The sequence below is a fragment of the Sphingomonas sp. ATCC 31555 genome, assembly GCF_000282895.1.
Classification (GTDB): Bacteria; Pseudomonadota; Alphaproteobacteria; order Sphingomonadales; family Sphingomonadaceae; genus Sphingomonas.
Map to the genome: position 1 here is coordinate 1 of NZ_ALBQ01000046.1, position 56720 is coordinate 56720.

Genomic DNA, 56720 nt, shown 5'->3' on the forward strand with positions numbered 1-56720 from the left:
CGCGCCTTACACCTCGGGAGCGTTTCTACACAGCCTCGACCAAATCCGGCCATTCAGCTTGGCCACAGCGAACGTCCGATCCTGATAGAAGCTGCCGTATTTACGCCTTGAAGTGAGCTGACTGCAACACGCCGTCATCCATTCACCTTTTCCTCCCTCTCATCGTGCACAGGCTATTGTGCATGGAAAGCGCCGGCGGCTTCGAAGACATGGCGAACGTCTGTCGAGCAGCCCCGCCGACGTCTTGAAGATCAGGCTAGGCGCTGATCCCAGGGTCCGGCGCAGCGGCCTATCGGCAAAGCGCCTCGCGACATCGAACATCGGACACCTCGGTTCGGGATCTGGCATTATTCCCGGCAAGCCAGTTGGGGCAATAACGTCTGAACCCCAGGTTCGGTGGGCGCGCCGAATATGCCTCCCGGAGTACCGCCAAACCGGCAGCCAATTTCAACTGTAGCGCATGGGTGCCCGCCCCACATGATCATTCTCCACAACATTCGTTGTTCAGAATCAGAGTTGTTCTTGCGCGCTTCATCCTAGGTCGATCATCTGACGTCATGGTAAGTGCACCCCAGAAACCGCGACTGTCTGCAAATCCCGAAAGCGATCACGCTTTCTATGAACTCGGGCCGCGGCGATTCGAGCATTTCGCGCGTGCGCTGCACGAGACCGAGCCGCACATCTTCGGCACCTCCTTGTACGCGCCGGACGGCCAGGAGCAGTTCGGCATCGACCATGTCGCCTTTTATCGCGGGCCGGAGGGCCATCACCTGCAGGTCGGTCAGGCGAAGGCCGAAAAGAAGTTCGGTTCCAGCGACATACGCGAAGCGGCTGACAAGTTCCTCCAATATTGGGAGTCTCATTGGCGCGACAGGAATGTGCAGCGCTTTGTCCTCTTTGTCGGCTGCAACATCAAGAGCCGCCAAGCCGCAGACGAGATCATCGCCCAAACCGCCAGATTCCTCGCTCTCGGCATTACCTTCGAGGTGTGGAGCGCAGCAACGATCTATGATCACCTGCCGGGCGCGCCGGCCGCCGTGCGCAACTATCTTGGGCAGGACTGGTATGAGAAGATATTCGGTAAGCCTACCGGTCCGTTGGACGGCTTGCTGCGCGACCTCGAGTCGGGAATCAATCTAGGCGCCTTGCGGCTGCAGGATTTCGTGTCCCGCCTGAATCAGGCGGAATCGGCGGAGATCAAGGAACTCAAGCGACGCGCGCGAACAGGCGCGGTGGCGGCCGTCCGCGCGGAGCTCGAGTACGCGCTTCGGTCAGAAACGGCGTTGGCCCTCGCGCCCGCGACAAAGGCGGAAAAATTACGTCTGCTGGCTGGATTGATCATGGCGCCAGGGAACGCCGTCCGCATTCGCCAATTGCTCGACGAGGCGGATACATTGGCAGGCGACTCGCTGCGTCAGCGCGCCATTCTTCTTTTGGAAACGATAGGCACGGAAGCGCTTCTCAACAGCGTCGCCGACGACGCGCCTGTGGAGCTCGCAGAAGTCCGCGCGGTCGCGCTTCTTCGCGAGGGGCGGATGCTCGACGCGTTTGGAGCGCTTGAGCGTTTTCTGGAGGAAGCGGAGCCTCGCGCGGAGACGTTACGGCTCGCGGCGATAGCCAAGCTCGTAGCGGGTGATCGCGACGAGGCAGTTTCTCTGGCCGAGCGGGCCGTAGCCCGCGATCCTGACTCGCGGGAATGCCACAAGGCATTGGCGATGTGCGTTTTCCATCGCGCCTTATCGCCGGCCCTCAAGGCCGAGACCGGAGAATGGCCGCAACCGATCGATCAACCCCTTGTGCGCCTGTCCGATGCTGGGCGGAGCGACCTCGAACGCGCTGAGCGGATATTCGCGGATTTGATGGCATCGCCCGACCTCGAAGGACATGAGGCAATGGTCGTGTGGCACTTTGCGGTGCTGGTGTGCATGCCGTGGCGCCACGCGGAAACGGTTGCGCTGCTGGCCGACCTTCAAGCGTCCGGCACGATGCCGATCCCGCTTCTAACTTGGGCGCTAGCCCGCGCATTGCCCTTTGATCGTGCCGCCGCTGCCGCGCAATGCGATGCTCGACTCGCCGAGGATGCTGCGGATTTTGAGACGCTGCTAATCCGCATCGCGCTGGCAAACGATAGCGGAAAGGGCGATCTTGCACGCAAGCTGCTTGAGCAGGGCCGTCAGGCGCTAACAGATGCAGGTCATGGCGCCATTTACAGCTATTGGGTTGCCGTCCTCGACCTGGAGTCGCGCCGCACGCCGTCTACGGCCGCGCTCAAAGCGCATCCCTGGCTCCGCCTGCGCCACGCCATGGGCATACGTGCGAAAAAGCATCGGTTGAACGAGGTTGCCGCGCTGCTCGCTACCGAAGTCGCCGCCTCCGGCGACCCGCGGCTTATTCTGGCTGCGACACAGGTGCTACTGGACAGCAGCTGGCACAAGAGCGCCGCCAAAGCAGCGCCGTTCCTCGTAAACCAAGTTGGGACCGCTGAGGCCATCGCCGCTGCGGCCTCTGCCTACTACCGATGTGAGCGCCCTAAAGACGTTCTCGCGACGCTTGAACATGTCGACGCATTTCCGGAACGGCGACTCCCTGTCGAGCTAGAGCGCCTGCGAACCAATTGCCTGGCGGCGACTGGGGCGCTCGTCACTGCTCGCGACACGAGCCTCTTGCTGGCGCGCACGACTGGCCAGACGCAGGATATCTGGCACACAATTCAGTTGCATCTTGCGATCGGAGCGGCACCTCAGGCCCTGGCGCTTTATGAGGAGCATGCGCAATTGCTGACCGCGCCCGCGCCGGGGCATGTTGCGCTTGCCCGCGCGCTGATCTGGTCACATCCGGAAGCGGCGCGATCCATCACCCGGCTGATCGCAGCCGAAGCACCGGACGAATATGTGACCGCAGTGTTCGAGCTGGCGGCCCGGCTGAAACTCGGCGCCGAGCAGCGCAAGCTTGCCGGTCGACTTCAGTCGCTTGGCAAGGCAGGCAAAGGCGGCGTCCGCCTTGTGACGATCGACGATGTCATCAAGTTGATGGCTGAGCGTCGGGAACAGGCCGAGCGCGCGATGGAGATCTACGCCAACGGGCACGCCCCAGTGCATATCTTCTCCGGCTTCCGTACTGGAACGCTCGCCTCGGCTTATCTTGAGCCTCTGCTCGATCCTCCTGCCCCGGGCGTGCCGCGAACTTTGCTGTCAGCACGCTATGGCCGGCGGTTCGACGAGTGCCTCATCCCTGAAGCGCGAAGCGGTACTAGGATCATTGTCGACATCTCCGCGCTGCTCACCGCCCACGGGCTGGGCATGCTCGACGCAGTCGAGCGCGCTTTCGCGCCGGTCCGGATCGCCCCGGATGCGATCGCCGCGTTGCTTGCGATGCGTTCGGATGCCGATCCTTCGCAGCCGGAACGCATCGACGCGATTCGCGGTGTAATAGAGCGAGTCGATGCTGGGGAGATCGCCGACCAAGCAGCGCTTTCGACGCTCGACACCTTCAGCGTGCTTTGGGAAGGCGATGGCGGGGAACCCAGCGCGACCCTGTCCTTTACCCGCTTGTTCGAGCTTGCGGTCGGATCACGAGACAAGCGGCTGGAAGAGGCCGCGCGAGAGAAGCTCGGCGACACGCTCTCACCGGTCGCGGTAGGCGCTCGTCCGCAGGAGGGTGCGGTACTGATCTTGGAGCCGGGCATGGCCGGCCTGCTCGAAGAGGTCGATCTGCTTGGGGGCTTGGCGCAGCGCTACCGAGTTGGCTTGCATAGCGGCGAGATCGACTTACTCCGTAATGAAGTCGCCGAGGCACGCAGGCTCCGCAGGCTGGCGGGAAGCTTGACTGCGCTGATCACGCGGGTGAACACCGGGATCGAGGACGGTACATATCAGACCGTAGGCTTCGGCTCCGAACGCGAGATCGATCCGGTTAGGCGAAGCTTTATGCAAGTCATGCATGCGCTCAGCACCGAGGGAGGCATCGCTTGGGTCGACGACCGCTTCACCTCGTCGATTGATAACCCGAAATTCCGTATCGCCACCACCGTCGAGGTCATCGATGGGCTAGTGCGCGCGAAACGCCTCAGCGAAGCGGAGTCTTTCGCGCTTCGGCAACGCCTGCGCGCCGCACGCTGGTTGTTCCTTCCTCAGCGTGGAGACGAGATAGCGCACCATCTCCGCGCTGCGACCAAAGCCGGTGTCACTGACGATACTCCCGACCTCGCGCAGTTGCGCCGCGCGATCGGCCACACTCTTGTCCATCGCAGACGTCTGCAATGGCCCGATCACGCCGCGATACAGCAGGGCCTCGAAGGAGAAGTACCGTTCCTGCTCGATAATGGTCACGCGGTTAGTGACGCTCTTGTAGCGATCTGGCGCGACGAAGCGTGGAGCGTTGCGGATGCGGAGGCAGCGTCTGCCTGGATCGTGGACACGCTCGATATCAATCTCTTCCCCATGGGCCTGATGGAACCGGGCGATCCTCGCTCGGATCACATCCTCGGCGTGCATGCCGGCGGTCTTGTCTTGGTGGCGATCCAGCTGTTCCGCGGCAAGGATCAGGGCAAGCGCCAGGCTGCATATCTAGACTGGTTCTGGCGCCACTATCTCGCGAACATGTTGCGGATCCGGCCCGAAATTCGGGAGGGACTTGAAGGAATGATCAGCGGATTTCTCGCGGGCGAGGACGGCGATATATCCGCTGATAGTACTTGGCGCGTGTTGGCGGCGGGCCTAATTAACGCAATGCCGCCTTCTCTGCGATTGTCGCTACTCCGGCGCGAGGATCTTCGCCAGGCACTCAACCTGCCTGAGCACGGTCTGGTGTCGGTCGACGACGAGGATTTCGACGAGCGTGATTTCCTCGATGCGGTAATTCATGCGTCGGACAAGCCGCGCAAGCTTAAATCAATGTCTGGCAAAGTGGCTGCGATTGCGCTCGTTGGGAAGGGAGAAAACCAGCATGTTCGACTGACGCTTGATGGACGAAAAATGCGCCTCGAGGACTGGGTGCGCGGCGCGGCAAGCAATGATCCCGGCATCCGCGCCCGAGCTCTTACCAATCGTGCGGATATGCTCGACCTGTCGCAGGAGGGACTGGCCCAGCTCAACGCGCAGATGGGCTCCGAAAGCGACGTTATCGCGCGCGTTCGTCTGGCAATGGCTCGTGCGCAAGCCTCTCAGCAGCAGGAATATGCGGACCTCGAAACCCTGTCGCGCGAACGCCGACCTTTCGCGCTATGGAACCTAGCCGTGGAGGAGCCTGCAAAGGTTGTCCGCCATCTTCGCCTAGAAGCCGATATCGAGGCAGCGGCCGAACGCCTCATCGCCGAGCGCGGAGTCGCGATCGCACTCCGGCGCTTGGGCGGGCTGCCGATCGCCGCGCCGGAAGCGCTCCGCCGGGCGATCGATGGACTTGCCGATAACGCGCTGAACACGCTGCTTGATGCCGTTCAGCCGGAGACATCTCCGCCTTGGGTGCAGCTGTTTCTAGCGGATCTTGTGCTGGGCGTGGTGCGCTCATCTGAGCTGGCCGAGCGCGCGCGCCGCTTGATCATGCAGGCCCTGTCCGAGCCAGCTGCCGCACTATGGCAGCTCTATATTTCGCTCGCGGACTTCACCGCGAGCGAATGCCCGACCCGTGACGGCTGGGCCGAACTCAGTGCGGCGCAGCAGATCGCGGTGTGCTGGTCGCATGCGACCGCGATCACCGAGATTCTCGGGGCTGGGCGAGTTGCGATCGATCGCGTGATTGGATCGCTCAATGCAAACCGGCTCGTATCTCCGCGCGTGATCGTTGGAAGTGAAAGCAAATTTGCTTTTGACGTGGCCAATCCGCGCTGGATGACACCAGATCGGTTGCGCGCGCATGTCGCCGCACCTTCCTTGTTTCGAATGCAGGCACTCCCGGAGCATCAGGTATGGGCCGACTCGGTCCTCCGTGCCCTGGTTGTCCAGACGGAAGAAGGCGCGGCGCCGCTTCCACGCTTGGAAGTGGCGCGCAATGCACTGGCGCGAGACAATTCGCTGCCCAGCCTCCTAGGCAAGACCATCGGTGCCGGGTTCGAAAGCGTATTGCCCGGTGCCCAGGGCCTTTTCCGCGATACCGCCCAAGGCCTATTGGAAGCGCTTCTATCGCCCGGAGCAGGCGACGATCAGCGCCGTGCCGCCTGGAATTTGATGCGGCACATGACTGGCGACGGCCCGCTGCCAGCAGACTTAGCCGAGGTCGCTCGCGCTGCTTCCGCAACAGCTGACCTGGGTTTCGACTCTCCAGACAGAGATCTGGCTCGCCACGCGCTACTGACCTTCGCGCAGTTGGCTGCGGTGAATGGGTGGGAAGAAGCGGGGGTACGGATCGACGCCGAGGCCGCACGTCTGGCTCCCCGCGAAGATGAAGACGATGTCATGGTGCTTTTCGAAATCGAAATTTGGCGCGCGAGGCTCGTGGCGGATCCGATTGAGCGGACTCGTACCTTGGCGAAGGCGTTGCTCCGGCTAGGATCGTTTCCGCTTCTGCAGGAGCAGGCGGAAATCGCGGCCCGACATTTCGCACGCAGCCTTTCAGGGGTCGAGACCGAGGCTTTTGTGGATGTCCTGGGCGAGTTGTTCACCCGTCGTTAGGCGACAAGCGAACCTGAAAAGGTCCTTGCAGTCGGCCTGACTGCCGATGCTCGCCAGCCGGTCGACATCGTGGCGTATGGCTTTTCCTCTCTTAACCGTCTTGGCTGATGATCCCGTTTCCTTGTGTCGTCGCTATGCGGCAACCGCTCATTCGAGCCGATCAATGATGTGGATCCAGCAGTGGCGCCCGTGTAGGCGAGTGTAGTGGTGCCATCTCGCCCCTCGCCGACCCAATCTTCTTCGTCGGTCTGCGCCGCCGGTTGGGAAAGAGCCGGACGTCGTGTTCTGGCCAGACCTGCCGTTCAACACGCCGCCACGGAACGGCAGGCAAGTCCCAGGTGCGGCGGTTGTACAATTCGCGATCGATCCCGGCATCCCCGGCGATCGCAGGCGTCGAGGCGCCCTAAGCGTTAGCGGCTCGCCCGATACTCTTGAATTTCGGCGAGGAAGAGCTGAGAGATCTCGGTCGCGGTATCCGCATCGTCCCTCGGCACCTCAACCCCGTGGGCCGCCTTGTGAAGAACGTCGACGATCCGCATGAATTTGGCCGTCGACGGCAGCTGGCGCACACCCTCACTAGCCCTAATCAGCTCGTTCAGTCCCATCGGCCCTTCGGACACCACTCCGGTTTCCTCGGCGAGCGCGCGCAGTTGCCGTTCGATGTCGATCCGTAGCTTCACCAAGGAAAGAAGCGGAAATTCCTGGGCAAGCTCCTCGGCGGTGGGCAGGGCCGCCTGAAGCGGAGTGGGCAGCGCTTGAGAAAGCCTATATTCCGCCACGCCCATGGGTTTCGCAGAGTCCCTCAGCGCATATTCAACGACCACGGCGTTCTTTCCCTGGCACAGGATGATGCCGATCGTTGGTGCGTCCTCCTTATGGCGCAGCAGATCGTCGACCGCCGAGAGGTAGAAGTTCATTTTGCCGGCGAACTCTGGCTTAAATTCCTCGATCTTGAGCTCGACGACGACGAAGCAGCGCAGCTGGAGGTGATAGAATAGAAGATCCAGGTAGTAATCTTGTCCACCTACCTCGAGATGATATTGGCTGCCGACGAAAGCGAACCCTTTGCCCAGTTCGAGTATCAATGAGCGAAGGTGATCGAGAAGACTTCGCTCGAGTTCGCGCTCTGATATGTCCGGACCTAGGCCCAGGAAGTCGAAGCTGTAGGGATCCTTCATGAGTGCTTGGGCTAGCTCCGATTGTGGCGCGGGCAGGGTGCGAGCGAAGTTGGTGATGGCCTTCCCCTGTCGCCCGAACAGGTCGCTGCCGATATGGTGATGCAGAACCTTCCGGCTCCATCCATGCTCTCTTGCTTGTTCGGCATACCAAATGCGCTGAGCGGGATCCTTAACCGTCTCGACAAGCGTGATTGCGTGCCCCCACGGCAATTGTGCAATGACCCGTTGCACGATTTCGCGATCGGGGAAGGCCTCGGCCATGGCTCGCATGTATTTGAGATTACGTGGCGAGAATCCGGTCATTTCGCTGAAGTCGCGCTTCAGGTCCGCCGACAGCCGATCGATGACCTTTGCCCCCCAACCGGCGCTTTCCTGACGGTGGAGAATATCTCGTCCGATACCCCAGTAGAGGAGAATTAGCTCCTCATTGACCGCCAGCGCAGCCTTGAGGCGAGACGACCGGATCCGCTCCTTCAGCGTCTCAAGCAGCTGGACATATTCGTTCGATTCGAATGGCGATGAGAGGCGGCTCATGGATTTGGGATTACCACCAGAACGAGGCAAAGAAAGGAGTGAACGATAAGGGATTGAGGCCCGCGGAGCCCGTGGCCGCATTAAGGCGCAACCGCTGGTACTTACCGTTCCATATCAGGCAGGCAGGACGCGATACCCGATAGCACGAGTCGGGTGCCGCAAGCTTATATCCCCTTTGTCATTTTCCCGCGAAAAAGCTGCCTGACGGCTTACGGCCCAGAGCCTGCCCAATCACTCGCGCATCAGGGCAACACGCGAGCTACGAAGGCTGCGGCCGCCGCAAGCCCGTCCTGATCCACGGAGTGGCCGAGACCGCGCGACACATGTGTTGTGACAGGCACACCCGCAGCGCTTAGCGCATTCGCTGCCAGCTCCAAGGATCGAAACGGCACCACATCATCTGCCGTCCCATGGATAAGCAGCACCGGAGGCCGATTGGTAATCTCAGCCTCCAGGCTCCCCGGGTCGACGAGCATCCCCGAGATGCCGATGATCCCGGCGATCGGGTGCCGCCGGCGCAGCCCTACATGTAGCGCCATCATTGCGCCTTGGCTGAATCCGACAATCAGCAATCGGTCGTCTCCGAGACCATGGGACTTCAGCTCGTCTGAAAGAAATCGGTCCAGATCAGGCGCTGCACCTGCAACGCCTGCCGCGCGCTCCGCTGGCGAGAACGACTCGATCGGCCACCACTGATGAGCTTTCGCCATCCGCGGCATCAACGATGGCGCATCGGGAGCAACGAAGGCAATCCCCGGCAGAGAGCGCTGGATCACCCTGGCGAGCGAGATCAAGTCGTGGCCATTGGATCCGTATCCGTGAAGAAGCACGACTAAGCCGGTTGGTTTGCCGCCGGCAATAGGGGCAAGCCTCGGGCCATCGAGTAACGGGTTGGGGTGAGCTGTCATCGTCGGAATTTAGGCCGGCGATGCCAACCTCGCCACCCCGCGCCTGTCGCCGACCCGGGCGCGCGCATCAGGCACTGATCGAACAGCTGAATCACTGACGATCCACTGATTCAAAGTCTCGGTTGGCTTCGCCCCGAAGAACAAAGCAGGATCCAGCCATGCTGGACCTGCCGACCAAGCTGATCGAATGGCGATGCGAGCTCGAAGCTCGCTGTGATGCCAAAAACCTGGCGCGAGCCTACGAGATCACCGTCAGCAAAGATCTTTTCGGAAGATGGATCATAGAGCTGGCGTGGGGGCGCATCGGCGCTGCTGGTTCGCGTCTGCGCGTGTCCTTCGAATCGGAAACTGCTGCGCGGCAATTTATCGAGCGGACGCTTTCGAGACGGGCCAGCGCGCCTCGACGCATAGGCGCCGAATATCAACTGGTACGATGGTCGAAAGCATCGGCATCGGAGCATCAGATCAACGATGCTGGAGTTAGACGAGCAGAATAACGTTTCTGGTAAGCGAGGTAGCCGCGTGTGTTAAGACGTCGAACATCCATTTGGTGATCTTTGTACTTCCCGCGATACTCCGATTCCTCAACAGGGGGATTCGACAATGCTTTCTCCGAGGATTCTACGGACGATCACCACCAAGCGGTTTGATCCAACGAAAGTCCGGATCGATCAGGCCCGCAGTGCCGAGCTGGTGCGTACGCGAGGTGCTCGCGTCGCTAAGCTTCTGGGCAAGACCACGCCCTATGACCTGAAAACGCCGTGGCTCACACTGAGACCGGATCGACCGAGCGTCCCGGATAAAGGGTGGATCGAGTACACCAGCCCGAGATCGGTAGGCATGGGGCATTTCGATGATGGCGACTACATGTTCGCGGCGTTCGATCTGATCTTCGAGAAGCAAGAGAGCAGTGGATACTCGATCGAGCGGCCCCAGCTGGCTATTTACCTCAAGAACCCACCCTCGTCTCTGATGCTGGCGGAGCTGGATGTATTTACCTACGACTGGCCCTCGGGAGATCCAAAGTTTGAGCTCTACGCGAAAGAGCATCAGACGATCACGATTTCAGAGGGGCACCGCGAGACGGTGATGTTCCTCATGCACGATTTCGCGTCCCTGAAATCAGCCTGGGCAGACGGGCCGGACTTCAAGGACAAGGATGGCAACTGGGCCTTCTTCGAAGCTCGCATCACCCCGATCGGCTGAACAAACGTGCTCCTATCGCAGTGCGCGCGACCGCCATCGTACGTTGATGTCGAGGACGCGCGCCGCGGGAGCCGTACCAGGCCGGCGACGGACGGCGCCTAGGTCTATGCCGAAGGTGGCTGCTGCCGCGTCGGGAAGAGCGGACCAGCGACCGTCATGCGGCTGGCATTATAAGGCCGCTGCAGGTCGACGATGTCCTCGTACGTTCCACCGAGCCATCGATCCACGTCGGAAGGCTCAAGGATCGTGATCATCGCCTTGGGGTGAATCGGCGCGACCAGTGCGTTGGCATCGCATGTCACCATGGTGAACCCGGAGCCCTTCGCGGTTCGCTGCCAAAAGCCCGCGACAGCGAAGATCGGCTGATCGGTAACGCTGAACCACATCTCCCCCTTGAGCGGCTTCTTGCCGTCTCCCAGGTCGTACTTCTCTGGTGTGAACTCGGCGAATTCAGTGAGTGGGATAAGGCAGCGGTTTTCCGGCTTCTCCGCGAGCCGGCGCCACTGCGGAAGAGTGAGGTTCCTTACGTTCGTCATGGGCCAGGCTGCCTGGCCGCCAAGCACGTCCCAGGTCATCACGTCCCAGCCACGTCTGCCGTCCTGCTCCCGTATCACGTAGTTACGGGATCTTGGCATCAGCTCGACGGGGTTGAACGTGTTTTCCCGCGGCCGCTCAATGAACAGCTCGCTCGTAGTGCCGAAGAGGGTTTCTGGTTCTCCGGCAAAGCGGGCTCGATTGCACATGCGGGCACGCTAGCATCCGTCGCCCGATCCGCAACCGCGGCGCCGGGGCGGCAGATGCGTATTCGGCATGGGAAGCGGATTCCGCGCCTACCGGGCCCTCTGTTCCATGTCCGTTCCTTCTATCCACAGATCGCTGCAAGCGCGCCTTGACCGAATCAGCCCAGTAACGGAACATAAAGCGAACAAGTAGAGTCTTAGAACACGATGACCGCCGCCCTCGAGTCCCTCGCGCCCAGCATAGCGCACCTCCGCACGATCGCGACGCCCGCGACCGATTATCGGGTGCTGCCCTTCGGCGTCGACGCGATCGACAGTCGGCTCGGGGCAGGGGGCCTGCGCGCCGGCGCTCTTCACGAAGCGTCCGCGCGTAGCGTCGCCATGGTCGATGATGCAGCCACCACGCTGTTCCTCGCCGGCATCGCCGCGCGTGAAGCCGCGGAGGCGGGTGGCCCGGTGCTGTGGGCGAGCTGCCGCAGCGACCTCTACGCCCCAGGCCTGGCCCAGGCAGGCCTGCCACCTTCCAGCGTGATCTACGCGCAGCCGCGGGACGACGTCGCGCTCCTGGCCGTCATCGAGGACGCGCTGCGGGACGGCACTCCGTCTGTCGTCGTAGCCGCGGCAACCCGGGTGTCGATGGTCGCGACGCGGCGCCTGCAGCTGGTCGCGGCCGAAGCGGACATGCCGGTGCTGCTGCTGCGCCGCCGGCGCGGGCGCGACCAGGATCCGTTGGACGAGCCTTCGGCTGCGTGGACGCGGTGGCGCATCGGCGCCGCACCCTCTGAGCGGCTTAGCGTCGCCGGTGTGGGGCGGCCGCGCTGGTCGGTTGAGCTGGCGCGCCAGCGTGGTGGGGCATCCTTCTCCCTGATTGTGGAGGGTAGCGATGAGACGGGTCGTCTCGCTGTTCCTGCCGAACTTGGCCATCGAGCGGCTGAGAAGGTTGGAACGGCCCGCATCGCGGCTGCCTGAGCGGCCCGCGCTTCAGCTCCCCGTCGACGATGATCCCGGCGCTTGCTCGGTGCCGAGGGGCGGGGGCTGGCGACCTGGTGCCCGCTGGGCGCGGCAAGGTTCGGATCCCCGCGCCGATGTCGAGGCGCAGATCGCAGCACTGCCTTCGCATGCGAAGCCACCGATGCGCGAGCTCGGCCGACGCTCAGAGCCTGCCAGCAACCCGTACAAGGCAATCCATGGCGGAAGCACTGCAGAAGCATCGCGTTTTCATATTGAAACCACATCAGACGCACCGATGGCGCTGGTGGGAAAAGTCGGCCGACGCGAGGAGGTAGTGGCCGCGTGCCTAGGCGCGCAGGCGCTGGGCATCCGCCCCGGCATGGCCGCAAGCCATGCCCGCGCGCGGGTATCGGACCTGGACTTCCGCCCTGCACAGCCCGAAGCGGACGCTGCACTGCTCGATCGCCTCGCCCTGCTGGCGGTGCGCCGCTGGTCGCCAACTGCGGCCGTGACGCCAACGGACGGCCTCTGGATCGACCTGACCGGCTGCGAACACCTCCACGGCGGCGAGGAGCGGTTCTGCCGCCGGCTGCAGGCGTTCTGCCGCCGTGCAGGCTTCACCGCGCGCGTGGCCATTGCCGATACCCCTGGTGCCGCACATGCACTCGCCCGCTACGGCAGAGACGATCTTACCCGGGTCGAGCCTGGCAGGACGGCCGACGCGCTCGCGCCGCTGCCGATCGCCGCCCTCCGCCTATCCGCGACTGCACAAGCCGCTGCGCGAAAGTTTGGGTTCGAGCGGATTGCGGATCTCCTGCCTGTCGCGCGCGGGCCGCTCGCACGGCGGCTCGGTCTGCCGGCGATAACGCGCCTCGATCAGGCGCTCGGCGCCGTAGCTGAGCCCATCACGCCGCGCGAAGACGCGGAGGTGCCGTTTGTCGAGCGCCGGCTGCTGGAGCCTATCGGCACGGCCGAGGCGATCGAGCAGGTGATGGGCGATCTGCTGGGTGATCTGGCGCAGGTGCTGCAGGAGCGGGGGCTCGGCGCCCGCTCGCTCCGGCTGACGGGTCTGCGCGTCGACGGCGGCGAGCAGGTGGTGGCGATCGGCACGTCTCGGCCGACGCGGGAGGTGTCGCACCTCCTCCGGCTGCTGAAGCTCCGCATCGACCGCATCGATCCCGGCATGGGCCTGGAGCAGTTCTGGCTCGTCGCGCCCCATACCGAGCCGCTCGATGCGGTCGACCTGGGGGCGGTGCTCGCCGGCGACACGATGGTGCGCGATTCCTCGCGCCTCGTCGACGTCATCGCCGGGAGGATCGGCTCCAGCGCCGTCTTCCGCATCGCGCCTGTCGAGAGCCACGTACCGGAGCGCGCGGTCGCGCAGGTGGATCCTAACGAGCAGCCGGGAGAGTGGCCGGGTTGGCAGCGCCCGATCCGCCTGTTCGCGCGGCCCGAGCCGCTCTTCAACGTGCTGGCGCTGCTGCCGGACCAGCCTCCGCGGCGCTTTGAGTGGCGCGGCAAGCGCTACACGATCATCGGCGGCGATGGGCCAGAGCGAGTGCACGGCGAGTGGTGGCGCCGCGATGCTGAGACCTGGGCCGTGCGAGACTACTACCGCGTAGAGGACGAGGAAGGCGGACGCTACTGGGTCTTCCGCCGCGGCGACGGCTTTCAGGACAACACCGGCGATCTGTCCTGGTGGATCCATGGTGTGTTCGGATGAGCCGCTATGTCGAGCTGCAGGTGCTCACCCATTTCTCGCTGCTGCGCGGTGCCTCAAGTCCTGACGAGCTGTTCGCCGCCGCGGCGCTGCTCGGCTACCCCGCGATCGGCATCAGCGACATTGGCACCGTCGCCGGCGTCGTCCGAGCATGGGAGGCGCAGAAGGCGACGGGCGTGCGCTCGATCGCCGGCACGCGGGTCGATCTTTCATGCGGCCGCAGGCTGCTCCTTTACCCAACCGACCGCGCTGCCTGGTCGCGCATCACGCGGCTGCTGACCGTCGGCAAGACGCGGGCAGGGAAGGGGGGGTGCCTTCTCCACTGGCACGACCTCGAGCCTTGGTCTGAGGGTGTCATTGCCATCCTGCTGCCGCACGAGGCGGACGAGGAGAACCTGGCTGCGCTGAGGGATCTGAAGGCGGTCTACGGCCGCCGCGGCTACATGGCGCTGTTCCAGCGACGGCGCCCTGGGGACGCGGTGCGGATCGATGCGCTTGCAAGGCAGGCGGGCGGCGCCGGCGTGCGCGCGGTCGTGACTGGCGACGTGCTCTACCACGCGCCCGACGCGCGGCTGTTGCAGGACGTTGTGACCGCTGTGCGCGAGAAATGCACCGTGGACGAGCTCGGCTATCGCCGCGAGGTGAATGCCGATCGCGCGTTGAAGTCGCCCGAGGAGATGATCCGGCGCTTCCGCGCCTATCCTGATGCGCTGCAGGCAAGCGTCGACATCGCCCGCGCCTGCACCTTCGACCTGGGCGAGCTGGCCTACCAGTACCCGCATGAGCGGCTGATCGACGGACTCACCGCACAGGAAGCGCTCGAGCAGCTGGCGACCGATGCAGTGAACCAGATGTTCGGCGGCGACGTGCCGGCGGACTATACCAACCAGATCGCGCACGAGCTGAAGCTGATCGAGGAGCTGGGCTATGCGCCCTACTTCCTGACCGTCTACGCGATCGTGCGCGAGGCGCGCCGGCGGGGCATCCTCTGCCAAGGCCGGGGCTCGGCCGCCAACTCCTGCGTCTGCTTCGTCCTCGGCGTCACCTCGATCGACCCGATCAAGCACGAGCTGCTGTTTGAGCGCTTCGTCTCCGGCGAGCGCCGCGAGCCGCCCGATATCGACGTCGACTTCGAGCATGAGCGCCGCGAGGAAATCATCCAGTGGATCTATGAGACCTACGGGCGTGATCGCTCAGCCCTGACCGCCGTCGTGACGCGCTACCGCGCGCGCGGCGCTGTGCGTGACGTCGGCAAGGCGCTGGGCCTGCCCGAGGATCTGACCTCATCGCTTGCGGGTCTGGTCTGGGGCTGGTCGGCCGAAGGGGTAGGGGACAAGCAGGTAGAGGAGCTCAACCTCGATATCGGCGATCGCCGGCTGCGGCTGACGCTCGAGCTCGCCCGCAAGCTGATCGGCGTGCCGCGGCACATGAGCCAGCACCCGGGTGGCTTTGTCCTGACGCACGATCGCCTCGACGATCTGGTGCCCATCGAACCGGCGGCGATGGAGGATCGCCAGATCATCGAATGGGATAAGGACGACATCGACGCACTCAAGTTCATGAAGGTGGACATTTTGGGATTGGGCATGCTCGGCTGCATGAACCGGGCCTTCAACCTGCTCGAGGCCGAGAAGGGCGTGCACGTTGAGATGAAGGATCTGCAGGAGGATGACCTTGCAGTGTTCGGCATGATTCAGAAGGCCGACACCCTCGGCACGTTCCAGATCGAATCCCGCGCGCAGATGTCGATGCTCCCGCGGATGAAGCCCCAGCGCTTCTACGATCTGGTCATTCAGGTCGCGATCGTGCGGCCAGGTCCGATCCAGGGGGATATGGTGCATCCCTATCTGCGGCGGCGCGAGGGGCTGGAGAAGCCGGAATATCCAAGGCCCGAGCTGCGTGCTGTGCTCGAGAAGACGCTGGGGGTCCCCCTCTTCCAGGAGCAGGCAATGCGCGTGGCGATCGTCGGCGCCGGCTTCACTGCGGCCGAGGCCGATCAGCTGCGCCGCGCGATGGCCACCTTCAAGTTCACCGGCGGCGTGTCGCACTTCAGCGAGAAGCTGATCGAGGGGATGGTCGAGCGCGGCTACCCGCGCGAGTTTGCCGAGCGCACCTTCCGCCAGCTCGAGGGCTTCGGCTCCTATGGCTTCCCGGAGAGCCACGCCGCCTCCTTCGCGAAGATCTCCTACGCCTCTTGCTGGATGAAGCACCACCACCCGGATGTGTTCTGCGCCGCCCTGATGAACGCGCAGCCGATGGGGTTCTACGCGCCGGCACAGATCGTACGCGACGCGCGCGAGCACGGCGTCGAGGTTCGGCCGCCCTGTATCAATGCGAGCCGTTGGGACTGCACGCTCGAGAAGACCGGCGGCCGCTACCTGGCCGTGCGCCTCGGCCTGCGGCAGATCCGCGGTCTATCCAATGCCGATGGTGCGAAGATCGTGGCTGCGCGCGGAGCGGTGCCTTTCACCAGCGTCGAGGAGGTCTGGCGGCGATCCGGCGTGCAGCGCGCGTCGATCGAGAAGCTGGCCGACGGCGATGCCTTCCACAGCTTCGGCGCCGATCGCCGGCAAGGGCTCTGGAAGGTGCGGGGGCTCGGCGAGGCACCGCTGCCGCTTTTTGCCGCCGCCGATCGCGCGGCCGAGCGCTTCAGCGCGGAAGGGATAGAGCCCGAGGTGCCGCTGCGGCCGCTCACCGACGGGAGGGAAGTGATCGAGGATTACCGCTCGCTGCAGCTGTCGCTTCGCGCGCATCCGCTGAGCTTCGTGCGGGATGAACTGCGCCGCCGCGGCGTGACCAAATGCGCCGACCTCGCCAACATCCGGGACGGCCGCCACGTCGAAGTCGCCGGCATCGTCCTGGTCCGCCAGAAGCCGGGTTCGGCGAAGGGGGTCTTGTTCATCACACTCGAGGACGAGACTGGAATCGCTAACGGAATCCTCTGGCCCGACCGTTTCGAGGCGCAGCGCCGCACCATTATGTCGGCGTCAATGGTGGGCCTGAAGGGCCGTGTGCAGAAGGAAGGCGAGGTCATCCACGTCATCTGCGACCGCATCATCGATCATGGTGACCTGCTGCACCGGGTGGGCGAAATGTCCTTCCCGCACCGGACAGGGCGCGGCGACGCTGCCCAGCACCCCGGATCGCCTGACCGTGGCGACAAAGGCTGGGAGCCGAAGCCCAGCAACCAATATTGGCCGCCGCATGCCGACGGCATGGATCCGGAGGACGTCGTGCGGTTCAAGTCGCATGACTTCCATTGAGCGATGCGCAAGCTGCCACGGCATCAGCGCGTTGTGATCGCGCTATCGGTGCATATCCTCAGGAGCGGCGTCACCAGGTGCGCGCACTCGCGCGTCGATCTGCCGGAGATCCGCTTGGCGCTGCGCTGCCTGCTGCCACATTGCCCCGAGAAGTGGCCGCTTACCTGCTACTGGGGCGCCGCGAGCCAGGAGAATGAGATTGGCCGGTCCCAAGGGGTGACTGCTGCGTTCAACGGCATCGTGCGGCAGCTGCGGCGCGCCGGCTGCTATGAGGAGGTGACCCCGCCATGATCTTCGATAGGGCGCTGCATGCCGGCTAAGGTCGAAGGCCCTTATACAACGCTAGGCGAGTGGGCAGTCGAGCGCGCCGATATGCGGATCGTCTGCGAATGCGGGCGCACGATCAACGTGCCCGCCGACAAGATCCTCTCGCGGTTTGGGAGAGACAGCGGGGTGCAGCAGGCTGTTATCCGCCTGCGTTGCAGCACCTGTCGGCGCCGCGGGCATGCCACCATTTCGCCTATTCCGGTGTTAAAGCGCTAGGAAGGGTTGGCACCATGCCGGAGACGAAGCCCACAACGACAGACGACATCCGGAATTTGCTTGCGCACCTTCTGGCCGGTGCGGCGGGTAAGGATGAAGCGCACTGGCTAAAGCTGATCGGACCGGTGACCGCGCTGCCTATCATCGACGCGCCCCGGTCTAATTGGCATATCGAGCCCAAGGGTAAACCTGGAGAGCTGGAGGCGATCGAGAAAGCCACCGAAGTGGTGCGCTTGGCCTACCCGTATGTGCCTTCACCACGCGCCGGCATCCGCACGCCTTAAAAGCATGTCGCGGGAAGGCGCCGAGCGAGCTTTAGCTTTGCTCGGCGCGATGAAAGCCTCTAGCGCTTCAGATACTCGCGCACGTCGTCTGCGCGGTCGCCGACGGCATTCACTGCCTCGACAAGCCTTTCCTTCGAGACGCCGAAGGACTCCGTCCAGTCCCGCACCTCATAATCCTCGCTCAGCGAGATCCGCTGCCGGTCCTGGCCGCCTACCTTGGTTTTGTCGTCTGCCATTTTTGGCTCCTTTCAGCAGGTTAGAACGCGCAAAGCCGGGTTCTGGATCATCCGTCACTGCCGTCCGCCGTTGGCCAGAGACCGCTGGGCGAAAGCTCCAGGTCGAATTCCTCCTCGATCGCCCATGCTGCGTCGGACAGCCGCTCGCCGAGCATCCAGTGCTCGTCGCGCTCGAGACCCGGTGGCAGCTTCTCGGCAATTGCCTTCTCCCGCTCCTCCGCTTCGTGCAGGATGCGAGCACGAACTTCTGCCGTTTCTCGTTCTTCCATCATGAGCGCTCTCCTCAGGAGACGAACGCGCCAACAGCGCGCCTAATGTGAGGGAAACCGCTGCGGCAGGCGAGGAGTTGCAGCTAAATCTAGGTCATCTGCATCAGAGCAGTATTCGCTGGAGACCGTCATTGGCACGAAGCCCTCAACCGGATTTCACCGTGTCGGACACCGATAAGCTCTCGATTGCCGGGCACATCGTGCCAGGGATCATGGAAAGCTTTCGTGCCATGTCCTCCGAAGGCGTCGTCACTGCCGATGACGTGATCGACGTCTTGTCTCTCTGCATCGCGACGATGCTCGAGAACGACACGCACATTACCACGCCCAAGCATACCCGCGACGCGATGAAGACGGTGGAGACGTTCGTGACGCGTTGGGCGCGTCGGTTACGCGACGACCGCGCGGGAGCGGATGCCCCTAGCTTCCTGTCCAGATCGATTGAGCGCTACCGCGCGGAGCTGGCGGAGATCGAGGCACAGGAGGACGGCCACAGCTGAGCCCGCGCTGCTGCGCTATTCCGCGGGCTCCTCGGACGGTTCCTCCACGTGTCTGGTGAGCACAGAATTGCGTTCAGCCATTCGCTCCCACATTTCCGCACTCTGGATGTGCTTCCGACGAACGTTGACCAACGGTGTCGCCTCCGCAGCATCACGATGCTCGCGGGCTCTTTCGAGACAAAAAGACGGGCTCTCGCTCATTCCGCTCCTCTTTTGGGGGCGGAAAACGTCACTTAGCGCGGATTGTTGCAACCAAGTTTGCTAACCTTCATCTATCGCGCTCGAAACGGCGTTGAATAGCCGAGCTCAAAAAAATTGGCGCTCCACCTCGGAGCGCCTACTAAGTTTGGGTCGTGCGGCGTAAATACCATCACGGCCCCGTCAATCAATCACCTGCGACAATTCATTACAAATTTCTCAAATAGCAACGCCTACGAATACCATGAACAAGGCAAGTACTCCGGCAGCTATCTTGCCGCCGCCTACGCTTCTTGCCGCCACTCCGCGTCTTTGCCTGCCCCATGTCTTGTCGCGCGCTGTGCGAAGCGCGAGCACACCGTCCACACAGAGCACCGAACCGACGATGAAGAGGGCGATGCTGAACCCTTTCACGAAGCCGCCTACCCCGTGCCCTGACAGGAGGAAGAAGGCGATGAGCGCGATGGTGAGCAGCGCATAGACCGCCATGCCGACGTCCAGGATGCTGTAGATCCGGTAGAGCCGCGGGCGACCGAAAGGGCTGCGCGCGATCACGATCGGCCGCTTGCAGGTGAGACAGCCCCGAACCTTATGCCGCTTCAAATTCTGGAACAGGATGTTCCCGCAATAGGGGCAGTGCGCTGCCTGGATCTGCGTGGGGGCGTTCATGCGCCAAGCCTTCCGACGTAGTAGACCTCGATCACGGAGAGGCCGCGTCGAACACCTTCGATGGTGACCTCTTCGGCGTCCTCGCATTCTGAAAGAGCTTCCCCCGTCAGCCGCCAGTGCATGCCGCCGTCATCGCAGAGCATGCGTCCGCGCGGCGTCTTGGTCATCTTGCCGGACAGCCGCATCGGCGGATCAGACGCCATCGTCAATCTCCACGGGTTTGTTGAACACGCTGAAGCACTCGGGCGCGCAGTGAACAAGGCGGCGGCCCCGACATACTGCCTGCAGGCCGTCCATCATCACCGGCTGATGGCCAAGGCGGCGGCACGGACTGTTGGTCCTGTCCCGCCACCCACATGGCACCGCCAGCGGCTCCGGCGCGATCTCCACATACTGCGCCTCCAGATCCTCTGGATCAATCGACGGCTCGGGTTCGGCGAAGAGATCAGCCTGCAACTTCATCGCGCACCTCTCAGGAAGGGAAGGGGAGGACTCCCAGCTGGCACCCTCGCCCTTTCTCTCCCTCTCTCCTCACTGCTGCACCGGTGTCGCGCTGGCGCCTACAGGCGCCGAAGCGGGCGCTGCGGCGGCCGCCGGCGGCGAAAGGCGAACCTTCGCGTCCGTCGTGAGCTTGCGATAGGCGTCTAGCAGCGCAAGCGACGTGATCTTGCCCATATCGGTGCTGGTGTAGCTGCCGCCGAGCGCCCCGATGCCGGCATTGAGGAGCACGCCGCCGCCAATGATTGAGAGGTCCTTCTTACGGACCTGGCCGCTGGCGATCGCTCGCTGAATGCCGGTAGACACTTCGACCAGCGCGAGCATGACCTGCGCTTCGAGCTTCTTGCTCTTGAAGCCCATGCCGCCGCCGAACATGCCGGCTACGCCGCCCCCGTAGCCGCCGGCGTTTCCGTCCGAGTAGACGACGGTCGCGGTGAGGAGATAGTCGGCTGCACGCAGCGTGTTGGTCTTGGCCGCGCCGGCAGTGGTCGAGCCCGCCAGCTCGCGCTCGCGCTGGAGCGCGTCGAAGCCTTCGCCACGGTCGACGATCAGGAAGCAGTTCGAGTGGGCCGCGAGCAGCTTGAGGAGAGGGATCGGGTCTACCCGGGTCTGCCCGCCGTTCTGCTGCGCCTCTGCCATCCGCATCATGGCAGCGATCCCAGGTGGGAGCCCGTCCGCAGGCGAGGCGGCGCTGCGCTTTTCGACGATCGCCATCGTGCCGAACGGCTGCACGCACTTCGGCACCTCGGATGTCTCATCGACGCCGGTGCCCCCCTTACCCATCTTCTGTGCATTGGCAGTGCCGATCGACAGGGCCAGCGCGGCCGCGGTCAGTAAAACCTTACGCATGGTGTTCCTCCTTGTGTTGGTTGCTCTTGCCGTTGAGGTTGAAGTTGCAGGGGCGGCGCCAATCACAGCTCGAGGCTCAGGTTCTTTTCGGGCACCGGCGGGCCCTTTGCGCCTTTGGCGCTATCGCCCATTCCCAGATCATCGCTCTTCTTTGAGAGCCCCATGTCGTCACCGCCCTTGGCGTAGCGAGCGGCGTCCTTTTCCTCGAAGCGGGGCAGGGGCGGCAGCGAGCCAAGGTCGCTCGAGCTGAGGCTGAAGCTCATGGTTTGGCCACTGGTTGGCTTCGATCCGTTCCCAGTGCTCGCCGCGCCGCTGCTCCCAGGTCCATCGATGTTGATGCGCCCGACTGTCTCCAGGGCTGATGTCTTGATGCCGGTGTTCCGATCGAGCTGTCGCGAGACCTTCTCCTGATCATTCACCACCACGGTAAGGTCCGAGCGGACGCGGGTGACGCCCACGTTGAACAGCTGCTGGTTGGTGAGGTTGGTCTCTGCGCTTGAGAGCGCCATGATGCCCTTATCGGCAGTCACGCCCTGGGCCATGTGCATGTTGAGCGAGTAGCCGAGATCGAGCCGCGAGAGCATCGCATCACCGTGCTGCAGTGTGAGAACCTGCTTGCTTGCCGTCTCTACCGTGACACCCTTGCCGTCGATCGACATGACGCGGGCCAGCGCGGACCGCTGCAGGTCCCGGTCTTTGTCCTTCTCCGTCCACCGGATCGTGTCACCTTCATGGATCCGGATCTGCTTCGGCACAGAGAGTTCGAGGCGGTCCCGCTTGATGGTGGGGTCCAGCTTCTGAGGGTCGATCTTCAGCCGGCGGCCATTGTGGTCCAGCTCGACCTTGCCGCGGGGTGTGACGCCCATAACGGTGAAGGTGCCGCGCTGCAGGCCGAGCTCCGGGATCTTGCCGGTGACATCGAGGATCTGCCCCTTCTCGTAGTTCTTCGCGTAGCGCAGCTCCTCGCTGGCGAGGTTCACCCGCTCACGCACGGTCAGGGTCAGCCCCTCGCCCTTGAGCGTTCCCTCTGCCGCCAGGCCTTCCTGAAACCGGTTGTTGATGGTGGCACGTGATTCCCGGCCTGAAGAGAAGACGGCGGTCAAGGCGCGCTCCTCCGGTGCCAGGCCGAGCCAGCGCTCGGCCGCGTGCAGTGCGGGGTTCTCATGCGTCGTCACCTTGTCGCCAAGCACCCGCAGCGCAGCGCTCGCCTTGCCGACGTTGGCCAGCGCCGCGACCGTCTTCAGCTGATCGGTCTTCTGCCGGAGGTTCTCGTTCATCCAGGTGATGGTGATCCCGCCGGCTTGGGTCAGCGAGAATGCCTTGCCGGCGTTGATCGAGCCCAGCTGCTTGCGGTCACCGACCAGGACGAGCTTATCGGCACCGATCGCCTCGGCGATGTTGATCAGCTTCACCATGTCGTCGGTCGACAGCATCGAGGCTTCGTCGACCGCGAGGATGGTGTCCTTCATCTCGGCCCGCTTCTCGATTGCGGCGGGGCTGGTCTTGTCGGTGAGGAACCGCTCATTCTGCCAGATGAAAGAGGCGATGGTCTGCGCCTCGATACCGGCCCCCTCCTTCAGGTCGCCGACCATCTTGTTCTGGAAGGCCAGGCCATGCAGGCGCTTGCCGCCACTCTCCGCGACGCGCGCGGCCGCCTCGAAGGTCTGGGAGACTGCCTGCAGCATGGTCGACTTGCCCGATCCGGCGACGCCCTGGATCGCGACGATCTTGTCTGTACTCGAGACAATCAGCGTGGCCGCCGCAAGCTGGCCCGGATTGAGCTCGTGCTTGGAGGCGGCCTGCACGCGGTCGGGAGCGGCCTCTGCGTTGACGATCGGGGTTGCCTGGCCCTTGGTCGCCTCAATGCGGTCGAGGATGTGCTGCTCGGCTTGCAGAGCCTCCCTGGTGGTCACCATCGTCCAGCTGGTCTCGCCCTCGCGCGTGACGCCGGAAATGATGCGCCCTTGCTCAACCAGTTTCTCGATCCGCTCGGTGACGTGCTGGATGGTCACGCCTTTCAACCCGAGATCGAGGGCAGTCTTGGAGAGCCGATTGACGTCGAAGGCCGCCTCGCGCTGCGCGTGGATGCGGATCGCTGAAGCGACGGCGAACTGCGCGCGGGCGGCTTCCGGAGAAGAGGCAAAGCGCGCGACACCTTTGTCGACGAGCGGATCCGGCGTGCGGGTCAGGTTGCTGACGAACTCGCGCGCGCCGCGCACAACCTCGGCCATGAACGCGTAGCCCCGCTGCAGCGTACTTGCGTTCTCGGGCGCAGCCGAGGCCCGCAGCGCGGCTGCGATCAGCTCTTTGCCGTCGAAGCCATAGCTCGCTGCCTTCTCCCGCCAGTCTGCAATGAGCTTGTCCCGGTCTTCCAGAGACAGCTTTGGATCTCGGGTGCGAACTGTAACGCCGTCGAGGCCCTTGGGAGATGATATGCCCAGCGCTGCAGCTGCCTTCAGGATCTCGGCGCGCCTCTGGCTGTTCACCTCCATCAGTTCCTTGGGCACGCCTACTACCTCGAAGGTGCCATGCTTGCCCTTGGTCTCAATCTGGTACCCGAGCTTCTCCATCTCGGCGCGCAGGAAGGCATGGTAGATCGAGCCAATGACGGTGTTGTTCGACCAAATCTTGTCGGCATGCAGCGCCTGCCATTTGCCGTCAGGCCCCTTTGTCAGGTTGGCAACCAGGGCATGGATGTGGAGCTGTGGATCGAGCGCACGGGAGGTGTCGTGCTGGACGAGGGCATAGACCAGGTTGCCGGTCTTCACCGGCACCTTCTTGCCGTCCACGTCCTTGCGCGTTTCGGCGAGGTTCTTCTCGATCCACGCCATCGTGGCACGCACTGCTTTCGTATGCGCGCCGTCCTCGCCGAGGATCCGCTTGTCGCCGGCGACCAGCGCCATGATCGATACCGACTTTGGCGCTGAGAAGGTCAGGTCATAGCCGGGGCGGCGGCCCTGATAGTCAGCGACCTTCTCGCCCGAAGCGAGCTGGCCGCCGAGGATCTTGCCAAGATCCGTCTTGGTGACCTCCCCAGAGACGCCCGCCTCTTCGGCGGCGGCGCCACCCCACTCACTATAGTCGGCGGCATTCTCGCCTGCGTAGTAATCGGCTGAGGCGAAATCGTCCTTGCCGTAGTAGCCGGCGGCCCCGCCTGCAGAACCGATCGAGGCGATGGAGTGCATGGCTTACATCCCCATCCCGTCGTCACTCGGAGCGAAGTCCTGGCGCAGCTCGATGGCGGTCTGATCCTCGACCTCCGCAGGACGGGGAGCGGCCATGTCGTTCCGGTGGTGCTCAGTGGTCTGCGGTCGTTCCGGTTCTGCAGTTCGCGCCAACTCCGGGTCCCGTTCCCCATCGCCTTTGTCGGTGGTCGGGCGCGGCGAAGAAGGGTCCGTCCGCTCCTGTGCTTCGCGGTTGATCTGCGCCTCCTCCTCAGACGCTTCCGAGGGCTGTGCCAAGATACCTGCAGCCAAAGCTGCGGCTGCGCTTGGGGAGGTTTCCACTTCCTCCCCCAGCTCTGGCGATCCGTCTCTGCCACCGGCCTCTTCGCCGTCCAAACCTCCACCACTCTTTCCGCGAACACTTGCCGCCGGCGGAGCCGGTGGACGCTTCACGAAGCCGGGTGCAACCGTGGGGTAATTCTCCCACTGGAGCTGGATGCGGGCTGCGGGAAAGCCATCAGGGAATTTGACGAAGCCGTGCATCGACGGAAGGTTCGTGATGTCGTCGGGGATGACGAGCGGTTCGACCTGTTTGCGCGGCGTCAGCGTCGAGGCGTCGCGGGTGTTGTTATAGCCGTAGCTGTACGCCTCATCCATCTGGCGAACCTCGCGGCTGCCGATGTACTTGCTGCACTGCTCGGCGGTCTCCAGGTCGGCTGCGGCAAGGATCAGCTTGGTGCGTGCCAGCGATGAGAGGTTGCGCGCGTTTTCCTCGCCGTAGACGGCCACCAGCTTGTCGAAAGAGTGCAGCCCCAGGATCATCGCGCCGCCGAAATTTCGGGCTGTCTGCAGGCCGCTTTCGATTGCAGGGAGGCGGTGCAAAGCGCCCAGCTCGTCGAACATGAACCAGGTGCGCAGCGAGCGCGTCCGCGGCATCTCCATAAGGGCGTAGATCGCGAGGTTGCTCCACAACGTGAGGAGCGCGCGGTTCATCTCGAGGTCGGTGTAGTTCGAGGTGATGAAGAGGATCGATCCCGGCTTCTTGTCGCGCGTGATCCAGTCCTTGATCGAGAAGGGTTCGCCCTCGTCCGACAGGAAGCGCAGCACCTGCGCATTGGTGTTGAAGACGGCGCGAATGGACTCTGCCATTCGGGCAGCTTCAGGGGCCGTCAGCGGGTCCGCGATGGTCTTGGCGAGATACTTGTGAACCGCCTTCAGATCGGCGGTCATCAGGTTTTCGGCGAGGGCTCGGTTGCTGGTCTGCTTTTTCTCGATCAGCTTCATGCACATCTCGATGAAGAGCGTGCGCGCAGCCATTGCCCAGAATGGCTCGGCCGACCCGCCGTCCGAGGGGATCAGAGCCGCCGCGGCGGCGGTAAATTCCGAGTAGGTGACGCAGTCGTTGAAGATCGACCAAGCAGGGCAACGGGCATCCAGCGGGTTGAGGATCGTGTCGCGTTCGGGATCGTAGAAGGCTTCGACATATGCCCCGGTGAGATCGAATACGACGGCGTTGTCCTGGCGCTCCTGCATCTGCTTGATCAGCTTGCGCAGGGCCGTCGTCTTACCGGCGCCGGTCGTGCCGATCAGCATCGTGTGGGATTGCTCTAGCCGATGCGGATAGGGGATGCCGGCAAGCGTGTAAGGATGGTGGATCCCGGCGGCTTTCCGAGCCCCGAACGGCATACGAAGAACCTGCTGCGGCGTGTGGCCGGGAAAGAGGTTTGCAGCCTCCTTTTCGAACTCCACCTGGTTGTGCTGGACGATCTCGGAATAGAGCACGTCGCGGGTGACCAGCATGGCGCCGCGTTCGTGCCGCTCCTCGAGGATGTTCTTGCCGCGGCGGCGGGAGAAATCGACATACCAGACAGCCGTCGGCACGGTGATGAAGGTGGCGATGAAGAGGCAGCCAATCAGGCCGCGAACCGCTTTGTGCCACGCGAGCGCAACCTCGGGCACATAGGGCACGTAGCCCATGTAGGTTTGGCGCACCGAGCCATCGGGCAGGAGGAGGTTCACCTGCTTCATCGGGTCGAGCGAAACCCAGTCCCAGAGGGCCGACAGAATGCGCATGCAGATGAGCTGGACGTTGTTCTCATCCAGCGTAATCGACAGCACGATCGTGTACGCCAGGGCGAAGATCACCAGCCACATCAGGACGGGCATCTTCGCGCCCGACAGCCACATCAAAACCTCATGGCTGAGGAGCTGACTGCCGCGGGTGAAGTTGCCCGAATTGCGCTTCACTTCGCCGCGTGCGGAGTGGTGCTGGACGGTAACGGGGCGGCCATCGCTGCGGATGTCAGCGCGCGCCATGGAAACGCTCCATGCGCTTGTCGACTTCCAGGAGAATTGGATCGCGAAACTCGGGATGATTTTCTTGCAGTATCGCGTCGAGCGCGAGCTGCCCGTACTCGCAGACCCGGCGTAAGCGCAGCTCGCTGTCGCTGATGAGTTTTTGCCCGATCAGGTACTGATCTACTGCACGGCGAATAACCTCGCCAGTTGAGCAGCCTAGTCGCCTTGCGACAGCGTCAACCTGGGCCACCTGATCCGCGCTGAGGCGGGTCGTGCTTGGCTTTGATTTCATTGATCAGCCTCCGGGCAAGGGAGGCTGATGGGCACTACGGAAGTCGCACCCTCATACTTGCTAGTACGACATCAAGCAACGAAAATCATCTAGAGTTGCGGCCAAGTGTATGCGCTGCGAATACACCTATCGCTCTGATTTCACGGGAAAGTTTTGGTGTATGCGCCCCGCTGCGCTTTTGTATGCGCCGCGCATACCGGCTAGCAATCTGGTAACTTGCTGAAATAACTTGAGAAACCTAGCACCTTGGTGCGTAGGGTGTGCTCTCTATAGTCCCATATCGTGGGTGGTGTTGATCCTGCTGCTGGTCGATTCAGATCGATGGGAATGGAACGCGGATTCCGCGGGGCACTTGGTCGCCGGGAGGCGAAACCGTGCAAGAAACCGCGCGTTGCGCGCCCGTTTCTGGCGCTGGAAATGGGGCTTCATCGGTTCTCTCCAGTAGGGGGGTAAAGGGCCTTTTCTGCCGCACAGGGAGGGGATAAGATCGAACCGTTCAGAGCCCGATCAGCCTGACCCGAAAGGCAATGGAAATGGCGAAATCACTGGACGCTGAACTGGCCGCGATCGAGGCCGAGGAACGCAAGCTGGCAGAGCGTCGGAAGGCGCATCAGGCGAAGCAGCGTGAGGCAGCGATCGTCGCGGTCGATAGGGCCGGTTTGCTCCGGCTTCCGATCGACCGTTTGGAAGGCCTGTTGAAGGCGGTGAAGACGCTCGGCGTGGACGAAGTTGAGAAGCGGCTGAAGCCAACAGCCTAAGCTCGGCGGAGGACACGAAGTTCAACGGCCGTATCCGCCTTGGGCGGCTGCGGCCGTTTGCTGTTACAGGCCGTTCCGAGGCATCGTGTGCGAAGCTGAACCGGCTTCCGAATAGGGCAGGGGAGTGGCTTCGCCGGCTCGACAGTATCAGGCAAAAAAATGGGAAGCGTGGCCGCCAGGCCAACGCTTCCCATGCTTTCGGTTTCGTCGTGGTAGGTGTCAGGCCCAAGCGAGGTGGGGAGCCCCTTCGAACGCCTTCACCCGCGCCATTTCGGTCAGGTGCGGGAGGTATCGCTCCAAGCCGGGTTCGTTGGAAATCCTGCGGTAGATACTGGGATCGGAAAGGCGGCGGCGAAGCTCGTCCAGAGGGATCGCGCCCATGGTCTCCGATCCGTCAAGACCAAGCATCTCAAGGATCGCTACGCCGCTCTGGCTGGAGACTTCCAGCGCGGGCGCGGCGTCGGCATCGGACGATAGTCCGAGCCAGATGTCGCGGTCCGCTTCGGAGCGCCAGACCCGAATGCGACGGCCTCGAAACTGCGCCTCTTCGAGCACGGTGATGACGCCGGGGTAATGGTCGAAACAGGCGGATACGGATGCCAGCGAAAGCGGGCAGACCCGTGCGCTAAACGAGAAGCTGTGCTCGACGGGAGAGCCGTGCTCCGGGAACATCAGTGCCATCTGGTGGCGGTCGCTCTCGGCGGCCAGCAACCGGCAGAGTTCGCCGAGCTGATCGGAGTTGATGATCGCTGGCGTGATGGTGAGGGGATTGAAGCCGTCGTCGACGCGGAACCTGATGGACATCGCCACCTCCTTTGGTTGAACCGCTTTTCCCTTTCCCTCTCCTCTCTAGCGCCGTGTGGGCGCGCCTGATCGTCCCGGTGTCGCCGGCGATGCGTAGTGCCTCGCGAGGCCCGCCAGGGGGTCGCTAGAGGCCGAGCGAGCCGGGACGAGCAGCGTCGCAACAGGCATGAAAAAGGGCCGCGAGGTTCCCCTCGCAGCCCTGAAAAAAGGAGGAGCAGAGCGCTCCTCCGATATTACTTTAAGAATGGCACCACAGCGGTTGCAGCACCACCGACTAGCGCCACGATAGCGATGATGCTCGTGATGATAATCATCCACACCCGCATCTGGTCGACGCCCTTGCCGACTACATCGACGCCCTTGTTTACAGCTTCGATGCTCATCTTCATGCTGTCCATGTTGGACTTCATGCCGTCGAGCTTCGCCTCGAGCGCCTTGTTTGCCTGACCGACTACCATATCGATGTGCTCCTCGAGCGCTTCCACGACCTTCGCGGCCGTATCGTCATCGATATTAGCGCTCTTCAGAGCACGAAACAACAGAACCTCCATGATGATCCTCCTTGATCGTCGAAAAGACGTTCCCTCGCTTTGGGTGCGGCGGCGAGGGTCAAGGATCGCGAAGCGACCGCGTAAGCGGCGGTAGGGGCAACGATTTTCCCGCAGGGAAAATGGTGGGACCCTGCCGTCCTTGAGGCTCGTCGCCGCGCCCAACACACTGGGACGACTTTGAGAAAGAGATCCCCACACGCGCCCATGGCGTGGGCCGGGGCTCGATGCCCCGGCGCACGCCGTCTCGAGGCAATGCGTAGCGAGGGGAGGCCCGAAGGGGCCGGACCGACGCGAGCGAGCCGGATCACACCAGCGCCAGCGCGCGGGCGAGGGTGGGATCTCCCGCGCCGTTCACAAGCTCGCCGCGGATCTCGCCGCGTGCGATCTTGCCCCGGATCTTCGCCAGCTCTTCGGCGGTCGGCTTGACCTTGTAGGCGAACAGCGCCGGTGAACCCTCGGTCTGGTCAAGCAGGATCACCTTTGCCTTCAGCAGCCGATCCAGCCGCTGCCGCGCCAGCTGGCCGTCGATCAGATCGCCGACGACCAATTCGAGGCAGTTCGGCAGCTGGTATCCTTTGCCTTTTGTGGGCGGCGTGTTGTCCGCCAACCAAGCATCGATTTCCGCGACGCTTGGGCCGGAATAACCTTCCAGTGGATCGTATAGATCGGCCCCGCCGCAACCGCGATTACTGGCCTCGAATGCCGGTTCGCCGTTGACGCAAACGACAGCGGTGTAGGCATGGGTTTCCTGCGACAGGGACGCGCAATGACGCAGCTTCTTGAGCGTGATTTCCATGGGAATTATCCTCTGGGAAGCTGTTCACGCGGGCACGGCCGCGATCAGCAGATGTGGCGGGATGACGAAGCGGGCGAGCATTTCGATCGGAACGTCGCCTTCACGGGCGAGCCGGTGTTCGAGGTGGTCCAGGTAGAGCCACGCTTCGGCCGTTTCTTCGTTGACGCACTCGTCTGCCATCGAGGTCCGGCGGCAGAATTCCGGGGTCATCTGTGACCAGTCCAGGGCGTCGAGGAATCGCTCGCGGCGCTCGCCGTATCGAACGATCCGCGCATAGTCCGAGGCGATGATGTCAATGCAGGTTGAGAGGAGCATGGGGTGCCCTTTCACTCGGTGGAGACCGCCTCTTTCCCTCCCTCTCTCCTCTCGGCCGCAGGCCGACAGACGCGCGCATGCGCGTGACCGGCGCCCGCCTGCCAAGCCGCAGAAGCAGTCGCTCATGCGAGCCATAAGGAGTGGGCGGCAAAACTTGCCTGGTGTCAGGTGAGGGCCGGCAAGATTTGCCGGGTGCGCGTCATCTCGGCGGCGGTTGATCCCTTGTCCAAGCCAGCGGCAGCGCCTTACCGGAGGGGGGAAGGTCGCCGCGCGTGCCGCCGCTTCCGAGCCCCGACGGGGGCGAGGCGGGCGGTGGCACGCGCGGCGACCTGGCGTGGGGGGAACCTGTAGGGTTCACCCCACTCCTGCCGGCACGACAAAGGGCCAGCGCCGGGAGGGTTGCCCCGGTGCTGGCCAGTCATTTCCTGCCAAGGAAAAGGGGAGGGCGGCGCGGCGGCACCGCCCTAAAGCTCACCCCCACATGCTGCGGCTCTGCGCGGGGGCGGGGGCTTGGTTTGCGTGTCGGAAAGCGTGCGTTGGGACGCCTGCAGCCTTGAGGCTGTCGAGCAAGTTCGCTTGCAGGCCGGAGCCTTCGCAGACAATCGCCTCAACGGGACGGAGCGCGGCCAATTGGTCATTGCGGACGAACCCGGCGCGCTTCCCATAGCGGGCGCTGTTCGGCGTGAAAGCAACAACCGGAACGCCTCGGCTTGCGGCCCATGCCGTGGCGATCGCGTCCGCGCCCTTGCGCTGGGCGGTCGTGCAAAGCGTCATATGCGGCACGCGCTCCTTGATCTGGTCCAGTTTGGTCCAGATTTGTTCGTGGTCGTGCCATTCCTGCCCGCCCGAAAAAACGATAAGCGGGCCTGTGGGGGTGCGCTGTTCACGGATCGCGGTTGCGCGGCCCTTGAGGAAGTCGGCGGCGGCGATCTGGCTTGCCGTGGTCGCGCTGGAAACCCGGCTCCCGCGCGCGCTGCTCCACGGGCGGCCTGTCTGCGTGCGGTAACATTCGGCGGCATAGTCGCGCATGCACTCGATAGCGGCCCGCTGCTCCATTTTGGTCTGGGTGCGCAGCTGCAATTCCTCCAGTTCCACGGCGTAGATTTCGGACGGATCTGCGCGGCGGACTAGCTCGCCAAGCTCAAGGGAAAGTGAGTCTTCTTCGCGGGCCAGCTTGGCGGCTTCAAAGTGAAAGCTGTTCACGAAACCCCACGCAATCGCCTGCGCGCTGGTCTCTAGGCGGGTGTCGCGGAACAGGTCGAAAAGCGTCACCATGATAGCGCGGCAATCGTGCTGCGCCTCGGCGGGCTCGGGCATGTCGAGTTCCTGCGGAACTGCGCCCGCTTCGATGATGGAAAGCGCGCCCACGTCGCCGAACGCTTGGGCAAAGGCGGGTGCGGTGGTGTCTTCGCGGATCGCGTCGGCAATCGCCTCGTCGCGGTAGTCGTTGAAGGCTTCGCCAAGCTGCGCGAGGCTGCTAAAGCGGCGGTTAGTCGTTGCTTTCGTCATGGTCTCTAATCCCTTGGCAGATGGTCGCGATTAGGGTCGGGGGAGCGTTCCCGCGCTCTCCCCGCCCGTCTTTCGGTCGTTAGAAGCCCACTTCGTCTTCAAGGGTGCCAGCCCCGACCAGCTTTCCGGCGTCGGTGGCGTTGCCCTCGAAACAATCGCTTCGGGTGCGGCGCTGGCGGCGGTTCGCCTTCGGTGCTTCGTCGTCGCTCTGCGCACCACCCAGCGGCGGGAAGGCTTCTTCGTTTGCTTCCTCGGCTGCGTCGTCCTGACGGCCGCGACGGCTGCGGCGGTTGCCGTCCATATCGCGCGTGCCACGGTCGGGGCGGTTCCACACGACGCGGAAGCCGTCGACGTCGTCACCGAAAAGCATGATCGGAAGCGGTGCGGTGAAGCTCGGGTCTTCAAGCCGTCCCTGATAGAAGGTTTCGCCGCTGGTGTTGCTCACCTGCGCCCACAAGGAACCAACCTGCACCCAACGCTTGGCGACGTTCAGTGCCATGATCTCGAACGCGGGCGCGCGGTCATTGTCGCTGCGGATCGGCTTGAGGCCAAGGCGGGGAAGGTCGATAGTAACCGAAGCGATGGAACCGAGAAGATCGCCGCTGGCAACGCGCTTGAATTCACCGATGTTCATGTCACTTACTCCGCTATGTGGGGGCTTCTCCCCCCTGTCTGGTCCGGGGCGTCTCCCCTTCCCTTCCGACATCTTTCTTTTACTCTCTCCCCTCTAGGTATTCTAGCGCATTGATTTCTTGACGAGATTTCATCGTACCTGGTGAGTCCGAGCAAAGAAAAAGCCCCGACTAGGGGCGCAAAGAAAAAGGCAAATAACGCATTGGCCGCTCATGCGGCCAATTCTGTCTCTATAGCTGCGTTGAGCGCGGCCTGCCCTTGATCTCATCGCACCCGGAGCCGTCCTCGCAGGGGCTCAAGGGGCGGGCCTGTTCGGCGCGGGCAACATAAATGACGGAGGCTCCGTCGCGCTCGCGCGATGAAAACCGTAGGGCCATCAAACAAAAAGCATTGGCCGCAAGGCCAATTCAGAAGCGGCCCGGTATTTCTGTTGAGGGGGCTTCCAACAAACAAAAGCATCGGCCGTAGGCCGATACCCCTTTGCCCCCGACCGTGGCGGGCAGGGCTGCCACGCCGAGACACTGAGAGGCGGCGAAGGGGGCGATGAGATCATGGGCTCACAAGCAGCCCATGACGCGCCCAAGCGCGTCATTCGACAGCCGTAGGCTGCTGGGGATGCAAGGTCAGCGTGCGACCAGGTGGAGGGCAGGGGAGAGCGATCGCGGCGCATCCCACGATAGGTGGTCGTAACCCGATAGGGCCGAGACCGCTTGCGGGCTCGGTCGGAGCGTGCGCAGCGCGCGGAGATAGGGCGCCGGTGCCGGCCAAACGAACAATGCATTGGCCGCAGGCCAATTCTTGATGCCGGCAATCGCGAAGAACTGCCGCGGCTTCAATTCTGCGTCGTTTTCCGAATTGGATCTGCAGACGTCTTAAGCGTCTTAATGGCGGGGCAGCTTCCCCAAGAGTACCGACCAATCCGTGGAACCAATGGACACTTAACCTCGCGTTCCACCTCCGATCTGTCGATAATCAATTTAGTGCCCTGAGTCGGTTCCACATCTAAGAGGGAGTATAGATTCATTTATTTGCAGTTCCATGTTCGTTCTATTGCCTTTCCGGGAGGCAAGGGAAGACCGCACTTCGTGCCTGCCGGTTGCTAGGTTGGCCCGGATGAACCGACTCATTTCATCATCGCGATGCCAAGGTCGTCATCTCCCAGCATCTGGGCCGGGCGCAGAAGCTCAGGATCGACGCCGCCATCTACGCATGGCGGCATCTCATCGAAAACTTCTTCCGCAACCTCAAAGAGTTCAAGCGCGTCGCCATGCGCGCCTGCAAGACCGACCGCAGCTTCGAAGCCATGATCTACCTCGCTGCCGCCGTCATCCACTCAGGAGGAATCCCCACAGGCCCTAGGCTTGGCGCTGGCGCAGGCCCGCTTGATCGCCGGACCCCATCAACGGATCGCTAAACCCGGCGCGTCCGTCTTCGAGGCGGCCGGCGAAGTGCAACTCGCCGCCCGCCGCCGCAAGCCGGAAATCGTACCAATTGGCGGTGTCGGCGACGCTCCAGCGGGTATCGCCGCGGATCGTCCTGTCGGCCTGGCGGCGATAGGCATCCTGCCCCAGCACCGCCTCTCCCCCGCTCAGCGCGACGGTCAGCGATCGGCGGCGCGGATCGTCGCGCAACCGGACCGCCGGCAGGGACGCGACCCCGCCGGCTAGGCGGAAGCCGCGCACAAAGCCGTTGGGGCCGAACACGACGAGGTCGAACTGGCCATCGACCGGCGCCCATTCACCCGCCAGCCGCTTGCCCGCCTCCACCGCATAGCGGCGCGGCAACGCTTCGGGCGCGCGCTTGTCATAGACGTGGAAGGTTGCGCCCACCGTGCCATCATTGACGAATCCGAGCACCAGCCCCTGGCCGTCCGCTGCCGGGGCCGCATCGACATGGAGCCGATAGGGCAAGGCGCGCGATCGGCGGATGCCCGCTTCCTGCGTCACCGTCTGCGGCGCGCGCGGTGGCAACAGCTTGGGCCGGGCGAGATGCTCGGCCAGGATCGCCTCTGCGCGGCTGACATCGGGCAGCGATAGCGCGGTTGCATCCCCCGCGCCGGTGAAGTCGAAGCAGGAGGTCATGTCGCCGCACATCGCCCGGTGCCACGGGCTGATGCCGGGAATGGTCACGCCGAACCGCTTTTCCAGAAACTGCCCGACCGAGGTGTGATCGAACACCTCGCTATTGACCCAGCCGCCCCGGCTCCAGGGCGACACGACATACATGGGCACGCGCGGCCCTAGCCCGAAGGGGCGGATATTGCCCGATGCGGTGTCGTCGCGAGACAGATACTGGTCGGCATGGTCGTCGAAATAATGGCCCGCCAGATCGAACGTCGCGTCGCCCGCGAGCGACCCGTCGGGGCGATAGGAGGGCGGCGCGGGCGGCGGGACATGGTCGAACTGGCCGTCATTTTCGTCAAAAGTCTGGAAGAAGACGGTGCCGCTCCACAGCTCGGGATTGGCTGTCAGCGCGTCGAGCACCTGCGCGGTGAAGGCCGCCCCCTCAATCGGGGTCGACGCGCCGGGATGCTCGGACTTTTCCTTGGGCGGCAGCACCCAGGACACGGCGGGCAGCGTGCCGTCGCGTACGTCCTGCGCGAACTGGTCGAGCGACCAGTGGCGCATACCGCGCTCATAGAGCGGCTCGCCCGGCCGGGTTTCGCGAAATCCCTTGAAGGCCAGGCCGCCATGCATCGCCCCGGTCCAGTTGTCGTTCGGATCCTGATAGATTTTCCAATCGACCCCGGCATCCTGCAACACCTCGGGAATGGTCTTCCACGCCAGCGCATTGCCGGCATAAGTATAGCCGGGTTCGGGCAGCGCGCCCTTCACCCAGCAGCGCAGGTTGTTGGGTTCGCTATGCGTGTCGCGGCAGTTGATGCCCTGGGCTCGCTGTTCGGGATCGAACCCCGCGCCGGACCAGAAGACGACGCGGTTGGGATCGGTGCCCGACGTGACCGAACAGAAATAGGCGTCGCAAATGGTGAACGCCTCGGCCAGCGCGAACTGGAAGGGGATATCGCCGCGCTTGTAATAGCCCATCGAATAATCGGTCTTGAACTTGGGCCACAGGCCGAACCGCCCTTGGTTCCACGCCGCCTGCGCATCGGCAAAACTGTGCGGCGTGCCCGGCACCTTCAGCGCATTGGTCCGCTCGGTATCGAGGTGAAAGGGCGGCAGCGGGCGGACGCCGTTCGATTGCGACCAGACCGGCTGGTCGCCGGGCAGCGGCACGGTATGGCGCTCGCCAAAGCCGCGCACGCCCTTCAACGTCCCGAAATAATGGTCGAAGGAGCGGTTCTCCTGCATCAGGATGACGATGTGGCGCACATCCTTGATCGTGCCGGTGCGGCGCGACGGGGCGATGGCCAGCGCCCGGCCGATGCTGGGGGGCAGGGCTATGGCACCGGCGGCGAGGCCACCGAGCTTCAACAGGTCGCGGCGACGGGTATCGGTCATCGGATCACTCCAGGCAGGGATGGACAGGGATCACAGGACATGGCGCCGCAGCCGCACCGACAGCTGGTCGAGTGCAAGCACGACGAGGAAGATCGCGATCAGGATCGTGGCGACATGGCCATATTCGTACAGGTCGTACCGGCCCTTCAGCTCCTGGCCGATGCCGCCGGCACCGACGAGGCCGACCACCGTCGCCATCCGGATATTCCGATCGAGGATGTACAGCGTATAGGCGATGAATTGCGGCATCACCTGCGGCAGGATCGCAAAGCGCCACACCGCCAGCCGTCCGGCCCCGCCAGCGATCAGCGCGCGTTGCGGCCCGGGATCGGCATTCTCCATGTCATCGGCGAAGAACTTGCCGATGAACCCGGCGGCATACAGCCCCAGCGCCAGAATGCCCGCGATCGGGCCAAAGCCATAGGCGACGACCAGGAACAGCGCGCTGACCAGTTCGGGCATGGCGCGGAACGCCGCGACCACCATATGCGCGGCGATCCTGAACGGCGCCGGGGCCGCCATGTTGGTCGCGCCGAGCAGCGCCAGCGGCAGGCCGAGCGCCAGCGCGATGATCGTGCCCCAGAGCGCGATCTCGATCGTCTCGAGCATCTTGGCCGCGACCTCGGCGACATAGCCATAGGGGCGGACTAGCATCGCGACGCGGACCGGATGCGCTTCCAGCCGCAGCGTTTCGGGGTTAAGCCGCTCGCCCTTCCGCGTCTCGACCTCCAGATGCATGCCCCAGGGCAGATGCTCGGGGTCGATATCCGGGCGGCGCGCGGCTTCCTCGCGCGTGGCCAGCGCGATCGGCACCATGCGTCGTGCCAGGGTGGAAAGGCCGCGCAGCACCTGCGAATCGTCGCGGCCGGTGACACTGGCGACCGCCGCCTGCCCGGTCATCGCACTCATCCGGTCGATGCCCATGCGATGGCCCGACACGAGCAGCAGCAGCAACGCGCACAGCGCCATCCACCCCTCTTGCCGGCCGAACGGGCGCGGAAAGGCCGGGGTCGGCGCGGGGCTCGACAGATCGGGCGTGCTCATGCCGCCCGCTCCGCGGGGAACCGCTGATAGAGCGACGACACGCCCTTGCTGTCCAGGGCGGCGGGCGGTCCGTCGAAAACAATCCGTCCGCCGCGCAGGCCGACGATCCGGTCTGCGAAATCGCGCGCCAGGTCGATCTGGTGCAGGCTGCACAGCACCGTCGCGCCGCGCTCGCGCGCCTGCCGCCCGAGCAGCGCCAGGATTTCGCGCGCGTGATGCGGATCAAGGCTGGCGACGGGTTCGTCGGCCAGCACGATCGCCGGATCGAGCATGAAGGCGCGCGCAATCGCGACCCGTTGTTGCTGTCCACCCGACAATTGATCGACCCGCCGGGCGAGCAGATCGGGGGCGAGCCCGACCTGATCGAGCAGCAGGCGCGCCCGCGCCATCATCGGCCCGGGCCACCTCCCGCTCAGCACCCGCCACAGCGGCAGGGTTGCCGCCGCCCCCGCGATCAGGTTGGTCGCGACGCTCGCGCGCGGGGCCAGCCCGAATTGCTGGTGGATCATGCCGATCCTGGGCCGAACCTCTCGCAAGGCGCGACGGTCGAGCCGCCGCCCGTCGACGATGACATTGCCGGCGGTCGGTCGGGCCAGGCCATTGACCATCGCCAGCAGCGACGATTTGCCCGCCCCCGATGGCCCCAGCAGCACGCACAGCTGCCCCGCCGGCACCGTCAGGTCGATGCCTTCCAGCGCGCGGGTGCCATCGGGATAGCGCAATCCCACCCCCTCGAAGCCGATCGCGCTCATCGCGCCGCCTCGCCCGAGCGGCGCAGCATCGCCTCGGTCAGCGCCGGGGTCACGCGCGCGGCCTGGCGTTCGATCCCGTCGAACATCGCCGGGGTGATCTTGGTGTCATAGCCGTCCACCTGCCCGCCGCCATAGCCGCGGATCATCTCCGGCCGGATGCCGGGCGCGGTGGCGATCGTCGCGAAGGCGTCGCGCAGCTGCGCACGGGTTTTCGCCGGCACGCGTGAGCCGACGATCAGCGGCGGATAGGGGATGGGCTCGCTGCGGGCGACGACGCGCAGGTCGCGCGCGCCGGGCACCGCCTCACGCACCGCCTTGTCATAGCTTTCGAACGACAGCGCGGCGGCATCGACCCGCCCTTCGACCAGCGCTGCCAGGCTGCTCGAATGGCTGCCCAGCAGGTGCACGCCGGCCAGGTCGCGCGCCGGGTCGATCCCGGCGTCGAGCAGCATCGTCACCGGAACGACGAGGGAGGAGGTGGAATTGACGTCGCCAAAGGCCATGCGCCGCCCCCGCAAATCGGCGAGCGTGCGGACCGGCGACGCGTTCGGCACGAAAATCCCGGCATGATAGACCGAGCGCTTGTCCTTGACCGCGACCGCCAGCAATTCGGCGCAGCCGCGCCCGCGCGCCTGGAGATAGGTGACCGGGCCGACAAAGGCGATCGCGGCGGAGCCGTTGCACATCCCCTCGACCACCGCGCCATAGGATTGCGCAACCTTCAGGTCGAAGCGCAGCCCGGTCCGCTGGGCCACCGCATCGAACAGCGGGCGATAATCGGCCAGCGTCCCGCTTTCGGTGCCGCCATCGGCGGGGATCAGCAACACCGCCAGCGTCGGCGGCGCGGCACCGCCATGGTCCTGGTTATGGGCGCGCCACCACCAGGTCGCCGCTATCACCGCCAGCACCACCGCCACAATCGTCATCCAACGCTTCATGTCCGTTCCTCCACAGGGTGGATGGGCTCTATCCTCGCCCTGTGACGGCGCGACGAACGGGTCGGTCCTTATGCGGGGCAAGGCCGATCCGTCCGTCACCGCCAGCGGTCAGAAGCTCGTGGTGTAGGAGCCGAAGATCGAGCGCGGCTTGCCCTCGAACGGATAGCCGTAGAAATATTCGGGGCTGTTCAGCTTGATCTCGCCGCGAATAAAGGCCGATCCGAACCGCTGGTTTCCGTATCCCCAGCGTTCGGCATACTGTTCGTTAAAGATGTTGACGAGGCGCAGCTGAAAGCGGTGCTGGCGCTTGTCGCCGGCCCAATAGGCGATCGAGCCGTTGACGACCAGGTAATTGCCGAAATTGGTTCGCAGGCTGTTATTCAAACCGCCGCTCGCATATTCTGGACCCTGATAGCGCGGCAATAGCGTGATGTGGAAACGGTCACCCGGGCTGTTCCAGACGATATTGCCCTGGATCATATATTTGGGCGTCTCGTTGATCTGAAGATTGCTGCCAGCCAAGTGCGCGTCTTGCTTGGTGAAGCTGATGTTGGTCTGCAGCGCGCGGCCGGCATTGACGTTCAGGTCGATCGTGCCGCCGCGAATCTGGGTGACGGCGGTGTTGTTGAACCAGGTGTTCGGGGTCAGGCCCGACGTGCCCTGGATACGGTTGGTGATGTCGGTCCAGAAGATCCCGCCTTCCAGGCCGACCTGTACCGGGCCGAAGTCGCGGTTGAAGCCGGCCGCGCCGTTGAACGTCTTGGTCTGTTCGGTTTTCAGATCGGGATTGCCGACCTGGGTCGGGCTGATCGAGAATAGCTCGTTGGTGCGCGGCAGGCTGTACGAGGTGCCGCCGTTGCCGCGCAGGTAGAAAGCGCCCAGCGGCTGGCGGAAGCCCGCTTTCCAGATCGTCTTCGAACCGAAGGAGTCCGAGAAATCGGTGCGGATTGCCAGTGACAGCGCGGTGTTCGGGCTGAACCCCAGCATCGGCCGCACATCGGCATAGACGCCGGTCACAACCTCGCGCGCATTGCCGACGGGAAAGATCGGATCGGAGTCATTGCGATACGACACCCGCTGCACCCCGGCGACGATCTCCGCCAGCTTGGGGAAGGTGAAGGTGTTGCGCAGGTTCAGGCCGATTTCCTCGAAACCGGCGACCTTTGAATCTTTGCCAAAGCCCTTGTTGGGATAGGGGGTCGAGCGGCCGGTAGTATCGCCGAAGCGAATCGGCTTGCCGGTATCCACGTCGACGCAGCCGGCCTTGTTGCGGCAGATTTCGGCGAAGGTCTCGGTGTTGTTGAGCTTGGGGTTGCTCCAATAGGCGGATATCTCGGTGAACATCCTGTCCGACCAGCGCCGCGATGCCGCGACGTCGATAATCGGATAGCGCACCCGATTGGGCGAATAGGTCTCGTTGTCGGGAAAGGCGTCCTGGAACTCGATCTGGGTATATTGCGCGTTGGCGCGGATCTCGGTCTCCGCATCGGGCCGCCACAGATATTTGATGCCGATATTGTTGCGATTGAGCGGGTATTTCTGGATGCCGCCGGCCTTGGCGACATTGTCGACAAAGTCCTTTGGGTTGAAGATGCGTGGACCATCGGTCTGCTGGCTGCTGCCATAGACCATGAAGCCATGCGCGCCATCGGACGTCAGGTTGAAGCGGGCATTGCCCCACAATTCGCGCGAGTTGAACGAGCCATAGCTGCCGCCGAATTCGACCTTGTTGGTGCCGTCCGGGCGCTTGGTGACGAGACTGACGACGCCGATGCCGCCATTGCTGCCGAAGAACAGGCTGTTGCCGCCGCGGAAGACTTCGACGCGGTCGATCATGTGCGGATCGATCGTCGTCGATCCCCAGATGTCCTCCAGCGCCGGCCCGCGATCGTACAGCGGTACGCCGTCGAGCACGACCAGCGTATCACGATCGCCGCCGCCGTCGAGCCGGATGGTATATTCGCCTTCGTCGGGCGAATAGCCGATATTGGCGCCCTTGATCAGGAACTGCGCGAGTTCGGCGAAGTTGCTGGCACCGCTGGCCGCGATCGCTTCGGAAGTGACGATCTGGACATTGTTGCCGAACTTGGCGGCATCCGACGCTTGCTTGGTCGCCTTCTCGCGCTCACCGGTAACGATGATGGTGTCGTCACCGGGTGCGCTGGGTGCGCGCTGTGTTTGGTCATCGCCGGCCGGCCTCGCCGGATCCGAAGCCGCATGGGCCGTGGTCGGCATGCTGGCAATGGCGATCACCAGCAAGGATGTGATCCCATAGAGTCGTGCGTTGGTCATGATGGTTTCCCCCGAACCGAGATTCCTGCCGCCTCCGGAACCGAACCACGGCCCCTTCGCGTCGACCCGGCCCTAGGCGGTCCATGTGACAGGAAAATGAACAATGCTCATTCTTTATGGGATTCATAAATGAGACATACTGCCTTGGCGTGCAGCAGATTGGGGTTGCCAGCCATCACCCTTTGAGCAATCCTCATTTTTCAACGTGAAAGTGACGATGCCAAGCAAACCGACCAATCCGACATCAACCGGCCAGGGGCCGGTCGGCAATGCGCTCAATCGCATCCGCGTGGCACAGCCCGGTCTGGCCAAGGGTGCGGCGCGAATCGCCGCCTATGTGCTCGATCATGCTGAAGACATCGTCTCGATGTCGGTCACCGAACTGGCCGAGGCAGTGAAGGTGAGCGAAGGCAGCGTCATCAACTTCTGCCGCAGCATCGGCATGACCGGGTTCCAGCAACTCAAGCTCAGCCTGGCGCAGGACATCGTTCAGCCGGTGCAGTTCATTCATGAGGATGTCGCGCCCGACGACGATACCGATACGGTGTGCCGCAAGGTCTTTCATTCCGGGGTTCAGGCGCTGCGCGACTCGCTGTCCATCCTGGACACTGCGGCCATGGCGAGCGCGGTGGCGACGATTCGCGCGGCCCGCCGGGTCGAAATCTACGGCATCGGCTCCTCGGCGCCGGTGGCAGAGGACGCGCACTACCGGATGCTGCGCATCGGGCTCGACGCACGGGTGGTTACCGACAGTCACATCCAGGCGATCAGCGCATCGCGCTGCGATCCCGATGTGGCGGTGCTGACCATCTCGCATTCGGGAGCGACGCACGAGACGGTCGCAGCGACCCGGCTCGCTAAGGAGGCTGGTGCCCGGACGATCGTCGTCACCAATTTCGGGCGATCGCCGATTCAGTCGTTCGCCGACATCGTCCTGTTCACCATGGCCCGCGAAACTCGATACCGCACTGAGGCAATGACCAGCCGGATCGCGCAGTTCTGCGTCGTCGATGCGTTGGTCGCCTCGCTCGCCCTGGCAGATTATGAGCGCGCAACCGCTTCGCTGCGGCAAACATTCGATGTCTTGTCGATCAAGCGTTTCTGATCGCCCCAGTCGACCGGCCAAGCGGAAAGTGGCAATTCGGCCAGGCGCTCGATACTGGTGGTGCCTAGCGGCCCGACCAGAATACTGCCCATGCCGAGCTGGCGCGCACCGGCAATGTCTGTGTCCGGATTATCACCGATCATCACCGCGTCGTTCGGAGCGATTCCTAATGCGGCGCAGGCCCGCCGATATAGCGCGGGGGCGGGCTTACCGATCTCCACATTTACTGCACCCTCGCCGACACAGGCGGTGATCGCGGCCAGGAGCGCTCCGGTTTCGGGCACGATCCGCCCGCCCGCTCCCGGATGGGTGCGGTCGCGATTGGCGACGATCAGTTGCGCGCCGGCCCCGATGGCATCGACGACCCTCTGGAGCGTGGCATAGCTGAAACCGGTATCGCGCAGAAGAAGAACGCGAGCTGGCCTTTGGTTGACCAGCCTTATCTCCAACCGCCGCGCTTCGCGCCTCATCGCCCTCGAGCCGATGAGCAGGGTCGGCGCATCCTCCTTTGCCGCCCATCGCAACGTTTCTACACCCGCCAACACGATCCGGTCGAGCGGCAGATCCACCTGCACCCGCCGCAGCATGGCGGCGAAGGCTTCTCGATCATGGGTGGTATTGTTCGACACGATCGCGCTGAAGCTGTGGCATCGGCGCAGTAGGCTCGCCGCCGCCGGGGTGATCCGCCCTCCAAGCGCCACACACCCGTCCCAGTCGAACAACACCCCGCGGATCGCGTCCCTATCGACGGCGATAACCTCGGGGGAATCCGGGAAAGAAAGCGTAGCGTGCGCAGGTGTCCTCATACAAGATATGAGACATATTCATATTATAGCCCGCTGGCAATGAGTGTTTATGATAAGAGTAGCGACAAGTCGGGCTAAAGCTCCACCGAGGAAGGCGCACCGCGCGGCTATGCAGGCAGGAGGGTATCGAAATGGCGTATTCGGCAGCCATGTTGAACGATGCCGATACTCGGGCCGGCAAGCGTAGGCCAAAAGCCTATAGATCTGCGGATGCACCAAAAGCTTGCGCAGGATGGCCATCCGGTAAGGCGTGGACGCGCTCGCCGGGGTCTTCGGAAGCAGGATGACCGACCATGCTTGAAGCCAGCCATGCAAGGGCCTTTATCCGACCGTCGGCGAGTGACTCGGAGTGTTCTAAATTTGGATCGTGTCCCGTCGCGTGTGTAGCTTCGGCGGCGCAGCCGCTTTGGCCTCCGGTCAGGACCGGGGCGATTCCGCCGCCGTGGATGACAACGTGAGCGCGAGATCATCGCTCAAATTGCGCAACGCTCTCTGCCGTTGGAAGGAAGGGTCGAGCGCCCATGGTCCCTACAATACGCTGTACAATCGGCATAAGCGTTGGTCGGAAAAGGGCGTGCGGCAGGCAGTGTTCGAAGCTCTCGCCGCTGCCGGCGGACCACCGGCTGAGGTCCTGATCGACAGCACGCATGTAAAACCCATCGGTCGCCAGCCGGCGGAAAAGGGGGGCGCATGCCCAAGCGATCGGCAGCAGCCGCGGCGGGCCCAACACCAAGATCCACGCCATTGCCGACGCCCAAGGCAAGCCGCTCGCTTTTCACCTAACGCCGGGCCAGGCCGCGGACTGTCGAGGCGGCCGAAGCGTTGCTGGGCAGCCTGCCGGTCCGCTGCCTCGTCCATGCGGACCGCGCCAATGAGACAACGGCATCCGCGACCTGATTGAGCAACAGGGTGCCGTTCCCAACATCCCGCCCAAGGCCAATCGACGCTGGAGAAGCTGCTTCAGCTGCAGCCTCTACAAGGGGCGCAACGCCATCTAGCGCATGTTCTGCCGCCTCAAGGACTGCCGACGCCTCGCCACGCGCTATGATCGTACAGCCGCCGTCTTCCTCGGCAGCATCCACCTCGCCGCCAGCGTCATGTGGTTTTTGTGAGCCCAGCCCTAGCAAAGTGACGACGATCAACGTCACTGCCAGTGATAAGAACACCCACGCGGCCTTGTTGTCTCCCAGGGATATTGAAGCCATGGCCGCAATCACGGCCAGGATGATGACGGACAGGATTATCCTCAAGGTCGGGGTCTGGAACATAAGCCTTCTCCGTTTCATCGGGCCGGACAAGTTCTTGGAGCGATAAGTATCATCTCTTCAGGGCAGAGTGTTGCCGTCAGCCGCCGTTCTGAAAAAGTTTGTCCTAGGTCTAGCTTTTGTTCATTGTTTGTTCTAAATGCCCTCGTTGCTAGGGAGAGTACCGATGAACATCAACGACGTCCTTCTTGATTTCGATTTTGACCTTCCGCTGCGTGATGCTTTCGAGGATCGCACCTTGAGCCACTCGCGCCGGATGCTTGCGGGGGTGTCGATCGGCATCGACCTGGCGACGGCCTATTATTCGGTCTCGCAGCTCCACGAGGCGCTGGCCGATTTGGAAGATGACCATCGCAGCGGCACGCGCTTCGGCGTGGGTTATGTGGAGGCCGAGGACATCATCAAGGCTGGCAGCCCGTTTCAGACCAAGGTTTGGCACCTGGTGTGCGACCTGAACCTTTCGCAGGCGGTCGCGGATCTTGGCTGGCTGAAGGCAGTTCTCTATTCCCGCGGCAGCATGGCCAAGGCTGCAGCCAAGCAGGTGCGCGTCACCTATGTCACGCAGGCGCAGACGACCGAGGGACCGACGGCCGCGGCGCTGATGCAGGCGGACGCCTTCAGCTGAGCCAAGCGCGCTGGTCAGGCTACGCAGGCGAGGAATGTTTCGCGGCTCAAGGGCGGCTCCGGCGTGACGCGGAAGGGTTGCACGTCGTTGCCTGTGGCGACGACGAACTGTTCAGCGCCGCTCGCGGCACGCAGCTGGACGGCAACGGCATATGCGTTCTCGAAGGACGCGAGGGTGCCGCGCAGCGGCAAGAGGGTCTGGTTGCTCATACGGGGATTCCGTCAATGGAGTTGAAAGGATCGGCGTGGTAACGAATGCTACGGATTGCCGGCGGTCAGCGTTTGGCCGGACATTCGACACGTAGGTTTCCTTGGGAATGGGGTCGCGGGCACTGCCGGTTCGCGGCCCCATTCTGTTTCTGGCGCTGGTTGCTCGAGGGCCCCGATGCGGACCACCAGGATCCTGACAGCTGGGACGATCGGCGTAGCCGATCAGCCGATCCAGTTTTCCACCTTCAGGCCGCGCACGCGCTGGAACTCGCCGATGTTGGCGGTGACGAGCGTCGCGTCGACGGAATAGGCATGGGCTGCGATCATGAGGTCATTGGGGCCGATCGGTTTGCCCGCAGCTTCCAGCTCGGCGCGGATGCCGCCATATTCGGTGTCCGCAGGCACATCGAACGGCAGAATGTCGATAGCATCCAGGATCGCTTCGACCTGGGCGAGCAGCTTCGGAGATCCCTTCTTCGCGCAGCCGTAGCGCAGCTCGGCCGCGGTGATGACGCTGATGCAAATCTGGTCGCTGCCGAGGCGAAGGATGCGGTCGAATACCCGGCCTTGCGGGTTTCTGACCAAGTCCGACACGATATTGGTGTCGAGCATGTACCGCGCGCCGCTCATAGATCGATGTCGCGCAGCGGCTGCAATGTGCTGTCGATGTCGTCGGGGAAGTCATCCTCTGGCGCCAGCGGGGTCAATGCTTTCAGCGTCTCGACAAGATTCGGCTTGGGCTCGGGCTCGATGATGAGCTTGTTGCCCTCTTTGTGGATCAGCACCCGCGTTCCAGAGAACTCAAATTCAGCGGGGATACGCACTGCCTGGCTGCGGTTGTTGCGGAAGAGCTTGGCTTCGCGTGTGCCGCCGATCGGGGAAGGCTGGGCCATGACAATCTCCTTGTATATGCCAAACATATACCACTCACCCTTATAGGGGGCAACGCTGCTGACAGCTGCCTCCCCCGAGTGGTCATTGCTCATTATCGGACGGCTTAGCGGGAACCATCTCTCTCGGTATTCCGACCGTGACAAAGCCGCCGGTGCTGGTCCAACCGTTTACATATACCTGTAGCAGCTCGCAATGATGATCGCCCGGAATTGCAATAAGGGGCATTTTCCGGCTCACATTGTGTGAGACGGATCGACGCGGCAGGCGCACGATCGTTGAGACGGAAATCACATTTGCTGCGACGGACGCGAGATATTCAGCGGACAGCGCAGCATCGTGGAAACTGCGAAAGCCGGTCGATCATATTTGTCTCAATGTGCAGATCGGCCGGCTCTGCGATCAAGCTGCGTCGTCTGGCTTCGGCATAATACCTGCTGCGATGGCCGCACCGTACGCTTGGGAAACGAAATCCATCATTTCGTTCGAAGAAGTCGCCCCAATCGTGAAGCCGGGTTGTTCGTGAATCTCACGCGCGACGGTCCTCATCTTTCTGGTCAGGGCGGGATCGCCGCCCGTCGCCTCGAAAACCTTGTTCATCCAGCGCCGAGCAAGGTCCATCGCTTCGGGCGATCGAGGGTCCCCAGTTTTCATCAGCCGGGCTGCTTCTTCGCCCAGCGCGTTCCAGTCGGCGTCCGGCTTGTCCATGCCCCCATAACCGTTAGCGGCGAGGGTTGCCTGATCGGCGGGTGAGAGGTGCTTGGCAGCGGCCGCTTCATAAGCGGCTGCCAGGTCGTCGTTGCGTTTTTCGGTCATCGCGGTTTCCTTGGTGAGGTTCATCAAATCGTCCGAGGAAAGGCCGCCGTGCTCAGCAAGCTTGGCCCGCGCCGCTGACAGCAACCGGAGCGCCCGATCGACCCGCTTCGCTTCCTGGTGCAGCACCTGTTCGTGCAACTCCAGGAAACTCGCCAAGTCGGGGAGGCCGCCAGACAGGAGTTCGGCGATCCGGCTGAGCGGAAAGCCGAAGCTCTTGAGGGCGATCACCTGGTGCAAGCGCGCGATCTGGTCGGGACCGTAGACCCGCCAACCGGCCGGCGTCCGCTCGGCCCGGAGCAGCCCATGTGCCTCGTATAGACGCAACGCTTTCCCGCTCACACCAAACCTGTGAGCGGCTTCAGCAGAGCGAAGATATGGTCCAGAGTTCGTCAATGCGCCGCCCTTCCTCGAACAAATCGTCCTATCCGGCCTGCCCCAAGGGCCGGTGCAAGGGAAATCGTCGCCAAAGCTTAGAAGACATTCGCTGTCCGTGCCGATGCAGGCACTGTAAGGAAAACGAGCGGTTATCTCGCGGTCGGACAGTGCCGCTTCGAGCGGCTCGAAAACAGCAAGAAAACCCGTTGTGAAAACCAGCGGCATCTTGCACCATGCCGGTGGTCTTTTCTGGCGGGGTACGCATTGCTCATCGGCTATATCCGGGTGTCCAAGTCGGACGGCACGCAAACGCTAGAGCCGCAGCGCCACGCGCTGCTCGCGGCCGGCATCGATCCGTCACGCATCTATGAGGATATGGCATCGGGTCGCCACGATGCGCGGCCGGGCCTGCTCGCCTGCCTTAAGGCGCTTCAGCCGGGCAACACGCTCGTCATCTGGAAGCTCGACCGGCTTGGCCGCGATCTGCGCCACCTCGTGACGACGGCGGAGGATCTCCGGTCGCGTGGAATCGGGTTGAAGGTGCTGGCCGGTGCCGGCGCGCAAATCGACACGACGTCTGCCAATGGCCGTCTCGCTTTCGGCATCTTTGCGGCGTTTGCTGAATTCGAGCGCGAGCTGATCGCCGAGCGCACCCATGCCGGCCTTGCTGCGGCACGCGCGCGTGGTCGCATGGGGGGTCGGCCACGCAAGATGAACCGGGCGACGCTGATGATGGCAATGGCAGCAATGTCCGATCGGGGTGCCGTCGCGGCCGATGTCGCCAAGCGCCTCGGGATCACAACGACCACCCTCTATGTCTACGTCAACGGTGACGGCACTCCCAAGGCACCGGGACAGGCGTTGCTCGACGCCGGCCCGCCCCGGCAACTGCAAAGCCAGGCCGCGTAATGAGCGCGGGCATCACGGTCCCCATCGAGGCGATCGTGATGCTCCGGCGTCGTTTGGCGGCACTGCCGGCAAGGCATCCGGAGCGACAGCCGCTGATGGCATCGACGGCCGAGCTCTACGACATCAGCCGCGCCACGCTCTACCGGCTGCTGCGCGGCGAGCGACGGCCCAAGGACGCACATCGCGCCGATCGCGGCCTGTCGCGTACCATGTCTCCCGACGAGATTGAGTGGTGGTGTGAGGTCGTCGCGGCGATGAAGAGCCGCACGACCAACCGGCAGGGCCGTCCTCTCTCAACGAAGCGTATCCTAGAAATCGTCACCGAACACGGCGTCGAGACCCCCGATCGTGGTCTCGTGAAGCTGCCGCCCGGACGATTGGCGGCCTCAACGCTTAACCGGCACATGCGGCAACGCGGGTACGATACCGAGCGCATGACGCGCGAGCCGGCCGCGGTGCGCTATCAGGCCGAGCGCGCCAACATGCTCTGGCATTTCGACATGAGTCCGTCGGACCTCAAGCAGTTGAAGGTTCCAACCTGGATCGATCCTGATCGCAATGGCGCACCGACGTTGATGCTGTTCTCGGTGGTCGATGACCGCTCGGGTGTCGTCTACCAGGAATATGCGCTCGTCTATGGCGAGGATGCCGAGGCGGCGCTGCGCTTCCTGTTCCGGGCGATGGCTCCGAAGCAAGACAATCCGTTCGAAGGCATCCCGGAGAACATCCAGCTCGATGGCGGCCCGGTCGGCAAATCGAGCGTGTTCAAGCGGGTCATGGAATGTCTTGGCATCACCGTCACTCCGCACATGCCGGCAGGGTCGGACGGACGCCGCACGACCGCGCGCGCCAAGGGGAAGGTCGAGCGCCCGTTCCGCACCGTCAAGGAAGCGCACGAGACGCTGTACCACTTCCACGAACCCGCCAGCGAAGACGAAGCCAATCGTTGGCTGGCCCGCTACATCGCCACATACAACAGCGGCGATCATCGTCGTGAGCCGCATTCCCGGATCGACGACTGGCTTGGCCATCTGCCCGATGGCGGCATTCGCGCCATGTGCAGTTGGGAACGCTACTGCGCGTTCGCGCGGGAGCCCGAACGCCGGAAGGTCGGCCTCGACTGCCGCCTTACCGTGGCCGGCGTCACCTATGAGGTCACGCCCGAAGTGGCCGGTGAAACCGTCGTCGTCTGGTGGGGGCTGCTCGACCAGGAGCTATGGGTCGAGCATGGCGACGAACGGTACGGTCCATTTGATCCGGTCGGAGGGCCGGTACCGCTGCATCGCTATCGCAAGCATCGCAAGAGCCGGCGCGAGGTCCGCGCGGATCGCGTCGATGCGCTGGCGACGAGGATCGGGATTCCCCGCTCGGTCCTGACGGGCGAGGACGACATCGTGGTGATCGGCCGGAAGCCTGCCGATGGGATCGCACCTGTGCCGGCCCGGCCCTTCGCCGATCCCGACCCGTTCGCCGAACTCACCTTCGCGACGCCGCTCAAGGCGCGCTTCGCCATATCCGAGGAACTGCGCCTGCCGCTTGGCGGCCTTTGCGAGGAGGACCGCGCCTTCATCGACGCGCTGCTCGCGCGCACGCTGTCCAGGTCCGAGGTGATGGATGAAATCCGCAGGCGATTCCCGCCCGGCCATAGACGGAGCGGCTGATGCAGACCGAGGTGATGCGCTATTATGGACTGGCAAGGCCCCCGGTCGATCTCGGCTTCTTCGAGACCGAGCATCATGCCCAGCTCACCCATGATCTGAAGACCGCAATAACGGGCGGACGCCTGATCGCACTCACCGCGACCATCGGCTCGGGCAAAACCGTACGGACGCGGCGACTGCGTGAGGAACTGGAGCGCGAGGGGCGCGTGATCGTGTCGCGTGCGCTCAGCCTCGAGAAGGCCAAGATATCGGTGCCGCTGCTGGTCGCGGCACTATTCTATGATCTGTCGTCCGAGAAGACCGTCTCGATACCCAGCCAGTCGGAACGGCGCGAACGCGACTTGCAGGAGCTGTTCCGCAAGGCCAAGCGGCCGGTCGCTCTGTTCGTCGACGACGCGCACGATCTCCACCCCAAGACACTGACCGCGCTCAAGCGCCTCGTCGAGCTTGTCACCGAGGGCGGCGGTCAACTGGCCGTGATCCTCGTCGGCCATCCCAAATTGCGCAACGACCTGAAACGCCCGCTGATGGAGGAAATTGGCGACCGGACCACTGTGTTCGAGTTTGGTGGCCTGCGCGACCGGCAGCGCGACTATATCGACTGGGCGTTGCGCACTGCGCTGTCGCCGGGGATCGAACCCGATGGCGTACTGACCGAGGACGCAGCGATCCTGCTCGCCGCCAAGCTCAAGACCCCGCTCCAGATCGGCCGCCATCTCGTGCGCGCCTTCGAGGCAGGGTTCGAGGCCAGCGTGAAACCGATTGATGCCGGGACCGTGGAGGGCGTGCTGTCGCGCCAGATTGACGACCTCGAACCCCAGCTCACACGCCACGGCTACGACACGAAAAGCCTGGCGGACCAGTTCGACGCCAAGCCGGCGGAGATACGGCAACTCCTCCGGGGTGGGCTTGATCCGGCTCGTGCACGCGAGCTGACTGACGATATGCGCGCGGCAGGCCTGCCGCTTTGATCGTCGTGTCCACGATCCCGCGCCGCTTAGTGAACATCTCGCGTCCGTAGCAGCGAATGTGATTTGTGTCTCACCGAACGTGCGTCTGACGATCGCCAGCGTCTCACATAATCCGAGCCTGAAACGGCCCTCTATTGCAGTTCCAAGCGATCATCATTGCGAGCCGCTACAGCTAGATTGCTAGTCTGATGGCGTCAGCACAGACGGCACCCCTCTCGATAGCGCAGGAGCTCCCATGAGCCGCTATAAGCTGAACCCCAAGGCAGACCGTTCAGAGATCGATCACGCTGTAGTCGGTTGGGATCGTCCGCTCGAGACGTTCTTCGCCCAGGTCTTCACCAAGGCGTCGCCGGAGGAAGACGCCATCGTGTGGGTTGGCACGGACTACCGAGAGATCCGGACACCGGAGGCGGCGATCGCCGCCGTCGACCAATATGCCACCGTGCCGGAAGACATTCGGGCCAAACTGCTGAGCGACTTTGCAGACAAGCCGGCACGTCATCCAGACCCGAACCTCTCGAAAATCAGGGTTCGTGTGCGAGATGTAGAAGATGTTGATCCAGATTTAGTCGGGCGAGAGGGGAACCTTGTTCGCTCACACCTGAGTGGCTACATCGCGAAACTGGATCCTATCAGCGGTGAATCAAGCCCGCGGAGCGAGTTTTTCGCCGCAAGATCCCTGGCTAGGCTCCGCTGACCATACGAGATTAGCAGGCAGACCCTCGACGTGGCCCCCCGCGTGAGCATCGTTCTCCTGCTAAAGGACCCCGCTCCGCCAACCCCCCTTTCGGTGGAGCGGGGTCCGCCTTTTGAGCCGTGCGACCAGAGAGGAGGGGGAGGAGGAGATCGGATCTTGGTGATCCGGGAGAACTCCGATGCCTCACATCATCGATATCGGCGGCACGCCGGCGAACGAGAATTGTGCCCAGCTGGGGCAGACCGAGGATTTCGAGCGCCTCAACCGCCGCGAAGTCGCGGCTTACAAAGCGGCCCTGATCGGCCGTTTCGGCCCGCCTCCGGTGGGCTGCGAGCTCGTCGAGCTGCGCAATCCGCATGACTTCGGGCACTATTTTACCCTCGGCATCCGCATCGCGGACGAGGACGCGGCGATCGCCGCGGCTGCAGACTATATCGAGCAGGTGGAGAACGGCCTCGGTAGCTGGCTTGAGGCGGGCTTCAGAGCGCCTGTCAGCTACGATGACGCCGGCAACGCGGTGCAGGTGCGACAGCTGAGCGATGTCATCGTGTCGGCGCTTCTGATCACGCGGCCGACTTACGACGGGGTGTTCGCTATCCCCGAGAACGCCGCCGTCTACCAGCACCTGGCCGACGCATATCCCGCGGCAGCGGCGATCGCCGCGTCGCGGCTCACATGCGCATGCGCGGGAGTTTCGCAATGACTGCGGACACCGTCTCTCGCACCGAGCCGATAAACACCGAAACCGTATCGCGTACCGCGCGCATCGCCGCGCTGAGCGATCGCTGCCGTCACGGTCTCGATCGGAACGCTCGCCACATGATCACCCAGAATCTTCGCGCGACGCTTGACCAGAATGGGCCGGTACACGGCCTGCTGGCGACCTCGCGTCTCGTGAAGGCGATCCGCGAGTACCAGTTCACTGCCGACGATGGTCCGGAGCGGGACTTCGGCGCCTTTGACTTCGACGGGCACCGGGTCTGCTTCAAGGTGGACTGCTACGAACCGTCGATGGAGTGGGGCGCAGAGGACCCGAGCGACGCATCCGCGACTGTCCGCGTGATGACGATCATGCTCACCAGCGACTACTGAAATGGAGGCGCTCCGCTTCAGCCGGCAGCTGGTTAACCGACTGTATCAAAATTCAATGATATGTCGGCAGGAGAGTAGGGCGAAGCGAGATGACAGACCTTTCCTCAACATTGTTCCAGAAACTGGAGTTCTGCCATGCTGCTATCCTCGCCGGCATGGCGGAAGTCGAAGAGCACTGCAGTCGTGAAATTCCCGATCTTGCTGCGCTTGCGCTTGTGAGGGTGAAGCTGAGCCGCGCCAGCACAGAGCGGTCCAAGCTAGTCCGCGATGTGATCGTCCCAAAACTCCTCGAAAATGCAGATCCCGCTTTTCGAGGCGAGCTGTCGTTGATGCTCGAAGCTTTCACGGCGAAGCGGGTGGCTTCAAGCAAACATGTTGCGACCTGGAGTTCCTGGACGATCCAGCAGAATTGGGACGGCTACCGCGAGGCATCGCGGACGATCCGGAAGATGATGCAGGACCAGATCGATCGTGAACGTAAAATCTTGAGCCGGCGCTTGCGCGAACGCGGGCTCTAGCTACCGACACCGAGCAATCCGCAACTAGAAGAGCCCGCCCGTGGGGGGCAGGCGGGCTCCTCATTGCAGTGACTCGCAGCGGGGGTGCTGCGGCGCCAGTGCGACCCGGGTTCCACGTAGGTCTGGTTCCGGAACTGAGTTTGTTGATCCAATCGGTCGTCAGAACAACTACGTACATAGCCGATATCGTCCGATGGCTAGCTGTTGGCCGACGTTGTAGATTTGGCCCTATCGGGTCACGAATTGTTGTGCCTAACGTGGCGGCTACCATCCCGCATATCGGAACGAGAACATTTCCTATTCATTTCGAGACCATAGGGGGTGATCATGGGACAACAATTCTCTTCGACGGTCCTCATCGTCGATGATGAGGACTACATTCGCGCGCTCGCATCCGCGGTTCTGCAGGAGGAGGGATTCGACGTGCTGCAGGCGGCCAGCACATCGGAGGCGCTCTACTTGGCCTCAACGCATGAGATTGACGTGTTGCTCACCGATCTTCACATGCCGGGGCCCATGGACGGGCTGCAGCTTGCCGCTCAAATCCGCACCAAGGCCCCTCTGCTACATGTGATCATCTCCTCTGGAGACGACGAGTCCGTCGCGAATAAGGATGCCATTGATGCCGTCTTCCTCCCCAAGCCCTACAGGCCGCATCAGCTGACGGGTGCGGTTCGAGCGCACTTCATAGGTTGAAGCCGGCAGACCGGAAGAGGAACTCGGTGTAGGGGCAGGCAGGTGTACCGCGCGTGCTTCTGCACGGCGGCACCCTTGCTGTTGGTCAAAGTTATCGGCGCGGCCTTCGGGCCCAGGATTGTTCGGGCATGCTGCCGATGTCGCTTCGGCTACTCGTGGTCGTGCAAAAGGCGCCAGACTCATGACGGTCGGCCGCAACTGCATGGGAGCGGCCGCCGTGCAGGCGCCGCCAGATCATGCCGCGCGTAATTCGGCGATGACAGCGCGGTTTCGGCCCTGACGCTTAGCACGATACACGGCCTCATCCGCTGCTTCCAACATCCGCTGCGTGCCACTCCCTTCAGATCTCACGAACCCGGCGATGCCGAATGACGCGGAAATAGGCGGCAGAACAGTATTCCCCGATCGCACGACGAGCTCGCCAAGTGCGAGCCGCAACCGCTCCACCCGGCGTGCGGCAGTTTCGGTCGTCGCTCCTGCGGCAATTACGGTGAACTCCTCGCCACCGTACCGGCAGACGATGTCGCCGTCGCGGAAGTGCTTCTGCATCTCCTCAGCCACAGCCCGCAGAACGGCGTCACCAGCATCGTGACCATGGGTGTCGTTGAAGCGCTTGAAGTGATCGACATCGCACATGATGACGGACAGGGGAACTTCAGACCTCTCTGCTCGGGCCAGTTCAACTTGCAAGCTCTCTTCAAGATACCGGCGGTTAAACAGGTTTGTCAGCGGATCGCGGATGCTCTGCTCCCTCAGATCCCTGCGGAGCACATGGTTCATAAGACCCGAACCGACTTCTCGGCTGAGGGCAGCAAGGCGATATTGCTCGGCGGCAGGTATCGACCCGATTACATGCACCAAACCTACAACGTCACCGCCGGCCATCAGAGGTTCGCAACAATAGTCTGCAGCAGCGCGGGCGTGCTCGCAGGCGAGATCGGGGTCTGAGGGATCGAAGACGTGAGGTTTGACAAGACGTAGCCCCCAGCATTTTTCGGGCTCGAACCACTCGGGCAGGCTTTCTGCATTCCCCCAAGAACCGACCTTGACGAGCTGGTTGCGACTGTTGCTGTGCGCGTAGACGGCCCCGCCTGTACCGGGCAGCAACTTCGGAACGAAGCGACGGATCACCTCCGCAAACTCTGGATCGGAGTTCGCCGACGTCATCCGAAGCGACATGGCGTTCAGAGTGTCCATTGCGGCGCCGCGCTTCTCCAGTTCTACAGATTGCCGGCGCAATTCTTTGTTCGCGATTTCAAGCGCGCTCTGATCAAGCACCTGCTGCTTCATGGTTGTGGAGAGGGTATCGGCCATCGTGTTGTAGCCCGCAGCAATGGACGCAAACTCGCGCCAGCGGACACCCTTGAGATCGATGCGAGCTGACCCGTCTCCAGCTGCAAACGCCTCGATCGAAACGATCATGGAGCGAACGTGCCTTCGGATAGATCGAATGGTCACCGCCTTCATCGCTAGTATGATCAAGACAATCACGGGCACTGCAACCAGCACGATTAGACGGTTCGTGCGAAAAAGCCGTTCCGCGCGAGCGGTGCGTTCCTGGAGCAGGAGGCGTTCGGCCACCAGAAAGTCGTCCCGCTTAGCATCCAGGTCGGCCATCAGCGCTTCAGATGCGCGCGAGCGTGCAAGGACCTGCCCGAACGGCAGAGCTGGGTAGGCTCCACTGGTCTGCAGCGCGATACCGCTGCGGAGGAGTTCAATACGCTTCTCAGCCGCGTTGAGCAGTGCCCGCGCGCGAGCATTTTGCTCAGGGTTGTCGGCTGTCGAGCGAACAAGCCGTCGTAGATCCGCCAGTGCTTCTTCAAGCCGGGCAAGCGAACTGGCCTCCGGGGAGCGCTTTCTCTCAATGATGGAGGCGCGCAGGTCGGATTCCGACCGCCGAATAATGTCCACAGGCCGTTGAGCCAGCTCCAGCACACGCTCCGTGTGCTGCGTCCGGCGGTAGCCACTCTCCATCTTCCACGAGGAATAGAGAAGCAGTGCGGCGAGACCGGACAGCGCAGTCGCTGTGATCAGGCCAAGTGCTGTAATCTTGCGGCTAAGGGAATCGAGCATAGTATGTGCTACTCTAAACAAGACGGAGCGGCGGGCTCAGTGTCCCTGAATCCACATTATTGATGAGGTGTTGGTTCAGATAGGTTGATGCCTGTTTGGCAAGCTCGTCGAGGCGCGCCAGCTGCGATGCACTGATCTCGGGTATTGGAACCGGACCTAGTGCGCACAGCGCGCCAACGGCGGCGCCCCCGACCATCAATCGGGCGCCGGCGTAAAATCGGACCTGGAGTTCGCCTACCACAAGTGGGTTGCCGTCAAACCGCTCATCCTGGGTGGCGTCCCGCACCAAGAGCGGTTTCTCCTGAGAAATCGTATGGCCGCAAAAAGCCTCTGAGCGTCTCGTCGTGCTCACCGGGATACACTCGCGCACGGGTATCCACTGACGGTGATCGTCGATGATCGTGACCGCCGCGGAGGGAACGCCGAAAAGCTTGGCCGCTTCGGAAACGAGGTGCTGGAGCTTGCCGAAGTCAGGCTTTGAGCTGACAAGCCGTTTCACGATGCGCTGACGCCCAACCTCATCCTTCGGATAAGGTCCCGGACTATAGAATAAAGTACTCATAGATACTCCCCGCCGGCAATATATGGTTAACGACGGAAAAGATAAGTAGGGAGTTTTACAGGGCCTCAATTGCATCGGACGTTAAGAGAGTATTAACTATTTAGTAGGGAGTACGACGTCGAAACGAACTGCTCCACCTTTGTCTAACCATTCACATATCATGGATCAGGATGCGATTACGTAGTTTTGCAGCGTAAACGGCCTCGAAGGTCGCGAACGACAGGTTGGTGGCTCGCGTCTGTCGGGATGCGGCAATCCATGGTCTGGTAGCATGCCGGTATCCGCGCTGTCGCCGAACCTCGGGTAGCCTCAGTATGATACCTTAGCGTAACAATCTCGCTGGCGTTCGCTGTTGGGGTTGTGTCACGATCTGCGGCCGCGTCGATGACGCACCCCATGCACGAGAGCGCTTGTCCTCCTCGTACGGTTAAGAAGATGCGCGAGAATGAACGGACCGCTCATACTGCTCGTAGAGGATGAGGTAAGGCTCCTTATGCAGGCCCGGACCATCCTCGAGGAGGGCGATTTTCAGGTACTTTGCGCTCTCAATACCGGTGAGGCGATCGAGATCCTGCATTCTGAGGGCTGCTATATGAACGCGCTTGTTACCGACGTCAATCTTGGCGATGGGCCGAGCGGTTGGGTCGTTGCGACCTTGGCGCGGCAGCTGAAGCCTTCATTGCCGGTGATC

The 56720-nt window shown here is 63.2% G+C and carries 52 protein-coding genes and 1 pseudogene (1 of these 53 running past the window's edge); 22 read left to right on the plus strand and 31 right to left on the minus strand.

All coding sequences use genetic code 11. The annotated features are described in order from the left end of the window. The first annotated feature begins 557 nt into the window (after positions 1 to 557). On the plus strand, positions 558 to 6605 hold the full coding sequence (locus tag B215_RS0116795; RefSeq protein ID WP_019370807.1) for an HTH domain-containing protein: 6048 nt from the start codon (positions 558 to 560) through the stop codon (positions 6603 to 6605). Positions 6606 to 7015: 410 nt separating this feature from the next. On the opposite strand, the gene B215_RS0116800 is transcribed toward B215_RS0116795, so the two are convergent. Then, positions 7016 to 8317, minus strand: a complete 1302-nt coding sequence (locus B215_RS0116800; protein ID WP_019370808.1) for a PDDEXK nuclease domain-containing protein — start codon at positions 8315 to 8317, stop codon at positions 7016 to 7018. A gap of 242 nt (positions 8318 to 8559) precedes the next feature. Further along, on the minus strand, positions 8560 to 9225 hold the full coding sequence (locus B215_RS0116805) for an alpha/beta hydrolase (RefSeq protein WP_026009359.1): 666 nt from the start codon (positions 9223 to 9225) through the stop codon (positions 8560 to 8562). Positions 9226 to 9383: 158 nt separating this feature from the next. Between B215_RS0116805 and B215_RS20340 the strand changes: the two genes are divergently transcribed. Both B215_RS20340 and B215_RS0116815 read left to right on the plus strand, forming a co-directional pair. After that, positions 9384 to 9722 (plus strand): WGR domain-containing protein, encoded by a 339-nt coding sequence (locus B215_RS20340; RefSeq protein ID WP_019370810.1) that lies wholly within the window; start codon positions 9384 to 9386, stop codon positions 9720 to 9722. 106 nt (positions 9723 to 9828) lie between these two features. Further along, positions 9829 to 10431, plus strand: a complete 603-nt coding sequence (locus B215_RS0116815) for a hypothetical protein (RefSeq protein WP_019370811.1) — start codon at positions 9829 to 9831, stop codon at positions 10429 to 10431. A 104-nt stretch (positions 10432 to 10535) separates the two neighbouring features. Here the strand turns inward: B215_RS0116815 and B215_RS0116820 are convergent, their stop codons facing one another. After that, on the minus strand, positions 10536 to 11174 hold the full coding sequence (locus tag B215_RS0116820) for an SOS response-associated peptidase family protein (protein ID WP_019370812.1): 639 nt from the start codon (positions 11172 to 11174) through the stop codon (positions 10536 to 10538). A gap of 204 nt (positions 11175 to 11378) precedes the next feature. Between B215_RS0116820 and B215_RS0116825 the strand changes: the two genes are divergently transcribed. From B215_RS0116825 to B215_RS20345, 5 genes are all read left to right on the plus strand, one after another. Continuing rightward, positions 11379 to 12140: a hypothetical protein gene (locus tag B215_RS0116825; RefSeq protein ID WP_019370813.1), complete on the plus strand. Its 762-nt coding sequence runs from the start codon at positions 11379 to 11381 to the stop codon at positions 12138 to 12140. A 163-nt stretch (positions 12141 to 12303) separates the two neighbouring features. Next, positions 12304 to 13845 (plus strand): Y-family DNA polymerase, encoded by a 1542-nt coding sequence (locus B215_RS0116830; RefSeq protein ID WP_152997908.1) that lies wholly within the window; start codon positions 12304 to 12306, stop codon positions 13843 to 13845. Further along, positions 13842 to 17105, plus strand: a complete 3264-nt coding sequence (locus B215_RS0116835) for an error-prone DNA polymerase (protein ID WP_019370815.1) — start codon at positions 13842 to 13844, stop codon at positions 17103 to 17105. The genes B215_RS0116830 and B215_RS0116835 overlap by 4 nt, the downstream gene beginning before the upstream one ends. A 3-nt stretch (positions 17106 to 17108) precedes the next feature. Then, entirely contained in the window at positions 17109 to 17396 is a 288-nt protein-coding gene (locus B215_RS0116840) for a hypothetical protein (protein WP_019370816.1), read from the plus strand. Between the two features lie 266 nt (positions 17397 to 17662). Next, complete coding sequence (locus tag B215_RS20345) at positions 17663 to 17932, plus strand: hypothetical protein (RefSeq protein ID WP_019370817.1); 270 nt, start codon at positions 17663 to 17665, stop codon at positions 17930 to 17932. A gap of 59 nt (positions 17933 to 17991) precedes the next feature. On the opposite strand, the gene B215_RS21050 is transcribed toward B215_RS20345, so the two are convergent. Both B215_RS21050 and B215_RS0116860 read right to left on the minus strand, forming a co-directional pair. After that, on the minus strand, positions 17992 to 18168 hold the full coding sequence (locus B215_RS21050; protein ID WP_019370818.1) for a DUF3606 domain-containing protein: 177 nt from the start codon (positions 18166 to 18168) through the stop codon (positions 17992 to 17994). 47 nt (positions 18169 to 18215) lie between these two features. Beyond that, positions 18216 to 18440, minus strand: coding sequence for a hypothetical protein (locus tag B215_RS0116860; protein WP_019370819.1), 225 nt, complete (start codon positions 18438 to 18440; stop codon positions 18216 to 18218). 158 nt (positions 18441 to 18598) lie between these two features. On the opposite strand from B215_RS0116860, the gene B215_RS0116865 reads away from it, so the two are divergent. Further along, positions 18599 to 18937 carry a hypothetical protein gene (locus B215_RS0116865; protein WP_019370820.1) on the plus strand — a complete coding sequence of 113 codons (339 nt, stop codon included), beginning with the start codon at positions 18599 to 18601 and terminating at the stop codon, positions 18935 to 18937. Positions 18938 to 19354: 417 nt separating this feature from the next. On the opposite strand, the gene B215_RS0116870 is transcribed toward B215_RS0116865, so the two are convergent. From B215_RS0116870 to B215_RS21055, 7 genes are all read right to left on the minus strand, one after another. Further along, positions 19355 to 19804, minus strand: coding sequence for a hypothetical protein (locus B215_RS0116870; protein ID WP_019370821.1), 450 nt, complete (start codon positions 19802 to 19804; stop codon positions 19355 to 19357). Further along, a complete protein-coding gene (locus B215_RS0116875) occupies positions 19801 to 20007 on the minus strand; it encodes a DUF5818 domain-containing protein (protein WP_019370822.1) in 207 nt (68 codons plus the stop codon). The genes B215_RS0116870 and B215_RS0116875 overlap by 4 nt, the downstream gene beginning before the upstream one ends. After that, positions 19997 to 20266: a hypothetical protein gene (locus tag B215_RS20350; protein ID WP_019370823.1), complete on the minus strand. Its 270-nt coding sequence runs from the start codon at positions 20264 to 20266 to the stop codon at positions 19997 to 19999. Before B215_RS20350 ends, B215_RS0116875 begins: the two co-directional genes overlap by 11 nt. 69 nt (positions 20267 to 20335) lie before the next feature. Next, on the minus strand, positions 20336 to 21151 hold the full coding sequence (locus tag B215_RS0116885) for a CsgG/HfaB family protein (RefSeq protein WP_019370824.1): 816 nt from the start codon (positions 21149 to 21151) through the stop codon (positions 20336 to 20338). 62 nt (positions 21152 to 21213) lie between these two features. Beyond that, the gene (gene mobF / locus B215_RS0116890) at positions 21214 to 24336 is read right to left on the minus strand and encodes a MobF family relaxase (protein WP_019370825.1); all 3123 of its coding nucleotides are present in this window, start codon (positions 24334 to 24336) and stop codon (positions 21214 to 21216) included. Positions 24337 to 24339: 3 nt separating this feature from the next. Beyond that, positions 24340 to 26631, minus strand: coding sequence for a type IV secretion system DNA-binding domain-containing protein (locus tag B215_RS0116895; RefSeq protein WP_019370826.1), 2292 nt, complete (start codon positions 26629 to 26631; stop codon positions 24340 to 24342). Continuing rightward, entirely contained in the window at positions 26618 to 26905 is a 288-nt protein-coding gene (locus tag B215_RS21055; RefSeq protein WP_082664493.1) for a ribbon-helix-helix protein, CopG family, read from the minus strand. Before B215_RS21055 ends, B215_RS0116895 begins: the two co-directional genes overlap by 14 nt. A 533-nt stretch (positions 26906 to 27438) precedes the next feature. Here B215_RS21055 and B215_RS0116905 point away from each other — a divergent pair. Continuing rightward, a complete protein-coding gene (locus tag B215_RS0116905; protein WP_026009360.1) occupies positions 27439 to 27663 on the plus strand; it encodes a hypothetical protein in 225 nt (74 codons plus the stop codon). Positions 27664 to 27882: 219 nt separating this feature from the next. On the opposite strand, the gene B215_RS0116910 is transcribed toward B215_RS0116905, so the two are convergent. From B215_RS0116910 to B215_RS0116970, 12 genes are all read right to left on the minus strand, one after another. After that, on the minus strand, positions 27883 to 28467 hold the full coding sequence (locus tag B215_RS0116910; protein ID WP_019370829.1) for a hypothetical protein: 585 nt from the start codon (positions 28465 to 28467) through the stop codon (positions 27883 to 27885). A 233-nt stretch (positions 28468 to 28700) separates the two neighbouring features. Then, positions 28701 to 29018 carry a hypothetical protein gene (locus B215_RS20355; protein WP_019370830.1) on the minus strand — a complete coding sequence of 106 codons (318 nt, stop codon included), beginning with the start codon at positions 29016 to 29018 and terminating at the stop codon, positions 28701 to 28703. A 304-nt stretch (positions 29019 to 29322) separates the two neighbouring features. Beyond that, positions 29323 to 29814 (minus strand): hypothetical protein, encoded by a 492-nt coding sequence (locus tag B215_RS20360; protein ID WP_019370831.1) that lies wholly within the window; start codon positions 29812 to 29814, stop codon positions 29323 to 29325. 24 nt (positions 29815 to 29838) lie between these two features. Beyond that, a complete protein-coding gene (locus B215_RS20365; RefSeq protein ID WP_019370832.1) occupies positions 29839 to 30129 on the minus strand; it encodes a hypothetical protein in 291 nt (96 codons plus the stop codon). A 471-nt stretch (positions 30130 to 30600) separates the two neighbouring features. Further along, complete coding sequence (locus tag B215_RS0116930; protein ID WP_019370833.1) at positions 30601 to 31638, minus strand: DUF2493 domain-containing protein; 1038 nt, start codon at positions 31636 to 31638, stop codon at positions 30601 to 30603. A gap of 79 nt (positions 31639 to 31717) precedes the next feature. Next, on the minus strand, positions 31718 to 32272 hold the full coding sequence (locus B215_RS20710) for a DUF736 domain-containing protein (RefSeq protein WP_019370834.1): 555 nt from the start codon (positions 32270 to 32272) through the stop codon (positions 31718 to 31720). Positions 32273 to 33394: 1122 nt separating this feature from the next. After that, a complete protein-coding gene (locus tag B215_RS21895; protein ID WP_019370836.1) occupies positions 33395 to 33604 on the minus strand; it encodes a hypothetical protein in 210 nt (69 codons plus the stop codon). Between the two features lie 22 nt (positions 33605 to 33626). Next, positions 33627 to 35732, minus strand: a complete 2106-nt coding sequence (locus B215_RS0116950; protein WP_019370837.1) for a phosphocholine-specific phospholipase C — start codon at positions 35730 to 35732, stop codon at positions 33627 to 33629. Between the two features lie 30 nt (positions 35733 to 35762). Next, the gene (phnE, locus tag B215_RS0116955) at positions 35763 to 36776 is read right to left on the minus strand and encodes a phosphonate ABC transporter, permease protein PhnE (protein WP_019370838.1); all 1014 of its coding nucleotides are present in this window, start codon (positions 36774 to 36776) and stop codon (positions 35763 to 35765) included. Beyond that, positions 36773 to 37528, minus strand: a complete 756-nt coding sequence (locus tag B215_RS0116960) for a phosphonate ABC transporter ATP-binding protein (RefSeq protein ID WP_019370839.1) — start codon at positions 37526 to 37528, stop codon at positions 36773 to 36775. Before B215_RS0116960 ends, phnE begins: the two co-directional genes overlap by 4 nt. Then, positions 37525 to 38466, minus strand: coding sequence for a phosphate/phosphite/phosphonate ABC transporter substrate-binding protein (locus B215_RS0116965; protein WP_019370840.1), 942 nt, complete (start codon positions 38464 to 38466; stop codon positions 37525 to 37527). The genes B215_RS0116960 and B215_RS0116965 overlap by 4 nt, the downstream gene beginning before the upstream one ends. Before the next feature lie 108 nt (positions 38467 to 38574). Next, positions 38575 to 40758 (minus strand): TonB-dependent receptor plug domain-containing protein, encoded by a 2184-nt coding sequence (locus B215_RS0116970; RefSeq protein ID WP_019370841.1) that lies wholly within the window; start codon positions 40756 to 40758, stop codon positions 38575 to 38577. A 217-nt stretch (positions 40759 to 40975) separates the two neighbouring features. Between B215_RS0116970 and B215_RS0116975 the strand changes: the two genes are divergently transcribed. Continuing rightward, positions 40976 to 41863, plus strand: a complete 888-nt coding sequence (locus B215_RS0116975; RefSeq protein WP_019370842.1) for a MurR/RpiR family transcriptional regulator — start codon at positions 40976 to 40978, stop codon at positions 41861 to 41863. Here the strand turns inward: B215_RS0116975 and B215_RS20375 are convergent. Continuing rightward, entirely contained in the window at positions 41800 to 42585 is a 786-nt protein-coding gene (locus B215_RS20375; RefSeq protein WP_160327965.1) for an HAD-IIA family hydrolase, read from the minus strand. The genes B215_RS0116975 and B215_RS20375 overlap by 64 nt on opposite strands. A 442-nt stretch (positions 42586 to 43027) precedes the next feature. Here B215_RS20375 and B215_RS21900 point away from each other — a divergent pair. Beyond that, positions 43028 to 43781, plus strand: a pseudogene (locus B215_RS21900) (IS5 family transposase). A gap of 319 nt (positions 43782 to 44100) precedes the next feature. Continuing rightward, on the plus strand, positions 44101 to 44559 hold the full coding sequence (locus B215_RS20715) for a hypothetical protein (protein WP_019370847.1): 459 nt from the start codon (positions 44101 to 44103) through the stop codon (positions 44557 to 44559). A 14-nt stretch (positions 44560 to 44573) separates the two neighbouring features. Here the strand turns inward: B215_RS20715 and B215_RS0117005 are convergent, their stop codons facing one another. The 4 genes from B215_RS0117005 to B215_RS0117020 all read right to left on the minus strand — a co-directional run bounded on the left by B215_RS0117005 (position 44574) and on the right by B215_RS0117020 (position 47075). Beyond that, positions 44574 to 44768 (minus strand): hypothetical protein, encoded by a 195-nt coding sequence (locus tag B215_RS0117005; protein ID WP_019370848.1) that lies wholly within the window; start codon positions 44766 to 44768, stop codon positions 44574 to 44576. Positions 44769 to 44990: 222 nt separating this feature from the next. Further along, complete coding sequence (locus B215_RS0117010) at positions 44991 to 45398, minus strand: type II toxin-antitoxin system VapC family toxin (protein ID WP_019370849.1); 408 nt, start codon at positions 45396 to 45398, stop codon at positions 44991 to 44993. Further along, a complete protein-coding gene (locus B215_RS0117015; RefSeq protein WP_026009362.1) occupies positions 45395 to 45661 on the minus strand; it encodes an AbrB/MazE/SpoVT family DNA-binding domain-containing protein in 267 nt (88 codons plus the stop codon). The genes B215_RS0117010 and B215_RS0117015 overlap by 4 nt, the downstream gene beginning before the upstream one ends. 400 nt (positions 45662 to 46061) lie before the next feature. Beyond that, positions 46062 to 47075 (minus strand): MerR family transcriptional regulator, encoded by a 1014-nt coding sequence (locus tag B215_RS0117020; RefSeq protein WP_082664495.1) that lies wholly within the window; start codon positions 47073 to 47075, stop codon positions 46062 to 46064. 39 nt (positions 47076 to 47114) lie between these two features. Here B215_RS0117020 and B215_RS0117025 point away from each other — a divergent pair, with 39 nt between their 5' ends. The 8 genes from B215_RS0117025 to B215_RS0117060 all read left to right on the plus strand — a co-directional run bounded on the left by B215_RS0117025 (position 47115) and on the right by B215_RS0117060 (position 53394). Beyond that, complete coding sequence (locus B215_RS0117025; RefSeq protein ID WP_019370852.1) at positions 47115 to 47759, plus strand: recombinase family protein; 645 nt, start codon at positions 47115 to 47117, stop codon at positions 47757 to 47759. Further along, the gene (locus B215_RS0117030) at positions 47759 to 49420 is read left to right on the plus strand and encodes an integrase (protein WP_019370853.1); all 1662 of its coding nucleotides are present in this window, start codon (positions 47759 to 47761) and stop codon (positions 49418 to 49420) included. The genes B215_RS0117025 and B215_RS0117030 overlap by 1 nt, the downstream gene beginning before the upstream one ends. Next, positions 49420 to 50391: an ExeA family protein gene (locus B215_RS0117035; protein ID WP_019370854.1), complete on the plus strand. Its 972-nt coding sequence runs from the start codon at positions 49420 to 49422 to the stop codon at positions 50389 to 50391. The genes B215_RS0117030 and B215_RS0117035 overlap by 1 nt, the downstream gene beginning before the upstream one ends. Positions 50392 to 50626: 235 nt before the next feature. After that, the gene (locus tag B215_RS20720; protein ID WP_019370855.1) at positions 50627 to 51088 is read left to right on the plus strand and encodes a hypothetical protein; all 462 of its coding nucleotides are present in this window, start codon (positions 50627 to 50629) and stop codon (positions 51086 to 51088) included. 178 nt (positions 51089 to 51266) lie between these two features. Then, a complete protein-coding gene (locus B215_RS0117045; protein ID WP_019370856.1) occupies positions 51267 to 51791 on the plus strand; it encodes a hypothetical protein in 525 nt (174 codons plus the stop codon). Further along, the gene (locus B215_RS0117050) at positions 51788 to 52180 is read left to right on the plus strand and encodes a DUF3768 domain-containing protein (protein WP_019370857.1); all 393 of its coding nucleotides are present in this window, start codon (positions 51788 to 51790) and stop codon (positions 52178 to 52180) included. The genes B215_RS0117045 and B215_RS0117050 overlap by 4 nt, the downstream gene beginning before the upstream one ends. Before the next feature lie 89 nt (positions 52181 to 52269). Beyond that, entirely contained in the window at positions 52270 to 52698 is a 429-nt protein-coding gene (locus tag B215_RS0117055) for a hypothetical protein (RefSeq protein ID WP_152997907.1), read from the plus strand. A 327-nt stretch (positions 52699 to 53025) separates the two neighbouring features. Continuing rightward, positions 53026 to 53394 carry a response regulator gene (locus B215_RS0117060; RefSeq protein WP_019370859.1) on the plus strand — a complete coding sequence of 123 codons (369 nt, stop codon included), beginning with the start codon at positions 53026 to 53028 and terminating at the stop codon, positions 53392 to 53394. Between the two features lie 234 nt (positions 53395 to 53628). On the opposite strand, the gene B215_RS0117065 is transcribed toward B215_RS0117060, so the two are convergent. Together B215_RS0117065 and B215_RS20395 are read right to left on the minus strand one after the other, a co-directional pair. Next, positions 53629 to 55467, minus strand: coding sequence for a sensor domain-containing diguanylate cyclase (locus B215_RS0117065; protein ID WP_019370860.1), 1839 nt, complete (start codon positions 55465 to 55467; stop codon positions 53629 to 53631). 13 nt (positions 55468 to 55480) lie between these two features. Beyond that, positions 55481 to 56029: a GAF domain-containing protein gene (locus B215_RS20395; protein WP_026009364.1), complete on the minus strand. Its 549-nt coding sequence runs from the start codon at positions 56027 to 56029 to the stop codon at positions 55481 to 55483. A gap of 445 nt (positions 56030 to 56474) precedes the next feature. Between B215_RS20395 and B215_RS0117075 the strand changes: the two genes are divergently transcribed. Continuing rightward, on the plus strand, positions 56475 to 56720 hold the 5' portion of the coding sequence (locus B215_RS0117075) for a response regulator (protein ID WP_019370862.1). Its footprint extends 159 nt past the window's final position; 246 of the gene's 405 nt are visible here — the first part of the coding sequence; its start codon is at positions 56475 to 56477; its stop codon lies off the right edge, out of view.

What these genes read in the sequence shown, in the direction of transcription:
- B215_RS0117050 (WP_019370857.1), top strand. Translation starts at nt 51,788, where the DNA reads ATGACTGCGGACACCGTCTCTCGCACCGAGCCGATAAACACCGAAACC.
- B215_RS0116830 (WP_152997908.1), top strand. Translation starts at nt 12,304, where the DNA reads ATGCGCGAGCTCGGCCGACGCTCAGAGCCTGCCAGCAACCCGTACAAG.
- B215_RS0116800 (WP_019370808.1), bottom strand. Translation starts at nt 8,317, where the DNA reads ATGAGCCGCCTCTCATCGCCATTCGAATCGAACGAATATGTCCAGCTG.
- B215_RS0116860 (WP_019370819.1), bottom strand. Translation starts at nt 18,440, where the DNA reads ATGATGGAAGAACGAGAAACGGCAGAAGTTCGTGCTCGCATCCTGCAC.
- B215_RS0116875 (WP_019370822.1), bottom strand. Translation starts at nt 20,007, where the DNA reads ATGGCGTCTGATCCGCCGATGCGGCTGTCCGGCAAGATGACCAAGACG.
- mobF (WP_019370825.1), bottom strand. Translation starts at nt 24,336, where the DNA reads ATGCACTCCATCGCCTCGATCGGTTCTGCAGGCGGGGCCGCCGGCTAC.
- B215_RS0117045 (WP_019370856.1), top strand. Translation starts at nt 51,267, where the DNA reads ATGCCTCACATCATCGATATCGGCGGCACGCCGGCGAACGAGAATTGT.
- B215_RS0116970 (WP_019370841.1), bottom strand. Translation starts at nt 40,758, where the DNA reads ATGACCAACGCACGACTCTATGGGATCACATCCTTGCTGGTGATCGCC.
- B215_RS0117035 (WP_019370854.1), top strand. Translation starts at nt 49,420, where the DNA reads ATGCAGACCGAGGTGATGCGCTATTATGGACTGGCAAGGCCCCCGGTC.
- B215_RS0116885 (WP_019370824.1), bottom strand. Translation starts at nt 21,151, where the DNA reads ATGCGTAAGGTTTTACTGACCGCGGCCGCGCTGGCCCTGTCGATCGGC.
- B215_RS0116965 (WP_019370840.1), bottom strand. Translation starts at nt 38,466, where the DNA reads ATGAAGCGTTGGATGACGATTGTGGCGGTGGTGCTGGCGGTGATAGCG.
- B215_RS0117055 (WP_152997907.1), top strand. Translation starts at nt 52,270, where the DNA reads ATGACAGACCTTTCCTCAACATTGTTCCAGAAACTGGAGTTCTGCCAT.
- B215_RS20715 (WP_019370847.1), top strand. Translation starts at nt 44,101, where the DNA reads ATGAACATCAACGACGTCCTTCTTGATTTCGATTTTGACCTTCCGCTG.
- B215_RS20350 (WP_019370823.1), bottom strand. Translation starts at nt 20,266, where the DNA reads ATGAAGTTGCAGGCTGATCTCTTCGCCGAACCCGAGCCGTCGATTGAT.
- B215_RS0116840 (WP_019370816.1), top strand. Translation starts at nt 17,109, where the DNA reads ATGCGCAAGCTGCCACGGCATCAGCGCGTTGTGATCGCGCTATCGGTG.
- B215_RS0117065 (WP_019370860.1), bottom strand. Translation starts at nt 55,467, where the DNA reads ATGCTCGATTCCCTTAGCCGCAAGATTACAGCACTTGGCCTGATCACA.
- B215_RS0116820 (WP_019370812.1), bottom strand. Translation starts at nt 11,174, where the DNA reads ATGTGCAATCGAGCCCGCTTTGCCGGAGAACCAGAAACCCTCTTCGGC.
- B215_RS0116805 (WP_026009359.1), bottom strand. Translation starts at nt 9,225, where the DNA reads ATGACAGCTCACCCCAACCCGTTACTCGATGGCCCGAGGCTTGCCCCT.
- B215_RS0117015 (WP_026009362.1), bottom strand. Translation starts at nt 45,661, where the DNA reads ATGGCCCAGCCTTCCCCGATCGGCGGCACACGCGAAGCCAAGCTCTTC.
- B215_RS0116825 (WP_019370813.1), top strand. Translation starts at nt 11,379, where the DNA reads ATGACCGCCGCCCTCGAGTCCCTCGCGCCCAGCATAGCGCACCTCCGC.
- B215_RS0117030 (WP_019370853.1), top strand. Translation starts at nt 47,759, where the DNA reads ATGAGCGCGGGCATCACGGTCCCCATCGAGGCGATCGTGATGCTCCGG.
- B215_RS0116905 (WP_026009360.1), top strand. Translation starts at nt 27,439, where the DNA reads ATGGCGAAATCACTGGACGCTGAACTGGCCGCGATCGAGGCCGAGGAA.
- B215_RS21055 (WP_082664493.1), bottom strand. Translation starts at nt 26,905, where the DNA reads ATGAAATCAAAGCCAAGCACGACCCGCCTCAGCGCGGATCAGGTGGCC.
- B215_RS20355 (WP_019370830.1), bottom strand. Translation starts at nt 29,018, where the DNA reads ATGGAGGTTCTGTTGTTTCGTGCTCTGAAGAGCGCTAATATCGATGAC.
- phnE (WP_019370838.1), bottom strand. Translation starts at nt 36,776, where the DNA reads ATGAGCACGCCCGATCTGTCGAGCCCCGCGCCGACCCCGGCCTTTCCG.
- B215_RS0116930 (WP_019370833.1), bottom strand. Translation starts at nt 31,638, where the DNA reads ATGACGAAAGCAACGACTAACCGCCGCTTTAGCAGCCTCGCGCAGCTT.
- B215_RS20360 (WP_019370831.1), bottom strand. Translation starts at nt 29,814, where the DNA reads ATGGAAATCACGCTCAAGAAGCTGCGTCATTGCGCGTCCCTGTCGCAG.
- B215_RS0116910 (WP_019370829.1), bottom strand. Translation starts at nt 28,467, where the DNA reads ATGTCCATCAGGTTCCGCGTCGACGACGGCTTCAATCCCCTCACCATC.
- B215_RS0117020 (WP_082664495.1), bottom strand. Translation starts at nt 47,075, where the DNA reads ATGCCGCTGGTTTTCACAACGGGTTTTCTTGCTGTTTTCGAGCCGCTC.
- B215_RS0116835 (WP_019370815.1), top strand. Translation starts at nt 13,842, where the DNA reads ATGAGCCGCTATGTCGAGCTGCAGGTGCTCACCCATTTCTCGCTGCTG.
- B215_RS0116815 (WP_019370811.1), top strand. Translation starts at nt 9,829, where the DNA reads ATGCTTTCTCCGAGGATTCTACGGACGATCACCACCAAGCGGTTTGAT.
- B215_RS0116795 (WP_019370807.1), top strand. Translation starts at nt 558, where the DNA reads ATGGTAAGTGCACCCCAGAAACCGCGACTGTCTGCAAATCCCGAAAGC.
- B215_RS0116950 (WP_019370837.1), bottom strand. Translation starts at nt 35,732, where the DNA reads ATGACCGATACCCGTCGCCGCGACCTGTTGAAGCTCGGTGGCCTCGCC.
- B215_RS20395 (WP_026009364.1), bottom strand. Translation starts at nt 56,029, where the DNA reads ATGAGTACTTTATTCTATAGTCCGGGACCTTATCCGAAGGATGAGGTT.
- B215_RS20340 (WP_019370810.1), top strand. Translation starts at nt 9,384, where the DNA reads ATGCTGGACCTGCCGACCAAGCTGATCGAATGGCGATGCGAGCTCGAA.
- B215_RS20365 (WP_019370832.1), bottom strand. Translation starts at nt 30,129, where the DNA reads ATGCTCCTCTCAACCTGCATTGACATCATCGCCTCGGACTATGCGCGG.
- B215_RS0116895 (WP_019370826.1), bottom strand. Translation starts at nt 26,631, where the DNA reads ATGGCGCGCGCTGACATCCGCAGCGATGGCCGCCCCGTTACCGTCCAG.
- B215_RS0117005 (WP_019370848.1), bottom strand. Translation starts at nt 44,768, where the DNA reads ATGAGCAACCAGACCCTCTTGCCGCTGCGCGGCACCCTCGCGTCCTTC.
- B215_RS21050 (WP_019370818.1), bottom strand. Translation starts at nt 18,168, where the DNA reads ATGGCAGACGACAAAACCAAGGTAGGCGGCCAGGACCGGCAGCGGATC.
- B215_RS0116870 (WP_019370821.1), bottom strand. Translation starts at nt 19,804, where the DNA reads ATGAACGCCCCCACGCAGATCCAGGCAGCGCACTGCCCCTATTGCGGG.
- B215_RS0116960 (WP_019370839.1), bottom strand. Translation starts at nt 37,528, where the DNA reads ATGAGCGCGATCGGCTTCGAGGGGGTGGGATTGCGCTATCCCGATGGC.
- B215_RS0117010 (WP_019370849.1), bottom strand. Translation starts at nt 45,398, where the DNA reads ATGAGCGGCGCGCGGTACATGCTCGACACCAATATCGTGTCGGACTTG.
- B215_RS20720 (WP_019370855.1), top strand. Translation starts at nt 50,627, where the DNA reads ATGAGCCGCTATAAGCTGAACCCCAAGGCAGACCGTTCAGAGATCGAT.
- B215_RS0117060 (WP_019370859.1), top strand. Translation starts at nt 53,026, where the DNA reads ATGGGACAACAATTCTCTTCGACGGTCCTCATCGTCGATGATGAGGAC.
- B215_RS20345 (WP_019370817.1), top strand. Translation starts at nt 17,663, where the DNA reads ATGCCGGAGACGAAGCCCACAACGACAGACGACATCCGGAATTTGCTT.
- B215_RS20710 (WP_019370834.1), bottom strand. Translation starts at nt 32,272, where the DNA reads ATGAACATCGGTGAATTCAAGCGCGTTGCCAGCGGCGATCTTCTCGGT.
- B215_RS0116975 (WP_019370842.1), top strand. Translation starts at nt 40,976, where the DNA reads ATGCCAAGCAAACCGACCAATCCGACATCAACCGGCCAGGGGCCGGTC.